Source organism: Micromonospora sp. NPDC048063 (genome assembly GCF_043202855.1).
Taxonomy (GTDB): Bacteria; Actinomycetota; Actinomycetes; order Mycobacteriales; family Micromonosporaceae; genus Micromonospora.
Map to the genome: position 1 here is coordinate 376,795 of NZ_JBIDBG010000002.1, position 55,097 is coordinate 431,891.

55 protein-coding genes and 2 pseudogenes (2 of these 57 only partly in view) are annotated in these 55,097 nt (G+C 74.6%); 28 read left to right on the plus strand and 29 right to left on the minus strand.

The window, feature by feature from the left end; all coding sequences use genetic code 11:
• Window positions 1-1,004: the 5' portion of an ABC transporter substrate-binding protein gene (locus ACGFZ2_RS06500; protein ID WP_393450799.1), read on the minus strand. It extends 328 nt beyond the left edge of the window; the window shows 1,004 of its 1,332 coding nt (coding positions 1-1,004); it begins with the start codon at window positions 1,002-1,004; its stop codon lies off the left edge, out of view.
• A gap of 168 nt (window positions 1,005-1,172) precedes the next feature.
• Here ACGFZ2_RS06500 and ACGFZ2_RS06505 point away from each other — a divergent pair, with 168 nt between their 5' ends.
• The 3 genes from ACGFZ2_RS06505 to ACGFZ2_RS06515 are packed head-to-tail and all read left to right on the plus strand — an operon-like array spanning window position 1,173 to window position 3,709.
• Window positions 1,173-2,006, plus strand: coding sequence for a phosphoribosylaminoimidazolesuccinocarboxamide synthase (locus tag ACGFZ2_RS06505; RefSeq protein ID WP_393261267.1), 834 nt, complete (start codon window positions 1,173-1,175; stop codon window positions 2,004-2,006).
• 57 nt (window positions 2,007-2,063) lie between these two features.
• Window positions 2,064-2,561 carry a SigE family RNA polymerase sigma factor gene (locus ACGFZ2_RS06510; RefSeq protein ID WP_350703809.1) on the plus strand — a complete coding sequence of 166 codons (498 nt, stop codon included), beginning with the start codon at window positions 2,064-2,066 and terminating at the stop codon, window positions 2,559-2,561.
• A complete protein-coding gene (locus ACGFZ2_RS06515; protein WP_393450802.1) occupies window positions 2,558-3,709 on the plus strand; it encodes a hypothetical protein in 1,152 nt (383 codons plus the stop codon). The genes ACGFZ2_RS06510 and ACGFZ2_RS06515 overlap by 4 nt, the downstream gene beginning before the upstream one ends.
• A 33-nt stretch (window positions 3,710-3,742) precedes the next feature.
• Here the strand turns inward: ACGFZ2_RS06515 and glpK are convergent, their stop codons facing one another.
• Entirely contained in the window at window positions 3,743-5,227 is a 1,485-nt protein-coding gene (gene glpK / locus ACGFZ2_RS06520) for a glycerol kinase GlpK (RefSeq protein ID WP_393261262.1), read from the minus strand.
• A gap of 91 nt (window positions 5,228-5,318) precedes the next feature.
• On the opposite strand from glpK, the gene ACGFZ2_RS06525 reads away from it, so the two are divergent.
• The gene (locus tag ACGFZ2_RS06525) at window positions 5,319-6,257 is read left to right on the plus strand and encodes a ribose-phosphate diphosphokinase (protein ID WP_393296022.1); all 939 of its coding nucleotides are present in this window, start codon (window positions 5,319-5,321) and stop codon (window positions 6,255-6,257) included.
• 121 nt (window positions 6,258-6,378) lie between these two features.
• On the opposite strand, the gene ACGFZ2_RS06530 is transcribed toward ACGFZ2_RS06525, so the two are convergent.
• On the minus strand, window positions 6,379-6,846 hold the full coding sequence (locus ACGFZ2_RS06530) for an ATP-binding protein (RefSeq protein ID WP_393261257.1): 468 nt from the start codon (window positions 6,844-6,846) through the stop codon (window positions 6,379-6,381).
• Between the two features lie 111 nt (window positions 6,847-6,957).
• Here ACGFZ2_RS06530 and macS point away from each other — a divergent pair, with 111 nt between their 5' ends.
• Window positions 6,958-8,109 carry a MacS family sensor histidine kinase gene (gene macS / locus ACGFZ2_RS06535; protein ID WP_393450805.1) on the plus strand — a complete coding sequence of 384 codons (1,152 nt, stop codon included), beginning with the start codon at window positions 6,958-6,960 and terminating at the stop codon, window positions 8,107-8,109.
• 43 nt (window positions 8,110-8,152) lie between these two features.
• Complete coding sequence (locus tag ACGFZ2_RS06540; RefSeq protein ID WP_393261252.1) at window positions 8,153-8,818, plus strand: response regulator; 666 nt, start codon at window positions 8,153-8,155, stop codon at window positions 8,816-8,818.
• A gap of 37 nt (window positions 8,819-8,855) precedes the next feature.
• Here ACGFZ2_RS06540 and ACGFZ2_RS06545 read toward each other — a convergent pair whose 3' ends face one another.
• The 3 genes from ACGFZ2_RS06545 to ACGFZ2_RS06555 all read right to left on the minus strand — a co-directional run bounded on the left by ACGFZ2_RS06545 (window position 8,856) and on the right by ACGFZ2_RS06555 (window position 11,316).
• Complete coding sequence (locus tag ACGFZ2_RS06545; protein WP_393261250.1) at window positions 8,856-9,428, minus strand: DUF5709 domain-containing protein; 573 nt, start codon at window positions 9,426-9,428, stop codon at window positions 8,856-8,858.
• A gap of 104 nt (window positions 9,429-9,532) precedes the next feature.
• On the minus strand, window positions 9,533-10,258 hold the full coding sequence (locus tag ACGFZ2_RS06550; RefSeq protein ID WP_393450808.1) for an ATP-binding protein: 726 nt from the start codon (window positions 10,256-10,258) through the stop codon (window positions 9,533-9,535).
• A 59-nt stretch (window positions 10,259-10,317) separates the two neighbouring features.
• Entirely contained in the window at window positions 10,318-11,316 is a 999-nt protein-coding gene (locus tag ACGFZ2_RS06555; RefSeq protein ID WP_393450811.1) for an SDR family oxidoreductase, read from the minus strand.
• 213 nt (window positions 11,317-11,529) lie between these two features.
• On the opposite strand from ACGFZ2_RS06555, the gene ACGFZ2_RS06560 reads away from it, so the two are divergent.
• A complete protein-coding gene (locus ACGFZ2_RS06560) occupies window positions 11,530-12,729 on the plus strand; it encodes a glycosyltransferase (RefSeq protein ID WP_393450814.1) in 1,200 nt (399 codons plus the stop codon).
• Here ACGFZ2_RS06560 and ACGFZ2_RS06565 read toward each other — a convergent pair.
• The 4 genes and pseudogenes from ACGFZ2_RS06565 to aroA all read right to left on the minus strand — a co-directional run bounded on the left by ACGFZ2_RS06565 (window position 12,684) and on the right by aroA (window position 16,923).
• Window positions 12,684-13,608, minus strand: a pseudogene (locus tag ACGFZ2_RS06565) (hypothetical protein). The gene ACGFZ2_RS06560 and the pseudogene ACGFZ2_RS06565 sit on opposite strands and share 46 nt — an antisense overlap.
• A 59-nt stretch (window positions 13,609-13,667) precedes the next feature.
• Complete coding sequence (hisN, locus tag ACGFZ2_RS06570; protein ID WP_393261241.1) at window positions 13,668-14,486, minus strand: histidinol-phosphatase; 819 nt, start codon at window positions 14,484-14,486, stop codon at window positions 13,668-13,670.
• 28 nt (window positions 14,487-14,514) lie between these two features.
• On the minus strand, window positions 14,515-15,456 hold the full coding sequence (locus ACGFZ2_RS06575; RefSeq protein ID WP_393451444.1) for a ribosome small subunit-dependent GTPase A: 942 nt from the start codon (window positions 15,454-15,456) through the stop codon (window positions 14,515-14,517).
• A gap of 165 nt (window positions 15,457-15,621) precedes the next feature.
• The gene (aroA, locus tag ACGFZ2_RS06580) at window positions 15,622-16,923 is read right to left on the minus strand and encodes a 3-phosphoshikimate 1-carboxyvinyltransferase (protein WP_350703784.1); all 1,302 of its coding nucleotides are present in this window, start codon (window positions 16,921-16,923) and stop codon (window positions 15,622-15,624) included.
• 101 nt (window positions 16,924-17,024) lie between these two features.
• Between aroA and ACGFZ2_RS06585 the strand changes: the two genes are divergently transcribed.
• The 5 genes from ACGFZ2_RS06585 to rsrA all read left to right on the plus strand — a co-directional run bounded on the left by ACGFZ2_RS06585 (window position 17,025) and on the right by rsrA (window position 20,505).
• The gene (locus ACGFZ2_RS06585; RefSeq protein ID WP_393450817.1) at window positions 17,025-17,735 is read left to right on the plus strand and encodes an SOS response-associated peptidase; all 711 of its coding nucleotides are present in this window, start codon (window positions 17,025-17,027) and stop codon (window positions 17,733-17,735) included.
• Window positions 17,736-17,931: 196 nt separating this feature from the next.
• Window positions 17,932-18,324, plus strand: coding sequence for a WhiB family transcriptional regulator (locus ACGFZ2_RS06590; RefSeq protein ID WP_350683209.1), 393 nt, complete (start codon window positions 17,932-17,934; stop codon window positions 18,322-18,324).
• An 82-nt stretch (window positions 18,325-18,406) separates the two neighbouring features.
• Window positions 18,407-19,021, plus strand: coding sequence for an alpha/beta family hydrolase (locus ACGFZ2_RS06595; RefSeq protein WP_393450820.1), 615 nt, complete (start codon window positions 18,407-18,409; stop codon window positions 19,019-19,021).
• A 370-nt stretch (window positions 19,022-19,391) separates the two neighbouring features.
• The gene (locus ACGFZ2_RS06600) at window positions 19,392-20,216 is read left to right on the plus strand and encodes a sigma-70 family RNA polymerase sigma factor (RefSeq protein ID WP_393261232.1); all 825 of its coding nucleotides are present in this window, start codon (window positions 19,392-19,394) and stop codon (window positions 20,214-20,216) included.
• Between the two features lies 1 nt (window position 20,217).
• Window positions 20,218-20,505, plus strand: a complete 288-nt coding sequence (gene rsrA / locus ACGFZ2_RS06605; protein ID WP_350703776.1) for a mycothiol system anti-sigma-R factor — start codon at window positions 20,218-20,220, stop codon at window positions 20,503-20,505.
• A 102-nt stretch (window positions 20,506-20,607) separates the two neighbouring features.
• Here rsrA and ACGFZ2_RS06610 read toward each other — a convergent pair whose 3' ends face one another.
• Complete coding sequence (locus ACGFZ2_RS06610) at window positions 20,608-20,682, minus strand: 50S ribosomal protein bL37 (RefSeq protein ID WP_369700219.1); 75 nt, start codon at window positions 20,680-20,682, stop codon at window positions 20,608-20,610.
• Window positions 20,683-20,996: 314 nt separating this feature from the next.
• On the opposite strand from ACGFZ2_RS06610, the gene ACGFZ2_RS06615 reads away from it, so the two are divergent.
• Together ACGFZ2_RS06615 and ACGFZ2_RS06620 are read left to right on the plus strand one after the other, a co-directional pair.
• The gene (locus tag ACGFZ2_RS06615; protein ID WP_176737378.1) at window positions 20,997-21,218 is read left to right on the plus strand and encodes a biotin/lipoyl-binding carrier protein; all 222 of its coding nucleotides are present in this window, start codon (window positions 20,997-20,999) and stop codon (window positions 21,216-21,218) included.
• Complete coding sequence (locus tag ACGFZ2_RS06620; protein ID WP_393261230.1) at window positions 21,215-21,724, plus strand: GNAT family N-acetyltransferase; 510 nt, start codon at window positions 21,215-21,217, stop codon at window positions 21,722-21,724. Before ACGFZ2_RS06615 ends, ACGFZ2_RS06620 begins: the two co-directional genes overlap by 4 nt.
• 48 nt (window positions 21,725-21,772) lie before the next feature.
• Here the strand turns inward: ACGFZ2_RS06620 and ACGFZ2_RS06625 are convergent, their stop codons facing one another.
• Window positions 21,773-22,366 carry a TetR/AcrR family transcriptional regulator gene (locus ACGFZ2_RS06625; RefSeq protein ID WP_393261228.1) on the minus strand — a complete coding sequence of 198 codons (594 nt, stop codon included), beginning with the start codon at window positions 22,364-22,366 and terminating at the stop codon, window positions 21,773-21,775.
• A gap of 110 nt (window positions 22,367-22,476) precedes the next feature.
• On the opposite strand from ACGFZ2_RS06625, the gene ACGFZ2_RS06630 reads away from it, so the two are divergent.
• Entirely contained in the window at window positions 22,477-24,066 is a 1,590-nt protein-coding gene (locus tag ACGFZ2_RS06630; RefSeq protein WP_393450823.1) for an MDR family MFS transporter, read from the plus strand.
• 6 nt (window positions 24,067-24,072) lie between these two features.
• Here the strand turns inward: ACGFZ2_RS06630 and ACGFZ2_RS06635 are convergent, their stop codons facing one another.
• A complete protein-coding gene (locus ACGFZ2_RS06635) occupies window positions 24,073-25,899 on the minus strand; it encodes a tetratricopeptide repeat protein (protein ID WP_393450826.1) in 1,827 nt (608 codons plus the stop codon).
• A gap of 188 nt (window positions 25,900-26,087) precedes the next feature.
• On the opposite strand from ACGFZ2_RS06635, the gene ACGFZ2_RS06640 reads away from it, so the two are divergent.
• Together ACGFZ2_RS06640 and ACGFZ2_RS06645 are read left to right on the plus strand one after the other, a co-directional pair.
• Window positions 26,088-27,119 carry an SIS domain-containing protein gene (locus tag ACGFZ2_RS06640; RefSeq protein ID WP_350704155.1) on the plus strand — a complete coding sequence of 344 codons (1,032 nt, stop codon included), beginning with the start codon at window positions 26,088-26,090 and terminating at the stop codon, window positions 27,117-27,119.
• Between the two features lie 25 nt (window positions 27,120-27,144).
• Complete coding sequence (locus ACGFZ2_RS06645) at window positions 27,145-28,704, plus strand: histidine kinase N-terminal domain-containing protein (RefSeq protein WP_393450829.1); 1,560 nt, start codon at window positions 27,145-27,147, stop codon at window positions 28,702-28,704.
• 20 nt (window positions 28,705-28,724) lie between these two features.
• Here the strand turns inward: ACGFZ2_RS06645 and ACGFZ2_RS06650 are convergent, their stop codons facing one another.
• Window positions 28,725-30,179, minus strand: coding sequence for a glycosyltransferase family 39 protein (locus tag ACGFZ2_RS06650; RefSeq protein ID WP_393451447.1), 1,455 nt, complete (start codon window positions 30,177-30,179; stop codon window positions 28,725-28,727).
• Between the two features lie 408 nt (window positions 30,180-30,587).
• Between ACGFZ2_RS06650 and ACGFZ2_RS06655 the strand changes: the two genes are divergently transcribed.
• The 4 genes from ACGFZ2_RS06655 to ACGFZ2_RS06670 are packed head-to-tail and all read left to right on the plus strand — an operon-like array spanning window position 30,588 to window position 34,043.
• Window positions 30,588-32,303: a nitrite/sulfite reductase gene (locus tag ACGFZ2_RS06655; RefSeq protein WP_393450832.1), complete on the plus strand. Its 1,716-nt coding sequence runs from the start codon at window positions 30,588-30,590 to the stop codon at window positions 32,301-32,303.
• The gene (locus ACGFZ2_RS06660) at window positions 32,300-32,458 is read left to right on the plus strand and encodes a hypothetical protein (RefSeq protein WP_350703763.1); all 159 of its coding nucleotides are present in this window, start codon (window positions 32,300-32,302) and stop codon (window positions 32,456-32,458) included. Before ACGFZ2_RS06655 ends, ACGFZ2_RS06660 begins: the two co-directional genes overlap by 4 nt.
• Entirely contained in the window at window positions 32,455-33,240 is a 786-nt protein-coding gene (locus ACGFZ2_RS06665) for a phosphoadenylyl-sulfate reductase (protein WP_393261216.1), read from the plus strand. Before ACGFZ2_RS06660 ends, ACGFZ2_RS06665 begins: the two co-directional genes overlap by 4 nt.
• The gene (locus ACGFZ2_RS06670) at window positions 33,222-34,043 is read left to right on the plus strand and encodes a sirohydrochlorin chelatase (RefSeq protein WP_393450835.1); all 822 of its coding nucleotides are present in this window, start codon (window positions 33,222-33,224) and stop codon (window positions 34,041-34,043) included. Before ACGFZ2_RS06665 ends, ACGFZ2_RS06670 begins: the two co-directional genes overlap by 19 nt.
• A 97-nt stretch (window positions 34,044-34,140) precedes the next feature.
• Here the strand turns inward: ACGFZ2_RS06670 and ACGFZ2_RS06675 are convergent, their stop codons facing one another.
• The gene (locus ACGFZ2_RS06675; RefSeq protein ID WP_007072794.1) at window positions 34,141-34,398 is read right to left on the minus strand and encodes a WhiB family transcriptional regulator; all 258 of its coding nucleotides are present in this window, start codon (window positions 34,396-34,398) and stop codon (window positions 34,141-34,143) included.
• A gap of 449 nt (window positions 34,399-34,847) precedes the next feature.
• Window positions 34,848-35,798: a diacylglycerol kinase family protein gene (locus tag ACGFZ2_RS06680; protein WP_350703759.1), complete on the minus strand. Its 951-nt coding sequence runs from the start codon at window positions 35,796-35,798 to the stop codon at window positions 34,848-34,850.
• Between the two features lie 43 nt (window positions 35,799-35,841).
• On the opposite strand from ACGFZ2_RS06680, the gene ACGFZ2_RS06685 reads away from it, so the two are divergent.
• Window positions 35,842-36,231, plus strand: a complete 390-nt coding sequence (locus tag ACGFZ2_RS06685; protein ID WP_357698147.1) for a hypothetical protein — start codon at window positions 35,842-35,844, stop codon at window positions 36,229-36,231.
• Window positions 36,232-36,285: 54 nt separating this feature from the next.
• Here the strand turns inward: ACGFZ2_RS06685 and ACGFZ2_RS06690 are convergent, their stop codons facing one another.
• The 3 genes from ACGFZ2_RS06690 to sodN all read right to left on the minus strand — a co-directional run bounded on the left by ACGFZ2_RS06690 (window position 36,286) and on the right by sodN (window position 37,703).
• Window positions 36,286-36,693: an ATP-binding protein gene (locus ACGFZ2_RS06690; RefSeq protein ID WP_350703755.1), complete on the minus strand. Its 408-nt coding sequence runs from the start codon at window positions 36,691-36,693 to the stop codon at window positions 36,286-36,288.
• Between the two features lie 24 nt (window positions 36,694-36,717).
• Window positions 36,718-37,236 carry a GNAT family N-acetyltransferase gene (locus tag ACGFZ2_RS06695; RefSeq protein ID WP_393451450.1) on the minus strand — a complete coding sequence of 173 codons (519 nt, stop codon included), beginning with the start codon at window positions 37,234-37,236 and terminating at the stop codon, window positions 36,718-36,720.
• Window positions 37,237-37,298: 62 nt separating this feature from the next.
• Window positions 37,299-37,703 carry a superoxide dismutase, Ni gene (sodN, locus tag ACGFZ2_RS06700; RefSeq protein WP_357462334.1) on the minus strand — a complete coding sequence of 135 codons (405 nt, stop codon included), beginning with the start codon at window positions 37,701-37,703 and terminating at the stop codon, window positions 37,299-37,301.
• An 85-nt stretch (window positions 37,704-37,788) separates the two neighbouring features.
• Between sodN and ACGFZ2_RS06705 the strand changes: the two genes are divergently transcribed.
• From ACGFZ2_RS06705 to ACGFZ2_RS06715, 3 genes are all read left to right on the plus strand, one after another.
• Entirely contained in the window at window positions 37,789-38,139 is a 351-nt protein-coding gene (locus ACGFZ2_RS06705) for a S24/S26 family peptidase (RefSeq protein WP_393261207.1), read from the plus strand.
• 140 nt (window positions 38,140-38,279) lie between these two features.
• Window positions 38,280-39,455 carry an NADP-dependent malic enzyme gene (locus ACGFZ2_RS06710; protein ID WP_393261205.1) on the plus strand — a complete coding sequence of 392 codons (1,176 nt, stop codon included), beginning with the start codon at window positions 38,280-38,282 and terminating at the stop codon, window positions 39,453-39,455.
• A gap of 106 nt (window positions 39,456-39,561) precedes the next feature.
• Window positions 39,562-40,524 (plus strand): zinc-binding dehydrogenase, encoded by a 963-nt coding sequence (locus tag ACGFZ2_RS06715; protein WP_393450838.1) that lies wholly within the window; start codon window positions 39,562-39,564, stop codon window positions 40,522-40,524.
• Between the two features lie 48 nt (window positions 40,525-40,572).
• Here the strand turns inward: ACGFZ2_RS06715 and ACGFZ2_RS06720 are convergent, their stop codons facing one another.
• The 3 genes from ACGFZ2_RS06720 to ACGFZ2_RS06730 form a co-directional block, all read right to left on the minus strand.
• Entirely contained in the window at window positions 40,573-41,541 is a 969-nt protein-coding gene (locus ACGFZ2_RS06720; protein ID WP_393261200.1) for an alpha/beta hydrolase family protein, read from the minus strand.
• 160 nt (window positions 41,542-41,701) lie between these two features.
• Window positions 41,702-42,232 (minus strand): nucleotidyltransferase domain-containing protein, encoded by a 531-nt coding sequence (locus ACGFZ2_RS06725; protein ID WP_393450841.1) that lies wholly within the window; start codon window positions 42,230-42,232, stop codon window positions 41,702-41,704.
• Window positions 42,233-42,312: 80 nt separating this feature from the next.
• Entirely contained in the window at window positions 42,313-43,203 is an 891-nt protein-coding gene (locus ACGFZ2_RS06730; protein ID WP_393261195.1) for an alpha/beta hydrolase family protein, read from the minus strand.
• Window positions 43,204-43,360: 157 nt separating this feature from the next.
• On the opposite strand from ACGFZ2_RS06730, the gene ACGFZ2_RS06735 reads away from it, so the two are divergent.
• The gene (locus tag ACGFZ2_RS06735; RefSeq protein ID WP_350703739.1) at window positions 43,361-43,531 is read left to right on the plus strand and encodes a hypothetical protein; all 171 of its coding nucleotides are present in this window, start codon (window positions 43,361-43,363) and stop codon (window positions 43,529-43,531) included.
• 14 nt (window positions 43,532-43,545) lie between these two features.
• Here the strand turns inward: ACGFZ2_RS06735 and ACGFZ2_RS06740 are convergent, their stop codons facing one another.
• The 7 genes from ACGFZ2_RS06740 to ACGFZ2_RS06770 all read right to left on the minus strand — a co-directional run bounded on the left by ACGFZ2_RS06740 (window position 43,546) and on the right by ACGFZ2_RS06770 (window position 53,924).
• On the minus strand, window positions 43,546-44,664 hold the full coding sequence (locus tag ACGFZ2_RS06740) for an acetate/propionate family kinase (protein WP_393450844.1): 1,119 nt from the start codon (window positions 44,662-44,664) through the stop codon (window positions 43,546-43,548).
• Between the two features lie 178 nt (window positions 44,665-44,842).
• Window positions 44,843-46,912 carry a phosphate acetyltransferase gene (gene pta / locus ACGFZ2_RS06745; RefSeq protein ID WP_393450847.1) on the minus strand — a complete coding sequence of 690 codons (2,070 nt, stop codon included), beginning with the start codon at window positions 46,910-46,912 and terminating at the stop codon, window positions 44,843-44,845.
• A gap of 141 nt (window positions 46,913-47,053) precedes the next feature.
• The gene (locus ACGFZ2_RS06750; RefSeq protein ID WP_393261189.1) at window positions 47,054-47,233 is read right to left on the minus strand and encodes a DUF6104 family protein; all 180 of its coding nucleotides are present in this window, start codon (window positions 47,231-47,233) and stop codon (window positions 47,054-47,056) included.
• A 136-nt stretch (window positions 47,234-47,369) separates the two neighbouring features.
• Window positions 47,370-51,104 carry a multifunctional oxoglutarate decarboxylase/oxoglutarate dehydrogenase thiamine pyrophosphate-binding subunit/dihydrolipoyllysine-residue succinyltransferase subunit gene (locus ACGFZ2_RS06755; RefSeq protein WP_393450850.1) on the minus strand — a complete coding sequence of 1,245 codons (3,735 nt, stop codon included), beginning with the start codon at window positions 51,102-51,104 and terminating at the stop codon, window positions 47,370-47,372.
• 282 nt (window positions 51,105-51,386) lie between these two features.
• The gene (locus ACGFZ2_RS06760; RefSeq protein ID WP_350703731.1) at window positions 51,387-52,199 is read right to left on the minus strand and encodes an ABC transporter permease; all 813 of its coding nucleotides are present in this window, start codon (window positions 52,197-52,199) and stop codon (window positions 51,387-51,389) included.
• Window positions 52,196-53,131: an ABC transporter ATP-binding protein gene (locus ACGFZ2_RS06765; protein ID WP_393450853.1), complete on the minus strand. Its 936-nt coding sequence runs from the start codon at window positions 53,129-53,131 to the stop codon at window positions 52,196-52,198. The genes ACGFZ2_RS06760 and ACGFZ2_RS06765 overlap by 4 nt, the downstream gene beginning before the upstream one ends.
• A gap of 130 nt (window positions 53,132-53,261) precedes the next feature.
• Complete coding sequence (locus ACGFZ2_RS06770) at window positions 53,262-53,924, minus strand: hypothetical protein (protein WP_393450856.1); 663 nt, start codon at window positions 53,922-53,924, stop codon at window positions 53,262-53,264.
• Between the two features lie 161 nt (window positions 53,925-54,085).
• Between ACGFZ2_RS06770 and ACGFZ2_RS06775 the strand changes: the two genes are divergently transcribed.
• A complete protein-coding gene (locus tag ACGFZ2_RS06775; RefSeq protein ID WP_393450859.1) occupies window positions 54,086-54,859 on the plus strand; it encodes a GNAT family N-acetyltransferase in 774 nt (257 codons plus the stop codon).
• A pseudogene (locus ACGFZ2_RS06780) lies at window positions 54,856-55,097 on the plus strand (lysophospholipid acyltransferase family protein); its annotated part runs 631 nt beyond the window's last position; the annotation flags it as partial. The gene ACGFZ2_RS06775 and the pseudogene ACGFZ2_RS06780, both read left to right, overlap by 4 nt.

The following is a 55,097-nucleotide window of genomic DNA, read 5'->3' on the forward strand; positions in this document are numbered from 1 at the left end:
GGACGCCGTGTGCCGCGGAAGCCCGCCCAGAACATCGACGCCCGCGCCCACTGTGCCTCCGGCGGGCCGGGCAGGGCGGCCAGGCCGAGCTCGGCGCCGGTGAGCCGCTGGAGCTCCGGAAGCTGGTGCGACCAGGCGAAGGAGGCGGCCGCGGCGCCGGTGACCACCAGCTGCCGGGCCGGTTCGCCGCTGTCGGCCTGCTCGACCAGGGCGGCGCTCGGGGTGGCCCGGTCGGACCGGGCGCGCCGCCACAGCTCGAACCACTCGACCAGCGCGTCGGCGTCGAAGCCGAGCTGCCGGCCCCGGTAGAGCTCACCGCCCTGGCCGCGCAGCCAGTGCCAGAACGCGCGGTAGTCGCCGGAGGCGTCCATCGTGCCGGCCACCCGGCCCTCGCTGGCCCGGGTGACCCGTCGCGCCCAGGCGACGTACTCCGGCCAGGTCATCCCGCCGTCCGGCTCGGGCACGCCCAGCCGGCGCAGCAGCGTGCGGTTGTGGACCAGCGCGGCGGCCGTCTGCCCCGCCGCGACGCCCACCGTCCGCCCGTCGACCTGCCCGTAACGGACCAGGCCCGGCGGCAGGCTCCGCAGGTCCAGCCGGTGGTCGGCGACGTACCCGGTGAGGTCCAGGACGATCTCGCGGCGGGCGTACTCGGCGAGCATGCTGTCGTCGACCTGGATCAGGTCGGGCACGTTGCCGCCCGCGGCCTGAGTGGCCAGCCGGTCGTAGTAGCCGTCGACGCCCTGCCAGGTGATCCGGAAGCCGACGTGGGGGTTGCGGTCCGTGTAGAGCCGCAGCACCTGCTCGGTGAGCGCGGCCCGCTTCGGCCCGCCGTACCAGAAGACCGACAGCTCGACCGGGCCGCTCTCCGCCGGGGCCGCCTGCTCCTCGCTGCACCCGGTGAGCCCACCGGTGGCGAGCACCGGCGCCCCCAGCAGCGCGGCGAGCACCCGCCGCCGGCCCGGGTCCGCCCCGTGACGGGGCAGCGGGGAGCGGGCAGCGGGCACGGAGTCTCCTGGTGGACCGGGTGGGCGGGGCGGCCGGATCATTCACGCAGGCGGCGCGGGAGGGTGTCAACGTCCGTCCGGCCACACCGCCGCACCCGCGGTCGCCGGCATCGATGCCGTCCGCCACCGCCGGAGGCCGTACGCAGGTCGCGTGGTGTACTAGGCCGCGTGGAACTTCTGCACTCGGGCAAGGTACGGGACGTCTACGCCGACGGCGACGACCTGATCCTGGTCGCCTCCGACCGCATCTCGATCTACGACGTGGTGCTGCCGACGCCGATCCCCGACAAGGGCAAGCTGCTCACCACGCTGTCCCTGTGGTGGTTCGAGCAGCTCTCCGACCTGGTGCCGAACCACGTCATCTCCGCCACCGACGTGCCGGCCGAGTTCGCCGGCCGGGCGATCCGCTGCCGGCGGCTGGAGATGGTGCCCGTGGAGTGCGTCGCCCGGGGCTACCTGACCGGCGGCGGCCTCAAGGAGTACCAGCGCACCGGGGCCGTCTCCGGCGTGGAGCTGCCGCGCGGCCTGGTCGAGGCGTCCATCCTGCCCGAGCCGATCTTCACCCCGTCGACCAAGGCGCCGGTGGGGGAGCACGACGAGCCGATCACCTTCGCCGAGGTGGTGGACAAGGTCGGCGCCGAGACCGCCGAGCGGCTGCGCCAGATCACCATCGACCTCTACCGTCGGGGTGCCGAGCTGGCCGCCGACCGGGGCATCCTGGTCGCCGACACCAAGATCGAGCTGGGCTGGGCGCCGGACGGCACCCTGACGATCGGCGACGAGCTGCTCACCTCCGACTCGTCCCGGTTCTGGCCGGCCGAGTCGTACCAGCCGGGCCGGGCGCAGTTCTCCTACGACAAGCAGTACGTCCGGGACTGGGCGGTGGAGAGCGGCTGGGACAAGCAGGCCCCGGCGCCCGAGGTGCCGGCCGAGGTGGTCGAGGCGACCCGGGCCCGCTACGTCGACGTCTACGAGAAGCTCACCGGCAACCGCTGGGGCTGATTTCCCGACCGGTGCAGCACCTCGGCCACCCCACGGACTTTCCTGGGCGGAGGTGCCATGCAGCCGACGTTCGAGGAGTTCGTGACCGCCCGCGGGGGAGCCCTGCTGCGGTTCGCGCTGATGCTCACCGGGGACCGGCACCAGGCCGAGGACCTGGTGCAGTCGGTGCTGGCCAAGGCGTACGTGCGGTGGGCGCGGGTGGCCGGGATGAGCCGGCCCGAGGCGTACCTCAAGCAGGTCCTGGTCAACGAGAACCTGCGCTGGTGGCGGCGGCTCTCCTCGCGTGAGTTGCCGGTGGCCGCCCCCGCTGACGGGGCGGCCGGCCCGGACGACGCCGGCAGCCACGCGGCGCGCGACGCCGCCTGGGCGCTGCTGCGCCGGCTGCCGCGCCGCCAGCGGGCGGTGCTGGTGCTGCGCTACTACGAGGACCTCTCCGACACCCAGATCGCCGAGGTCCTCGGCTGCGCCCCGGCCACCGTGCGGTCGCAGGCTGCCCGGGCCCTCGCCACGCTCCGGGCCACGGTGCCCACGATCGATCGGGAGGCGCTGCCATGAGCCGGTACGACGTCGAGACGCTGGTCCGGGACACCTTCCTCAGCCACGAGGCCGAGGCCGACGAGGGCGGGGGAGACCTGACCGGGGCGGTGCGGGCGCGGGTGGCCCGGCGGCGTCGCCGGGCCCGGGCGGCCGGGGCCGGGGCGGCTGCCGTGGCGGTGCTCGTCACCGCGGGGGTGGTTCCGGCGCTCACCGGCGAGCGCCCGGCCCGGCCCTCGGCGGTCGACACGGCGGCGGAGGACCGGGCGGCGACCGCCGACTGGCGCTGGGAGAGCTCCCTCGGCGCGGAGATCCGGGTGCCGGCGCACTGGGCCGTCAACGACTCCGGCTGCGGGATGACCGACGCGCCGAGCGTGGTGCGGGGCAAAACCGTGGAGCGCGCTTGTTGGAGTCCCGAGCCGGCCGACAAGGAGATCGCCGTCCTCGACCAGTGGCCGATGGAACCGAGTCAGCCCGGCGGTGCCGGGTTCGTCCAGCGGGCGGTCGACGTGGGCGGGGTGCTCGCCGTCCGTGCCGAGGGGCGGCTGCCCGACGGGCGGTTCGCCGGCACCGTGACCGTGTCCGGGCGGCAGGTCGCGGTGACCGTGCGGACCCGGGACGAGGCCACCACCCGGCGGATCCTCGACAGCTTCCGGCTGGTGGAGACCGACCACGCCGGCTGCCCGACCCGGCTCGTGCCGGTCGCTCCCGCGCCGCTGCCCGGGCAGAAGTCGCCGGGCCCGCCGACGGCGCAGACCACCGAGGATCAGAAGCAGATGCCCTTCGTGCCGGGCGATCCGTCCTCGATCTCCGTCTGCTCCTACGGATCGTTGGACTCGTACAGGGAGCGGCGCGACCGGATCGAGGCGTCGGCCCGGCTCTCCGGCGCCGAGGCGACAGCGCTCGCCGCCGCGCTGAACGCCGCCCGCCCCGGGGGAAACCCCGCGCCTCCCGGTCTGGCCTGTGCCCCGCCAGACCCGCTCGGTTACGAGGCCCTGCTCCTGGTGCGGCACCAGGGCGAAGAGGTGTGGGTGCGGGTCAACTGGAACGGCTGCACGCGGGGGCTGGACAACGGGGCGAGCCGGGCCCAACTGACCATGTCGCTGCTCAGGAACATCATGGGACCGATGAAGACTGGCTACTCCCTCTCCCACGACCTGCCCGACTGATCCCGACCGACGCCCGCGCCCGTCGCGGTGTCGTCAGTCGACCCAGTCCAGGGTGCGCTCGACGGCCTTGCGCCAGTTGCGCAGCTCGCGCTCGCGGTGCGCCGCATCCATGGTCGACTCCCACTGCGCGTCGGAGCGCCACTGGGCGCGCAGCGTCGCCAGGTCCGGCCAGAAGCCGACCGCCAGGCCGGCCGCGTACGCGGCGCCGAGGCAGGTGGTCTCGGTGATCCGGGAGCGGACCACCGGCACGTCGAGCACGTCGGCGAGGAACTGCATCAGCAGCCCGTTGGCGGTCATGCCGCCGTCGACCCGGAGCCGGCGCAGCGCCACGTCGGAGTCGGCGTTCATCGCGTCGACCACCTCGCGGGTCTGCCACGCCGACGCCTCCAGCACGGCCCGGGCCAGGTGCCCCTTGGTGATGTAGCCGGTCAGCCCGGCGATCACGCCCCGCGCGTCGCTGCGCCAGTGCGGGGCGAACAGGCCGGAGAAGGCCGGTACGACGTAGCAGCCGCCGTTGTCGTCGACGGTGCCCGCCAACTCCTCCACCTCACCGGCAGTGGAGATCAGCCCGAGGTTGTCCCGCAGCCACTGCACCAGCGAGCCGGTGACCGCGATCGCCCCCTCCAGCGCGTACGCGGCGGGCTGGCCGTCGATGCGGTAGGCGACCGTGGTGAGCAGGCCGTGGGCGGAGGGGACCGGGCTGGCACCGGTGTTGAGCAGCAGGAAGCTGCCGGTGCCGTAGGTGCACTTCGCCTCGCCCGGCTGGAAGCAGGTCTGCCCGAACAGGGCGGCCTGCTGGTCGCCGAGCGCGCTGGCCACCGGCACCCCGGCCAGCACCCCGGTCGCCTCCCCGTAGACCTCGGCGGAGCTGCGGATCTCCGGCAGCATCGCGGCCGGCACGCCCATCGCGTCGAGCAGCTCCGGGTCCCAGTCGAGGGTGGTCAGGTCCATCAGCATGGTGCGGCTGGCGTTGGTCACGTCGGTCACGTGCCGGCCGGTCAGCTTCCAGATGAGCCAGCTGTCCATCGTGCCGAAGAGCACCTCGCCGGCCTCGGCGCGCTCGCGCAGCCCGTCGACGTGCGCCAGCAACCAGCGCAGCTTCGGCCCCGCGAAGTAGGTGGCCAGCGGCAGGCCGGTGCGGGAGCGGAACCACTCCTCGCCGTACGCCTGCGCCAGCTCGCGCAGCAGCGGCCCGGTGCGGGTGTCCTGCCAGACGATCGCGTTGGCCACCGGCCGCCCGGTGGCCCGGTCCCAGACGAGGGTGGTCTCCCGCTGGTTGGTGATGCCCACGGCGGCGAGCCCGGCGGCGTCGGTCCCGGCGGCCCGCAGCGCCTCCCGGACCACCAGCTCCACGTTGTCCCAGATCTCCTCGGCGTCGTGCTCCACCCAGCCGGGCCGGGGGAAGATCTGCCGGTGCTCCCGCTGCGCCGCGGAGACGATCTCCCCGGCCTGGTCGAAGACGATGCACCGCGAGGAGGTGGTGCCCTGGTCGATGGCGGCGACGTACTGGGGGGTCACGGCAGCACCGTACCCGGACCGGCCGCGCTCCGCCGACCGGCGCGGCCCCGATCGGGGCCCGGCCCGGGTGCCGTCCGTACGATGTGCGGACGTGCGCGACATCGCCGTTTTCAGTGGTACCGCCCATCCCGACCTCGCCGCCGAGATCTGTGCCCACCTCGGTGTGCCCCTGCACCCGGTGCGGGTGTCCCGGTTCGCCAACGACTGCCTGGAAGTGCAGTTGCAGGCCAACTGCCGGGAGCGCGACGTCTTCCTGATCCAGCCCCTGGTCCCGCCCGTGCAGGAGAACCTGGTCGAGCTGCTGCTCATGATCGACGCGGCCCGGGGCGCCTCCGCCGGCCGGATCACCGTGGTGCTGCCGCACTACGCGTACGCCCGGTCGGACAAGAAGGACGCGCCGCGCATCTCCATCGGCGGGCGGCTCGTGGCCGACCTGCTCACCTCGGCGGGGGCGGACCGGGTGCTGGCGATGACCCTGCACTCGCCCCAGGTGCACGGCTTCTTCAGCGTGCCGGTCGACCACCTGCACGCGCTGCGCGAGCTGGCCGCCCACTTCACCCGCTACGACCTGAGCAACACGGTGGTGGTCTCGCCGGACCTGGGCAACGCCAAGGAGGCCGCGGCGTTCGCCCGCCGGCTCGGCACGCCGGTGGCGGCCGGGGCGAAGCAGCGGTTCAGCGACGACCGGGTCAAGATCAGCGCGGTGATCGGCGACGTGGCCGACCGGGACGTGATCGTGCTGGACGACGAGATCGCCAAGGGCAGCACGGTGATCGAGCTGATGGAGCACCTGCGCGAGCGGAAGGTCCGCTCGATCCGGCTGGCCTGCACGCACGGCCTCTTCTCCAGCGGCGCGCTCCAGCGGCTCAGCGAGCAGGAGGGCGTGCTGGAGATCGTCTGCACCAACACCGTGCCGATCCCGGCCGACAAGCGGGTGCCGAAGCTGGCGGTCCTCTCGGTGGCTCCGGCGCTCGCCGAGGCGATGCGCCGCATCCACAACGGCGAGTCCGTCAGCGCCCTCTTCTCCTGACCCCGCCCTCCCCACTCCCGCGATCTTGCACTTGTCGCCCCGGTGAATCGGGCAAGGCGCGCATTTCGAGGGCCGAAAGTGCAAGATCGCCGGGCCGGGGCCGGGGGAGGGAGGGCAGGGGTCAGTCGCGGCGGTGGCGGCCGATGTGTTCGGGGGCGCCGACGGCGGCGCTGATCCGTACGGTCGTGCCGGCGGCACCGGTCTCGACCTCCATGCTGTCGCTCAACTCCCGGGCCAACCAGAGGCCCCACCCGCCGGCGGTGTCCGGTGCGGGGCGGGCCCGGTCGCCGAGCCGCTGCGTGCTGATCCCCCCGCCGTGGTCGGAGACCTCGCAGACGAGCAGGCCCGACTGCCGCCACAGTCGCAGCCAGCCCCGGCCCCCGCCGTGCCGGACCGCGTTCGTGATCAGCTCGTTGACCGCCAGCACGAAGTCGTCCAGGCGCTGGCCGGCCAGCCCGGCGTGGTGCGCGCAGGACGTGACCGAGTGTCGCAACTCGGTCACCTGGGCCTGGTCGAAGGCTTCGGCGATCAGGAGGGAAGGTTCGATGGGCACAACCGTACGCGGTACCGGGGATTCTGCACTCGTCATGGCCCCGTCCCGACAGCGGATCACAGAACTTGTTGCGGAATTCCCACCGTACGCCAGCGCTTCCCGGCGTGCATCCGCCAGCCCGTCGGTCGCCGGGCGGGCTGTGGCATCGTGACGACCGTGCCGACGCCGCCCGGTGGTTTCGAGGTCCCGCTCTGGCGGGCCGTCGCCGTGTTCCGGGTGGCCTCCCTGGCGTACGTCTGCGTGCTGGCGCTCCGGGACTTCGACCGGTACGCCCACCCCCTGGCGGCCGGCGGCGTGGTCCTGCTGATGGCGGCCTGGACCGGGGTGACCGCCGTCGGCTACGCCCGCCCGGCCCGGCGGGGCTGGCCGCTGCTCGCCGCGGACCTCGCGGTCGTCCTCGGCATCCTGCTGGTCAGCCCGTGGGTGGTCGGGCGTGCGGCGCTCGCCGCCGGGGTGCCGACCCTGGCGGTGGCCTGGCTGGCCGGCCCGGTGCTCGCCTGGGCCGTCTCCGGCGGGCGGCGCCGGGGCACGGTGGCCGCCCTGGCGATCGGCGCGGCGGACCTCGTCACCCGCGAACGGTTCGGCCAGTCCTCGCTCACCGGGGTGATCCTGCTGCTGCTCGCCGGGGCCGTCGTCGGGCACGTCGCCCGGCTGGCGGTGACCGCCGAGGAGCGGCTGCACCGGGCGGTGGAGCTGGAGGCGGCGACCCGGGAGCGGGAGCGGCTGGCCCGGGACATCCACGACGGCGTCCTCCAGGTGCTCGCTTTGGTGCAGCGGCGCGGCGCCCACCTGGACGGCGAGGCCGGCGAGCTGGCCCGGCTCGCGGGGGAGCAGGAGGCCGCGCTGCGCGCCCTGATCGCCGGCACCGCGCCGGCCGGCGCCGACACCGACGGCGGGCCGGTGGACCTGCGGGCGCTGGTCGGCCGGTACGCCTCGGCGGCGGTCTCGCTCTCCGCGCCGGCCACCCCGGTGCCGCTGCCCGGGCCGGTGGCCCACGAGCTGGTGGCCGCGACCGCCGCCGTGCTGGACAACGTCGCCCGGCACGCGGACGGGCGGGCCTGGGTGCTGATCGAGGACGAGGGGGCGACGGTGACGGTCTCCGTCCGCGACGAGGGGCCGGGGTTCCCGGACGGCCGCCTGGCCGAGGCCGCCGCCGAGGGGCGGCTCGGCGTCGCGCGGTCCATCCGGGGCCGCCTCGCCGACCTCGGCGGCACGGTGCGGATCACCTCCGCGCCGGGTGCCGGTACCGAGGTGGAACTGACCGTCCCGAGGGGGAGCGACGGTGCGCGCGAGGAGTGAGCCGGGTCTGCGAGCCCCGCGGGTCGCGAACGAAGATGGGCTCATGACGGGTGTGCGCGTGATGGTGGTCGACGATCACCCGATGTGGCGGGAAGGGGTGGCCCGGGACCTCACCGAGGCCGGCCACGTCGTCGTCGCCACCAGCGGCGAGGGCCGGCAGGCCGTCCGGGTGGCCGCCGCCGCCCGGCCCGACGTGGTGGTCCTCGACCTGCAACTGCCGGACGTCTCCGGGGTGGAGGTGATCCGTGGGCTGCGCGCCGCGCTGCCGGAGGTGCGGGTGCTGATGCTGTCGGCCAGCGGCGAGCAGCAGAGCGTGCTGGACGCGGTGAAGGCGGGCGCTACCGGCTACCTGGTGAAGTCGGCCGCCCCGGCCGAGTTCCTGGACGCCGTGCGCCGGACGGCGGCGGGGGAGCCGGTCTTCACGCCCGGCCTGGCCGGCCTGGTCCTCGGCGAGTACCGCCGGCTGGCCGCCGCCCCGGTCGGGGCCGCCCCGACGGCGGGCCGGGACCCGGCGCCCCGGCTCACCGACCGGGAGACCGAGGTGCTGCGCCTGGTGGCCAAGGGAATGTCCTACAAGCAGATCGCCGACCGGCTCGGGCTGTCGCACCGTACGGTGCAGAACCACGTGCAGAACACGCTGGGCAAGCTCCAGCTGCACAACCGGGTCGAGCTGACCCGGTACGCGATCGAGCGGGGCCTGGACGACTGAAGGGCTGCCGGACCACGCCGACAGCCCTCCGGCCGCCTCAGACCGAGTGCGGCGGGCGCGTCTCGTGGATGGCCAACTCCTCGGCGCTCGCCCCGCCGCCGGCCGACCCGGCGTCGTACGCGACCGAGTCGGTCTCCTGGTCGGTGTGCGCCCCCTCGTCCGGTTCGACGAGCCGGCCGACCTGGGCGTCGGCGGTGGTGCCGAGCTTGCCGTGGTCGTAGAGGGAGACCGGCGAGTCCGGGTCGGAGGTGGGCCCCGGCTCGATCACGTCCGCGTCGAGCTGGGCCTGCGCCGCGGCCTCCTCGCTGTCGGCCTCGGCGGCGATGTCCGGGTCGACGGGGCCGGCCAGCGGGTCGTCGGCCGGGCGTTCGCGCTGCTCCCGGTCGAGCTTGTAGTCCAGCGACTCGCCGTCGAGCTGCTCCTCGGCGGTGGTCCCGTACCGGTCCACCGCCACCGGCGTCCGGTCGGCGGGTAGCTGTGCCGGCTCCGGTCCGTCCGCCTCGCGCCCGGTCAGGACGTCGTCGTTGGCGGTCGAGTCGTCGTCGGCGGTGTCGGGCAGGCCCTCCGCCTCCGGGTCGGACACGGGGGTCGGGTACTGGTCGTCGCGCATGGCTGACCACTACCCACTGCCCTCCCGGCGTAACCGGTGCCGGGCGTGGCCATCCGGGCGGAAGCGTCGCCTTCCGGGACGGACGGGGAGGATCGGGGCGGCGGTCAGCCGCCGAGGCCGGCCTCGTCCGCGGCGTGCAGGACGCACCAGACGACCTTGCCGTCCGGCACCCGGCTGCTGCCCCAGCGGCGGGCGACGGTGTCGATCAGCAGCAGGCCGCGCCCGCCGACGGTGTCCACCGGCGCCGGCCCGGCGAAGGTCGGCTGCCGCGACGAGTGGTCGCGCACGGCGAGGTGCAGGGTGTCGTCCCGGGGCGCCAGCCGCACCGTCATCGCGGTGTGCGCGTGGGCGACCACGTTGCCGACCAGTTCGGTGACCGCGATGCACCCCGGCTCGGCCAGCTCGTCCAGCCCCCAGCGGCGGCAGCCCTCGGTGACGAGGTGCCGGGCCTCCCGGGCGGCCTCCACGGCGGGTGGGAAGTCGGCGCTGACCACCGCGGCCATCGGCGCGGCGGCCAGCCCGGCCGTCGCCCCCTCCAGGGTCGGCCAGGCCGGCGCGCCGTCGACGGTGCCGGTCGGGTCGCAGAGGAGCAGGTCGGCGGCGGGCCAGTCGAGGACCTCCCGGCGCACCTCCGCGAAGACGCCCCGGGCGGCCGGATCGGGCATCTCCAGGCCGGTCAGGTCGGCCACCACCGGGCCGGGCCGGGCGCAGAGCCGGGCGAGCAGCCCGGCGCGCACCGTGTCGACCGCAAGCCGGTCGAGGACGCCGGTCAGCCGGACCACCCCGGACGACTCGTCCGTCTCCACCCGGCAGCGCACGTCGGTCGGCATGATCGTCCCATTGTGCCCTCCCGGGCCGGGCCCCGCACCGCTCCGCTCGGCCCGGCGCATCAGCGGTCCGTCCGCGCTCGGCGGGCCATCGCCGCCACCGTCCCGACGGCCGTTCCCGCCGCCGCCAGCCCGAGGGCGGCGGTCATCCGCACCAGGTGCCGGCGCCGGCCGTGCCAGCCGCCGTCGCGCCGCGCCGCCGCGTCGGCCTGGAAGACGTTGCCGGTGCTGTCGAGCCGCGGGGCCGGTCCGAACTGGGTGCGGTGGGCGTACCAGCCGAGGGCCCGTTCGGCCAGCGCCGGGGCGACCCGCCACTGCAGGCCGATCAGCCGGGCGGCCCCACCGGCGTACGCCTCGCGCCGCGGCCGGCGCAGCATCCGGACGATCGTCTCCGCCACCACCTCCGGCGGGTAGACCGGGGGCGGCGGCACCAGTTCCCGCCCGCTGTGGTTGGCGGCGTGCCGGAAGAACGGGGTGTCGATGGTGGCCGGCAGCACCGTGCAGATCGAGATGTTGCCCCGCCCCGTGACCCGCAGTTCCTGGCGGACCGTGTCGGCCAGGCCGCGGATGCCGTGCTTCGTGGCGTTGTACGCCGACTGGTAGGGCATCGCCACCTCGGCCAGCACCGAGGCGTTGTTGACCAGCACCCCGCCCCCCGCCGCGCCGAGGTGGGGCAGGGCGGCCCGGGTACCGTACGCGGCGCCGAGCAGGTTCACCTCCAGCACCCGGCGGAACTCCTCCACCGGGATCTCGTCGAAGAGCCCGACCGCACTGACCGCGGCGTTGTTGACCCATCCGTCGATGCGGCCGAACTCGGCCACCGCGCGGGCGGCGAGCCGCTCGACGGCCGCCGGGTCGGTCACGTCGGTCGGCACGACCAGCGCCCGCCCGCCCAGCTCCCGGCACCGCTGCGCGACCTGCCCCAGGGCCGGCTCGCTGCGGGCGGCCAGCACGACGGCCGTGCCGCGGCGGGCGAGGGCGTACGCCGTGGCCGTCCCGATCCCGCTGGAGGCGCCGGTGAGCACTACGGTGGCGTCGGCGAGGCTGCGGGTGAGAGGCATTCCTGGGCGGTACCCCGGCTGGCAGGGGTCATGCGGCCGAATGTGGGTCGGATGACGGTCGGTGGGTGACGTGTGACCCGCACGCGATGCTTGCCGTCACGCAAGCACCCGCCGGGCTCTTCCCGATCTGCCAGGTTTCGGCTCCCGAGGGTCTGGTTAATGGGACCCTCTGACCGAGGACCACCGCTCGAGAAGATCGCATGGAGGTGACCCATGCGCGTCGGCCTCGTCTGCGCGCACGCCGGCCCGCCCAGGCGTGCCGACGCTCCGACCGTCGGCACCCACCAGCACATCGCGAGGGTCGCCGCCGAGCTGGCCGCGCGAGGCCACGACGTCCGGGTGTACGAACGGCGCGACGACCCGGGCCTGCCGGACACGGCGACGGTCGACGGCTACCGGGTGGAGCGGGTGCCCGTCGGCCCGGCCGCCCCGATTCCCACCGCCGAGCTGGTCCCCCACGTGGCCGAGTTCGGCACCTGGCTGGCGGACCGGTGGGCCGGCGACTGGCAGCCGGAAGTGGTGCACGGGCACTACTGGATCGGTGGGCTGGCCGCGGCGCACGCGGTGCGCGAGACCGACACCCCGGTGGTGCAGACCTTCCACTCCCTCGGTGTCGAGCAACTGCGCCACCTCGGCGGCCAGTACGACGGCCCGGGGGAGCGGATCCCGCTGGAGCGGGCGCTGACCCGGGCGGTGGACATCGCGGTCGCCCAGTGCAACGACGAGGTCGACGAGCTGACCCGGATGGGGCTGCAACGCGCCTCCGTGGCGATGGTGCCGGCCGGCGTCGACACCGAGCAGTTCCACCCCGACGGCGAGGCCGCGCCCCGCGACCAGCGGGCCCGGATCCTCTCCGTCGGACTGTCGGCCGGGCACGGCCAGGAGGACCTGATCCGGGCCATGCGGCTCGTCGGCGACGCCGAGCTGGTGATCGCCGGCGGCCCGCCCGCCGAGCAGCTCGCCGGCCACGCCGAGGCCCGCCGCCTGCGCGAGCTGGCCGAGCGGAACGGGGTGGCCGACCAGGTGTCGCTGGTGGGCGCGGTGCCGCACGAGCAGATGGCCACCTGGTACCGCTCGGCCGACGTGGTCGCCTGCACCCCGCACTACTCGTCCGCCGGGCGGGTGTCGCTGGAGGCGATGGCCTGCGGCGTGCCGGTGGTCGGCTACGCCATGGGCGGGATCGCCGACGCGGTGGTCGACGAGGTCACCGGGCGGCTGGTGCCGCCGGGCGACGTGCGCGTCCTCGGCGTGACCCTGCGCCGGCTGCTCTCCGACAACGCCGGACGGTTCGCGTACGGGCACGCCGCCGTCGACCGGGTGCGGTGCAGTTACACCTGGGAGCGGACGGCGGGCGCGCTGGAGCGGCTCTACGAGCGGGTGGTGCGCCGCCGCAAGCCGGTCGAGGCGGCCTGAGGGAGCGCCCGCCGGCCCCGTGCCTCAGAGCGGGCGGCCGACGCCGACCACGGCCCGGTCCCGTGCCCCGGCCACCGCGTGGTGGTGCTGGGGTTCGGCGTACCGGGTGAGGCCGATGACCGCGGCGAGGGTGACCAGGAACCCGGCCGCGGCGAGCCACTCCCGGCCGGGCCAGATCTTGTCGTTGAGCAGCAGCAGGCCGACGATCGCGGCGGGCACCGCCCCGGCGGCGTCCATCGCGGCCACGGCGGCCGTGGTCGAGCCCCGCTGCATGGCCAGGCCGAGCAGGAGCTGGCCGACGATCGAGTGCGCGATCAGCAGGTAGAGCAGCGGGTCCCGGACGAGCGCCTCCGCCGTGGAGGCCGAGGCCAGCGGTCGGGCGGCCACCGCGGCGGCGGAGAACGCCAGCCCGGCCAGCGAGCCGAGCGCCACCGAGCCCGGCGCCCCGTGCAGGCGTACGGCGAAGAAGCCGAGCACCGCGATCACGCCGAGCACCACCGCCAGGGCGATCATGCCGGCGGTGCCGAGTGGCTTGGACGGCGCGGGCCGGGCGGAGAGCACCAGCGCGGAGATCCCGGCGAAGAGCAGCACCAGCAGGGCCACCTCGGCCGCCGGCAACCGCCACTTCAGCACCAGCACGCCGAGCAGGGCGGTGACCCCGAGCCCGGCCGCGACGCTGGCCTGCACCAGGAAGAGCGGCAGGTCCCGCCGGGCCAGGAAGGCCAGCACGAACCCGGCGACCTGGCAGACCAGCCCGACCAGGTAGGTGCGGTGCCCGGCCAGCCGCAGCAGCAGCCCCGGGTCGAAGGTGTGGTGCACGGTGGTGCGGGCGGCGGCGACCGACTGGAGCAGGTTGGCGACGCCGTACGCGACGATCATCGCCGCGAGGAAGCACCACCCGGAGGAGACCACCTGGCGAGGATAGAGGTTGCCGGAGGTCAGTGCTCGGCTGGCCGACCCAGCCGGGCGAGGATGTCGGCGTGCAGCGGGCCGTTGCTGGCCACCGCGCTGCTCTCGGTGCCGGCGTCGCCCGAGGGCGCGGGCCGGCCGGCCAGGTCGGTGAACGTCCCGCCCGCCTCGGTGACGATCGGCACCAGCGCGGCGACGTCCCACAGCGACAGCTCCGGCTCCACCATCACGTCCAGCGCGCCCTCGGCGAGCAGCATGTAGCCGTAGAAGTCGCCGTACGCCCGGCTGCGCCAGGTGTCCCGCATGAGCTGGAGCATCGCGTCCAGCCGGCCGGCGGACTCCCATCCGGTCAGGGACGAGTAGCAGAAGCTCGCGTCGGCCAGGTCCCGGACGCCGGAGACCCGGATGGGTGCGCCGCCGGCGGCGTCCGGCCCCGCGTACGCGCCCTCGCCGAGCGCGGCCCACCAGCGGCGGCCGAGGGCCGGCGCGGAGACCAGGCCGGCGACCGGGCGGTCCCCCTCCAGCAGCGCGATCAGGGTGGCCCAGACGGGCACGCCGCGGATGAAGTTCTTCGTGCCGTCGATCGGGTCGACCACCCAGCGCCGGCCGTCCGGGCCGCTGGCCGGCTCTTCGCCGTACTCCTCGCCGAGCAGGCCGTCGGCCGGCCGGTGCGCGGCCAGCAGCGCCCGGATCTCCCGCTCCACGGCGGTGTCCGCGTCGGAGACGGGGGTCAGGTCGGGCTTCGCGTCGACCCGCAGGTCGAGCGCCCGGAACCGGGCCGTGGAGACGGCGTCGGCGGCGTCGGCGAGCAGGTGGGCGAGGGCGAGGTCGTCGGCGTACCCGGTCACGTGCCCCAACCTACCGACGGCCCGGGCCTCACGCCCCGGCGGGCGGGTCGCCCTCGCCCGCCCGGGAGGCGAGCAGCCGGCGGTACGAGGCCAGCCGGCGCGGGTCCGCCTTGCCGGCCGCCACCCAGGCGTCGAGCCCGCAGTCGGGAGCCTCCGGGGTGTGCGGGCAGTTGGCGGGGCAGTCGACCGTGCCCTCCACCAGGTCGGGGAAGCCGTGCAGCAGGCTGTCGGCGGAGACGTGTGCCAGCCCGAAGCTGCGCACCCCCGGAGTGTCGATGATCCAGCCGGCGGCGCCTCCGGGTCGCGGCGCGGCGGCGTCCCCGCCGTGCGCTGAATCCCCGGGCAGCGGGGGCAGCCGCAGCGCCACCGCGCTCGTGGAGGTGTGCCGGCCCCGGCCGATCGCGCTGACCGTGCCGACCGCCCGCGCGGCGTCCGGCACCAGCCGGTTGACCAGCGTCGACTTGCCCACCCCGGAGTGCCCCACCATGACGGAGATCCGGCCGGCGAGCAGGCTGCGCAGGGCGTCGAGGTCGGAGTCCGGCCGGATCAGCACGTACGGCAGCTCCAGTTCGGCGTAGTAGCCGAGCACCCCCTCGGGGCCGGCCAGGTCGGCCTTGGTCAGGCAGAGCAGCGGCTCGATGTCGGCGTCGTACGCGGCCACCAGGCAGCGGTCGATGAACCCGGTGCGCGGCGGCGGGTCGGCCAGCGCGCTGACGATCACCAACTGGTCGGCGTTGGCGACGACCACCCGCTCCAGCCGCCCCTCGGCGGTGGTCTCGTCGTCGTCGGCGGTGCGCCGCAGCACCGACGTCCGCTCGGCGATCCGGACGATCCGGGCCAGCGCCCCGGCCACGCCGGAGGTGTCCCCGACCAGGCCGACCCGGTCGCCGACCACCACCGACTTGCGGCCCAGCTCCCGGGCCCGCATGGCGGTGACCGTGGGCGCGTCCGGCTCCGCGTCGGGCAGCACGCACGTGTAGCGGCCCCGGTCGACGGCGATCACGAAGCCGTCGACGGCGTCCGCGTGCCGGGGTCTGGTGCGCGTACGTGGGCGCGACGACTTCCCGGGTCGTACCCGGACGTCGTCCTCGTCGTACTCCCGCCGTCTGGTCGCCAGGACCCGCCCCCCGTCGTGTCAGCTCTTGCCGGTCACCATCGCCGACCATAGTGCCGGGAACTCGGGCATCGTCTTCGAGGTACACGCCACGTCGCTCAGCTCGATGCCCGGAACGGCCAGGCCGGCCACCGCCGCCGCGTGCGCCATCCGGTGGTCGTGGTAGGTCTCGAACACCCCGCCGCGCAGCGGCCGGGGCCGGATCTCCAGCCCGTCGGGGGACTCCGTGATGTCCGCGCCGAGCGCGGCGAACTCCCGCGCCAGCGCGGTCAGCCGGTCGGTCTCGTGGCCCCGGATGTGACCGACGCCCGTGAACCGGGACGGCGAGTCGGCGAGCATGGCCAGCGCGGTCAGCGCGGGCGTCAGCTCGCTGACGTCGGAGAGATCGGCGTCGAGGCCGTGCACCGTGCCGGTGCCCCGGACGGTCAGCCCGGCGGTGGAGAGGGTCACCTCGCCGCCCATCCGGTGCAGCAGCGAGCGGAGCTGCTCCACCGGCTGCGCGCTGCTGCGCGGCCAGCCCTGGAGGGTCACCTCGCCGCCGGTGACCAGGGCCGCGGCGAAGAACGGCACGGCGCCCGACAGGTCCGGCTCGATCTCCCAGCCGCGCCCGGCCAGCGGGCCCGGCTCGACGACCCAGACGTCGGGGGTGCTGTCGTCGACGGCCGCGCCGGCGGCCCGCAGCATCTGCACCGTCATCCGCAGGTGCGGCGCGGAGGGCACCGGGGGACCCACGTGCCGGACCACCACGCCCCGGTCGAAGCGCGGGGCGGCCAGCAGCAGCCCGGAGACGAGCTGGCTGGAGGCCGAGGCGTCGATCACCACCTCGCCGCCGGCCACCCGCCCGCCGCCGAGCACGGTCAGCGGCAGGCTGCCGGTGGCGGGGGCGTCCACGCGTACGCCGAGGGAGCGCAGCGCGCCGATCAGCGGGCCGAGCGGCCGGGTGCGGGCCTGCGGGTCGCCGTCGAAGGTGATCCGCCCGTCGGCCAGGCCGGCCACGGGCGGGACGAAGCGCATCACCGTGCCGGCCAGGCCGACGTCGACGTGCGCGGGACCGACCAGCGGGTGCGGCCGGACCAGCCAGCGTTCGTCGTCGCTGATCGACATGTGCGCGCCCAGCGCGCGCAGCCCGGCGGCCATCAGCTCGGTGTCCCGGGCGCGCAGCGGCCCGGCCAGGGTCGAGGGACCGCTGGCCAGCGCGCTCAGCACCAGGGCTCGGGCGGTCATCGACTTGGAGCCGGGCAGGCGCAGCGTGGCCGTGACCGGGTCGGAGGCGGTCGGAGCGGTCCACGGCTGCGGCGGCCGGGTCGCGGTCAGGTTCCCCACGGTTACATTCTGCCGTGTCCGCCGGGGATGACGCCCGGCACCGTCCCGGCTCCCGGCCAGCGGGACAGCCGGGCGACGCCCGGCGGGTTAGCGTGTGCGGCATGTGCGGGAGGTACGCGACGACCCGGAGCGCGGGCGACCTGAGCGCGCTGTTCGAGTCCCATGACGAGACCGGCGGCCGGCTCGACCCCGACCACAACGTCGCGCCCACCGACCCGGTGCCGCTGGTGCGGGTCAGCCCGGAGGGCCACCGCGCGCTGTCGGTCGGGCGCTGGGGGCTGGTGCCGGCCTGGTCCCGGTCGCCCGCCGGCGCCGCCCGCATGATCAACGCCCGCGCCGAGACGGTCGCCACCAGCCGGGCGTACGCCGGCGCGTTCGCCCGCCGCCGCTGCCTCGTTCCGGCCGACGGCTGGTACGAGTGGGTCCGCTCGCCCGGCGGGGGCAGGCAGGCGTACTACATGACCCCGCTGGACGGCTCCGTGCTCGCCTTCGCCGGCATCTGGTCGGTCTGGGAGGGGCCCGGCGGCCCGCTGCTGACGTGCAGCGTGCTGACCACCGCCGCGCTCGGCGAGTTGGCCGAGGTGCACGAGCGCATGCCGCTGCTGCTGCCCCGGCCGCGGTGGGGGTCGTGGCTGGCGGCCACCGACGAGCCGGCGGGCCTGCTCGCCCCGCCCCCGCTCGACTGGCTGGCGCGGCTGGAGATCCGTCCGGTGGGGCCGGCGGTGGGCAACGTGCGCAACGACGGGCCGGAGCTGACCGCAAGGGTGCCGGTCGCCCGCGTCGCCGCGCCCGAGGAAGTGACGCTTTTCTGACAGCGGCGGCACATTGTCGGGCGTGATTTGCCAGAGTTGCGGGCGAAACGTCGCCCGCTCGTTTACCCGTATTTGCCGTAGAGGCTTGTCCCCGTGTCCGTAAGTGCGATAGAACACAGCGCCGGTAGTGGGCGCGACTCGCACGGGGCGGACGACGCTCACCGATCTTGCCGGTCCCACGGGGGAGGTGGGTGGATTGACACGGGCACGCATGCCCCGCCCGCACGAGGTGGCCGCCGCACGACGAGATCCGCGACTGCTGCGGGCGTTGCGGGAGCGGCGACAGGACGAGGCTTGGCGGACCAGAGGAACCTGTCAGAGTGTCGACCCGGAAACGTTCTTTCCGGCGCCGAACGAGCCGGCCGACGCGGCTGTCGCGCTCTGCCGAAGTTGCGACGTGCAGGGCTCCTGCCTGGCCTGGGCGCTGGACGTGGGCGACTGCCACGGCGTCTGGGGTGGCACGACCCCGCGCGAGCGGCGGGCGATGCTGGTCGCCTGGCGCGACGAGGTGCAACCGGATCCGGACGCCGCCGACGAGGCGGGTCCGCCGGTCCGGGACCGTCTGCTCACGCTGGTGCCGCTGAGCTGACCGTCGACTGAGCCGGCCGGGGCCGGCCCGCGATCACGCGGGCCGGCCCCGCGTCGTGTCCCGGACGCCCCAGAATGGGCTGGTGCCCGAGACCGACGAGCTACCCACCCCACGCGGGCCCGCCCGGGTCGCCACGGACCTGCCGACCGGTCCGCCGACCGCTGTGCTGGCGCTCGGCCACGGCGCGGGCGGTGACGTCGACGCCCCCGACCTGCTCGCGCTCCGCGACGCGGCGGCCGGCGCGGGCCTGGTGGTGGCACGGGTGACCCAGCCGTACCGCGTGGCCGGCCGGCGCGCCCCGGCTCCGGCCGGGCACCTCGACGAGGCGTGGACCGCCGTGCTCGCCGTGCTGCGGGAGCGGCATCCCGGCGTACCCCTGCTGGTGGGTGGGCGCTCCAGCGGCGCGCGGGTGGCCTGCCGCACCGCGCGGGCGGTCGGCGCCGCCGGGGTGGTCGCGCTCGCGTTCCCGCTGCACCCACCCGGCCGCCCGGAGCGGTCCCGAGCCTCGGAACTGGTGACCGGCCTGCCGACCCTGGTGGTCAACGGCGACCGCGACCCGTTCGGGGTGCCGGAGCCCGGGCCCGCGGTGCGCGTGGTCACCCGACCCGGGGAGCGGCACGACCTGCGGGGTGACCCGACCGGCACGGCCGCGGCGGTGCGCGACTGGCTGCGCGACCAGGGCTGGGCGCGGCCCTGACCCCGGCGTGCGACCTTCCCGTCCCGCGCGACCTCCGTCCCCGCCGCTCGTGGGCGCGAGCCTCCGTCCCGGCCCCGCTGGGCGCGGCCCGGTTGGTGGGCGGCCGACGCGCCGCGGGCGGGCGAGGACGCGCCCCGGGGGAGGGGTGACGCTCCGGCCGGCCGTGTCCGGTGGCCGCGGCGGGTCGTTGCATCGGATGGCGCCGGACACCCGGTTCGGGCGGCGGCGCCGGTCCTCCCAGGCCCTTTCTGGTCCCAGCGTCGGCGTCCCGCCGAGGCCGGGACCAGGAACGGGAGGCCCGGCCGGAATGCCCCGCCCGTCCGTGCCGTTGCACCCCCCGGACGACATTTCTGGCGAGGGGGGTGACCGGGTGCCGATCGAGACGCAGGCCCGGGAACGGGACGAGCGGGGAGCGCGGCAGCTTCGGCAGTTGCTGGGCGCTCCGGACTGGCCCGCGACGGCGCCGCCGGTCGGCGTGGCCGCGGTGAGCACGAGCACACCCGCCGGAAGTGAATCTGTGGGCAGGCCTGTGCGCGTATCCTCGGCGGGAAAGCATCCGACGCGAGGGGATGTGCGGTTGACCACCGAGAAGACGGACGAGCGCAGGGCCCGCTTCGAGCGGGACGCGATGCCCTTCGTCGATCAGCTCTACGCTGCCGGCCTGCGGATGACCCGCAACCCGGCGGATGCGGAGGACCTGGTCCAGGAGACCTACCTGAAGGCGTACGCCGCCTTCCACCAGTTCGAGCAGGGCACGAACCTGAAGGCCTGGCTCTACCGGATCCTGACCAACACCTACATCAACTCCTACCGCCGCCGGCAGCGCCAGCCCATCCAGGCGCCGACCGACGAGATCACCGACTGGCAGCTCGCCGAGGCCGAGTCGCACACCTCCAGCGGGCTGCGTTCGGCCGAGACCGAGGCGCTGGACCGGCTGCCGGACAGCGACGTCAAGGAGGCCCTCCAGCAGTTGCCGGAGGAGTTCCGCCTGGCCGTCTACCTCACCGACGTCGAGGGCTTCTCCTACAAGGAGGTCGCCGACATCATGGGCACGCCGATCGGCACGGTGATGTCGCGACTGCACCGGGGCCGACGTAATCTGCGCAAGCTGCTCGAGCAGTACGCCGCGGAGCGGGGCTTCACCGCCGCGTCGTCGAAGAAGGGCTCAACCGCTGCCGCCGGCCGGGAGGTGTGACGTGAGCTGTGGGGAACCGCACGAGACGGACTGCCGTGAGGTGCTGGCGGAGGTCTACCTCTACCTGGATCTGGAGTGCGCCGAGGAGCGGCGCACGCTGATCCGCTACCACCTCGACGAGTGCGGGCCGTGCCTGCGCGAGTACGGCATCGAGCAGGAGGTGAGGGCGCTGGTCGCCCGCTGCTGCGGCAACGAGACCGCGCCCGACCAGCTGCGGGAGCGGCTCCGGGTCCGGCTGACCGAGCTGGTCGTGTTCGAGAACAGCGAGTCGCGGGAGCTGGCCGACTGAGGCCGGCACCGACAGCAACGCCGGTGGCCCGGGTCGGAGACGACCCGGGCCACCGGCGTTTCGCTGTCTGATCGACGCCGGGCCGTGGGCCCGGCCGCCGGATCAGGAGTTGGGGCGCTTGCCGTGGTTGGCGCCGCTCTTCTTCCGGGCCTTCTTCTTCCGGGCCTTCTTCGCCATGGTGACCTCCTCGTGATGGTCGGATCCGCCTGCGCACGACCTCGGCGCCGGTGCACGCACCGGTCCTCCCGGCGCCGGGTCCGACCCGCTGATGCTAGTGCTGCCGGCACCCGTCGTGGTGCGCCGGGGCGGCCGGCCGTACGCGCGCCGCGCGACACGCCAGCCGCCTCGCCGCGTCGCCGCACTCCGGCCGGGCGGGACGCCGGGGCACGCCCGACCCGACAGTGGATCATCCGGACGCGACCGCTCCACGCCCGCCGCGGGGCGTCCGCATGATTGGATACGTCGGCAGGCAACAGGCGAGAGAAGGGGCCGTGGAGATGGCCGAGGAGATCCGCGCCGAGATGGTGGCGAACGTCTGGAAGGTCGTCGCGTCGGCCGGGGACACCGTGTCCGAGGGGGACACGCTGGTGATCCTGGAGTCGATGAAGATGGAGATCCCGGTCGTCGCCGAGTCCGACGGTGTCGTCAAGCAGCTCGCGGTCAACGAGGGCGACGTCGTGCAGGACGGGGACCTCATCGCGGTGATCGATTGACCGGCCTCGCGGTGCGCCGGGCCGGGCCGGCCGACTTCGCGGCGGTGGCCCGGCTGACGGTCGCCGCGTACGAGGCCGACGGTCAGCTCAAGGGGGAGCACGGCTACGCCACCGTGCTCGCCGACGTGGCGGCCCGGGCGGAGCACGGCGAGGTCCTCGTCGCCGCCGACCAGGAGACCGACGCGGTGCTCGGATCGGTGACGTTCGTCCTCCCCGGCAGCCGGTACGCGGAGCTGTCCGGGGCGGGCGAGGCGGAGTTCCGGATGCTGGCCGTGGACCCGGCCGCGCAGGGCCGGGGCGTCGGCGCGGCCCTGGTCGAGGCGTGCGTGTCCCGGGCGACCGAGCTGGGCTGCTCGGCGGTGGTGATCTGCGTCCGCAGCGGCTTCGCCGCCTCCGCCCAGCGGCTCTACCGGCGCCGGGGCTTCGTGCGCGTGCCGGAGCTGGACTGGTCGCCCCTGGCCGGGGTGGAACTGCTCGCCCTCCGGCTGGAGCTCACCGGCGCCTGATCCGGCCCGGGCCAGGCCGGGGCGGCGTGTCCGCCGGGGCGGCGGGCGTCAGGGCGCCTCCGTCGCGGCGGCGTCGCGCCCGGTCCCGATGGGGGCGAGCAGCTCGTCGGCCATCTCCAGCGCGAGCGTCCTCCGCTCCGCGTCGGTGATGCCCGGCGTGCGGATCGCGAACCAACTGCTGTGCACGGCGAAGAGCGACAGGATCGCGCGGAGCTGCGCGGCGGGCGAGTCGTCTCCCCGGCAGAGCATCTCGGCCAGCCGCAGCATCCGGCCGCGCATCTGCTGCCCGGCGGCGAGACTCTTCAGCACGGTCTGGTTCTGCTCGAAGAACCGCATCACCGACGGCTCGTCGCCGGTGAACATGGCGTCGGCGTACCGGCCGATCACGGCGCGCCGGGTGTCCCGGCTCGCCGGCTGCGACTCGGCCCAGGCGATGAGGGCGTCCATCAGCTCCAGCCGGTCCTCGACGACGCTGCTGACGATCTCGTCCTTGCTCTTGAAGTGGTAGTAGAGCGCGGCCTTCGTCACGTTCAGCCGTTCGGCGATCTCGCGCAGCGAGGTCTTCTCGTACCCCTGCTCGGTGAAGAGCTCCAGCGCGACGGACTTGATGCGCTCCCGCGTGCCGCCTGTGCTCTCCCTCACGTCTGCCACCCAATTCGCTTGACCGGTCCTGCCGACAAACTTACCGTGCGGCTAGTAAGTTAACTAGCCGGGCGGCAAGTAAGTGCGGCACATCTCGGGGGAGCTTACCCATGACGCAGGCAAGCCAGGCACCGGCACGACCCAACGTGCGGGTCGTGCTCTTCGGCCTGATGATCGCCATGATGCTGGCGATGCTCGACAACATGATCGTCAGCACGGCGCTACCGCGGATCGTGGGGGAGTTCGGCGGGCTCGACCACTTCACCTGGGTGGTGACGGCGTACGTGCTGGGCACCACGGTCTCGACCCCGATCTGGGGCAAGCTCGGCGACCTCTACGGGCGCAAGTCCGTCTTCCTCACCTCGGTGGTCGTCTTCCTGGTCGGCTCGGCGCTGTGCGGGATGGCCGGCTCCGACCTGTTCGGCGGGCCGGGCGACGGCATGGTCGAGCTGATCGCCTTCCGGGCGGTACAGGGCCTCGGCGCCGGCGGCCTGATGGTCGGCGTGATGGCGATCATCGGCGACCTGGTGCCGCCCCGGGAGCGGGGCCGCTACCAGGGCATGATCGCCGGCATCATGGCCATCGCGATGGTGGCCGGCCCGCTGGTCGGCGGCTTCATCACCGACCACCTCTCCTGGCGCTGGGCGTTCTACGTGAACCTGCCGCTGGGCGGCGTCGCGCTGCTGGTCCTCGCCACGACCATGCACCTGCCGAAGTACCGCACCGAGCACCGGATCGACTGGCTCGGCGCCGGGCTGCTCTCGGTCGGCATCACCGCGATCGTGCTCGTCACCACCTGGGGCGGCAACGAGTACGCGTGGGTGTCGCCGCAGATCCTCGGCCTGGCCGCGCTCGCCGCGGTCGCGCTGGTGGTCTTCGGTCTGGTCGAGCGGCGGGCCGCCGAACCGATCCTGCCGCTGGGGCTCTTCGCCAACCGCAACTTCGCGCTGATCTCCGTGATCGGCTTCCTGCTCGGCTTCGCGATGTTCGGCGCGATGAACTTCCTGCCGCTGTACCAGCAGACCGTGCAGGGCGCCTCGGCGACGAACTCCGGGCTGCTGCTGCTTCCGCTGATGTTCGGCATGCTGGTGGTCTCGCTGGTGGTCGGTCGCGCGATCACGAAGACCGGGCGGTACCGGATCTACCCGATCGTGGGCGGCGTGGTGATGACCGCGGGCTTGGCGCTGCTGACCCTGCTCGACGTGCACACCGGCAAGCTGGAGTCCTCGCTCTACATGATCGTGCTCGGCGTCGGCATGGGTTTCCTCATGCAGACCTCGATGCTCATCGCGCAGAACAGCGTGGCGCAGAAGGACCTGGGCGCGGCGAGCGGCGCCGCCACGTTCTTCCGCTCGATCGGCGGCTCGTTCGGCATCTCGCTGTTTGGCGCGATCTTCGCCAACCGGCTGGCCGACTCCCCGGCCGGCGGCGCGTTCAGCGGCGGCGGCGAGGCCGGCGCCGCGATGGACCTGGCGGAGCTCAAGGACCTGCCGGCGCAGGCGCGGGAACTGGTGCTCGGCGGCCTCGCCGACGCGATCTCGCACGTCTTCTGGTGGGCGGTGCTGTTCACCGTGGCCGTGCCGGTGCTGGCCTGGTTCATCAAGGAGATCCCGCTGCGGACCGCCAACGAGCCGCCGGCCCCGCAGGGCGCCGGCGAGGGGCAGGCCGAGGCCGCCCTCGGCAAGGCACCCGTCGCCTGACCCGCTTCAGGGTCGCCGGAAGGGGCCGGTGAGGCGGCGCCAGAGGCGGCGCAGGCCGGAGCGGGGGCGGGGGACCAGGGGGGTGGCGACCAGGGAGGTCGCCAGGGCCGTCGTCTCCGCGTCCAGGGCCGGCGTCGCCAGGGCCAGGTGGGCCAGGGACACCGCGACGGGCACCGGGCGCAGCCGCGCCACCGCCGCGACGTCGGCCAGCCGCTCGGCCACCACCCGCGCCACGTCGGGGCGCACCGCCGGGTCGACCCAGGCGGCGGTGACCATGGCGAACAGCGCCGCCTCGGTGATCCAGTCCTCGACGCCCCAGACCAGGTCCAGCAGCACCCGGCGGCGGGTCGAGGTCGCCCAGGGCTCGTCCGTGCGGTGGTGCAGCAGGCCGAGGCAGGCCCACACCTGGACGCAGCGCACCCAGAGCGAGGGGTCCTGCCCCAGCACCCGGCCCAGCGCGGTGGGCGGCGCGTCCGGCGGGTGCGCCAGCAGGCCGACCAGGTCGGCCAGGTCCAGGGTGGCCAGCCCCACCGCCGCGTCGTACGCCGCCGGGGGGTGTGGCCACGCCGGGTGGGCGAGCTGCCGCAGCCGCGCGGTCGCTTCCGCCGAGGGCGCCGGCACCGCGGGCGTGACCGTCGTCCCGTCCCAGCGCCAGAGCCGCCGGGCGTCCGCCCGCCGGGGCTCGCGCGGGTCCGGCTCCGGCACGCCGGCCACCTCGACCCGCAGCGCCGGCACGGCCGCGGCGACGGTCCGCAGCGCGCTCGGCGGCGCGGGCGACTCCAGCAGCACGGCGGCGCCGACCCCGCCGTGGTCGTCGGCGACGGCCTGACGCAGCGCGTCCACCACCGCCCCGGCCGCCGGGGTCACCTGCCCGAGCCAGGCCCGGCTGCGGCAGCACTCGGCCAGGTCGCCGTGCTCGTGCGAGTCGTCCGGGTGGTCCCGCACGAAGTCGGCGAGCGCGACCAGGTGCGCCACGTCGCCGTCGCGCTGGTGCCGCAGCCGGTGGGCGGTGTGCACGGCGCAGTCGAAGGTGGGGTCCCGGGCGAGGGCCCGGTCGATCCAGTCGAGCGCCTCGTCGAGCCGCCCGGTGTCGGCGAGGGTGCCGGCGATGTCGGCGTACACGGCGAGGTCGTCGGGGTCGTGCGCGACGGCGCGGCCGAGTGCCGCCAGCGCCTCCCGGGTGCGGCCGGCGCTGCGGTACGCGTACCCGAGCCACACCTCGCCGATCTTCGACGGCTCCGCGCGTACGCCCCGGGCGGCCCAGCGGACCGCCAGGGCGACCTCGCCGACCCGCCGGGCCAGCGCGGACGCCGCGCCCAGCAGCAGGCCGTGCTCGGCGTGGACGGTGACCGCGTTGCGGGCCAGCGCCAGGTAGGGGGCCAGCGCCGCCCGGTCGGCCCGGGGCGCCGGGTCGGGCACGGCGGCGCAGACCTGCATCAGGATGCGGGCGGTCCGGTCCGGTTCGAGGCGTTCGGCGAGTTCCGGCGCGGTCACCCAGGGCACGCCGGCCCAGTCCGCCCCCGGGGCGTGCCCGGTCGCGGCGACCAGCAGGTCCAGCCCCTCGGCGGGCCGGCCGGCGGCGGCCAGCAGGTGGGCGCGGGCGACCACGGCGCCGACGAAGGCGTGGTGGTGCAGCGGGAAGAGGTCCACGCCGCCGGCGCCGTCGGCGGCGGCGAGCCGGGCGAGCGTCTCGTGCACCTCGGGCAGGGTCGGGGCCTGGGCGAGCGCGGCGGCGACGTGCCCGGCCGCGTGCTCCAGGTCGCCGGAGTCCATGGCGAGCCGGGCGAGAGCAAGTTCCTCCGCCGCGGGCAGCGCCCGGTCGTCCTCGGCCACGGCGTCCTCTCACTCGTCGGTGCTCCGGTCGGCCGGGCAAGCCTAGGTGATGTTGCACCGACATGGTGATCAACTGCGCACTCCTGCTCGTTCGATTGCTCTGATCAGATCAAAGATGCAAGACTGAGCAGGAAACGCGCGGCAACCGCGCAGTGGGAGGAGTTTCCGTGACGCGTGCAGGGGCTGGCATGGCCGCCGACATCGACGAGCAGCCGGCGGGCTACGCCCGGCTGCTCTCCGCCGAACACGCCGGGCCGATCGCCCGGGTGGCGGCGGTCATCGCGGAGCGCCGACCCCGGCACGTGGTCTTCACCGCCCGGGGCACCTCCGACCACGCCGCCCTCTACGGGGCGTACCTGACCGAGATCCGGCTCGGCCTGCCCGCGGGGCTCGCCTCGCCCAGCGCCGTCACCGTCTACGGCGCCCGGCCGGACCTCTCCGACGCGCTGGTCGTCGGCGTCAGCCAGAGCGGCGGCTCGCCGGACCTCGCCGAGGTGCTGCGCACCGCCCGCGCCTCGGGCGCGCTGACCCTGGCCGTCACCAACGCGCCCGACTCCCCGCTGGCCGACGTCGCCGAGCTGAGCGTCGACATCGCCGCCGGGCACGAGCGCGCGGTGGCCGCCACCAAGACGTACACCGCCGAGCTGCTCGCCCTGCTGATGCTCGTCGAGGGCATCCGGGCCGGCGACGGCGCGCTGCCCGCCGACGAGCGCGACGCGCTCGCCGCCCTGCCCGAGCTGGCCGCCCGCACCCTGGACGACCCCACCCCGGCCCAGCTCGCGCCCCGCTACCGGTTCGCCGGCCAGCTCGTCACCACCGGGCGGGGGTACGCGTACCCGACCGCCCGCGAGGCCGCGCTGAAGCTGATGGAGACCTCCTACCTGCCGGCGCTGGCGTTCTCCGGCGCCGACCTGCTGCACGGCCCGCTCGCCATGACCGACCCCGACGTGCCGGTGCTCGCCGTGGTCGGCTCCGGGCCGGGCGGCCGGTCGATGGGCGAGGTGCTGCCCCGGCTCGGCGAGCGCCGCGCCGACGTGGTGGTGGTCGGCTCCGCCGACGTCGAGGGCGCCACCCGGATGGCCGTCCCCGAGGTCGACGAGCGGTACGCCCCGCTGCTCGACATCCTGCCGCTGCAGCGCCTGGCGCTGGCGCTGGCGCTGGCCCGGGGCGAGGACCCGGACGCGCCGCGGGGGCTGAAGAAGGTCACCGCGACGATGTGACGCCCGGCGTGGCACGCTGGTCAGCGTGTCCACGCTGCGCGACCTCGCCGAGGAGCACACCCGCCTCCGTCCGGCCGACATCGACCACCTGCACCGGATCGCCGGCGACTGGCAGTTGCTGTCCGACCTGTCCTTCGCCGACCTGCTGCTCTGGGTGCCCGTGGACGGTGACGGGACGTACCTCTGCGTCGCCCAGGTCCGGCCGACGACCGCCCCCACCGCGTACCTGGACGACCAGGTGGGGCGGATCGTCGGCGGGCCGGAGGTGGCCCACCTGGAGGTGGCCCACCGGCAGGGCCGGATCTGGCGGGAGGGCGACCCGGTCTGGTACGGCGACGTGCCCGCCCGGCACGAGGCGATCCCGGTCCGGCTGCGCACGACCGACGGCGAGGCCGGCGAGGTGGTCGCCGTGGTCGGGCGGGACACCAACCTCTCCACCGCGCGCACCCCGAGCCAGCTGGAGCTGAACTACCTCACCACCGCCGACGACCTGGCGCAGATGATCGCCGACGGCACCTTCCCGCCGCCGCGCCACCCGGGGGAGACCACCTCGGCGCCCCGCGTCGGCGACGGGCTGGTCCGGCTCGACGCCGGCGGCAAGGTCACCTACGCCAGCCCGAACGCGCAGTCGGCGTACCGGCGGCTCGGCTACGCCTCGCACCTGGTGGGCGAGGACCTGGCGGCGCTGCACCGGCGGCTGGCCGGCGACCCGCTGGAGGGGACGGACGCGGCGAATGGCATCCTCGCCGCCCTGCGCGGCGAGGCGCCGCCCCGTCGGGAGATCGACGCCCGCGGCGCCACGATGCTCACCCGGGCGCTGCCGCTGATGCCCGCCGGGGTGCCGATCGGCGCGCTGGTGCTGGTCCGGGACATCACCGAGGTACGCCGCCGCGACCGCGCCCTGATCACCAAGGACGCCACCATCCGGGAGATCCACCACCGGGTGAAGAACAACCTCCAGACCGTCGCCGCCCTGCTGCGCCTCCAGGCCCGCCGGGTGTCCATGCCGGAGGCCCGGGTCGCCCTGGAGGAGTCGGTACGCCGGGTCGCCTCCATCGCGCTGGTACACGAGACCCTCTCCCTGTCCAGCGACGAGGCGGTCGAGTTCGACGGCATCGTGGACCGGGTGGCCAGCGCGGCGACCGAGGTGGCGGCGGCCGAGTCGACGGTCGGGATGCGGCGGACGGGCAGCTTCGGGGTGCTTCCCGCCGAGGTCGCCACGTCGTTGGTGATGGTCCTCAACGAGCTGCTGCTCAACGCCGTCGAGCACGGCTTCCCGCCGGCCGCCGAGGCGGCCGCCGCGCCGGACGCGGCCGGCGCGGTCGGCGCCGCGCCCGAGGTGGTGGTGTCGGCGCACCGGTTCCGGAAGATGCTGCACGTCTCGGTGACCGACAACGGGCGCGGGCTGCCGCCGGACTTCGACGCCGAGCGGGGCGGCAATCTCGGTCTGCAGATCGTCCGGGCGCTGGTGACCGGCGAGCTGCGCGGCACCATCGAACTGCGCGACGGCGCGAACGGCGGCACCGAGGCGACGCTCGTCGTGCCGCTGGCCCGCAGCGCCCCGGAGGGCCGCGCCGCCGGCTGACCCGCCGCGGGCGGGTCGGGTCAGCGGGTGAGCAGCGCGACGGTCAGGCCGGGGCGGTGCCAGACCCGTTCGACGGTGTAGCCGGCGCGCAGCGCGTCGCCCTTGGCGCCCGGCACGGTGGCCAGCGGGTCGTCGCGGCGGCCGGCCACGACCAGCCAGACCCGCTGCGCGCCGGCCAGGCACTCGGCCGGCTGGGCGCACTCGGCGGCCCACAGGTCGCCCCGGCGGGCCTGGTCCTCGGTGGCCAGCACGTCCCGGGGGCGGTGGCCGCCCAGGTGGTAGTCGAGGCCGAGGTCGAGGAAGAGCCAGCTCTCGCGGGGCGAGTAGACGACGGCGTCCCCCGGCCGCTGACCGTCGGCGACGACCCGGGCCGCCCCCCGGTAGTCGACCGGGGCGCTGCGTGGCCACTCGTGCGTCCGCCGCAGCGCCGCCTGGTCGGGCAGGCCGAGCAGCCCGGCCAGGGCCACCACGGCCAACGCGGGCGGCAGCGGCACCGTCGCGAGCGCCGCGCCGGCCAGCAGGCAGCCGAACGGCACGACGAAGAACAGGTAGCGGGACACCCAGAGGGGAACGACGGCACCGGCGGCGAAGAGCAGCAGCACCGGCAGCAGCACGGCGCACCCGGGCAGCAGGGCGCGCCGGCCGAGCCGGGCCGCCCCGAGCGCCGCCAGCCCCACCAGCAGCCCGCCCACCACGCCGCTCTGCGCCACCCCGCCCGGCAGCGCCGTCAGGTCGGTCAGCCGGACCGTGTCCACCCAGTCGAGCTGCCGGGACCGCTGGCCCCTGGCCAGCAGCACCAGCGGGGTCACCAGCAGCGCGGCCGGCACCAGGGCGAGCGCCCAGCGCAGCGGGCGGCTCGGCGGCCCCTCGCGGTGGGCGGCGAGCACCGCCACCGCGTGCGCGGCGAGCAGGGTGAGCGCGACCAGGTGGGTGAGGCCGAGGGCGGCCACGGCGGCGGCGTACGCGGCCCAGCGGGGCCACCCGGGCCGGGCCAGCGCCCCGACCAGGAGCAGGGTCGCCAGCACCGCGAAGAACGCGGCCAGCGCGTACGGGCGCGCCTCCTGGCCGTACCGCGAGGTGCCCGGGAGCACCGCGAGGAGCAGCCCGGCGAGCAGCCCCGCCCGGGTGCCGGCCAGCCGCTGCCCGAGTACGGCGGTCAACCCGGCGGTGGCGGCCATGGCCAGCGCGGCGGGCAGCCGCAGCGAGGCGACCGAGTCGCCCGCGAGCGCCACCCAGGCGTGCATGAACAGGTAGTAGGGACCGGTCGCGGCGTCGATGGTGCCGGCGAGCCGGACCAGGTCCCCGGGTGACCGGGTCGCCGCGCTCCAGGTGGCCAACTCGTCGCGCCACGGTTGCGCGTGGCCGATCCCGGTCAGCACGACGGCCAGGGTGGCCAGCGTCGGGCCGACCCAGACCAGGCGGGGCGCGCGGACCGGCCCGCCGGGCGCGTCGCCGGCGGGCGGCGGCGCGGTCAGCCGGCCCGGACCGCCGGCAGACAAATCAGAAGAACCGGTCACATATCGCAGCGTCACACAGCCGTGCCGTGCCGTTGTGCCGGTCCACGGATCAGCCGCCGGCGTCGTTCCCGGAGCGCGTCGCCCGTGATGTGGGATCACGCACGCGCTCGTTGGCCGGCCCCCACCCGGTGTGGCAGCATGACTCCATGACCGCCGCCGTCGTCCGCCGCTTCGTGGCCCGCCGCCACGTCGACTACGGCCGCGTGCGCAGCGCCATCTGTCCGGCCCACTGACGACGCCCGACCAATCTGTCTCGGGCGCGCCCCCGCGCCGGCTGTTCCGACACCGTTGTCCCCAGCCCGTTCCGACGGGCCGGCCGCCGCGCCCGCGCATCCCGAGGCACCTCAGACAACGGAGGACGCCGCCATGGCGGTCAGCAGCATCCCGGCCCGGGCCGGCGATCCGACGGCCCCCCGACCGGCCCGGACCCCGCGCCGCCCGCGCGGCGAGGGCCAGTGGGCGCTCGGCCACCGCGAGCCGCTCAACGCCAACGAGCGGATCAAGAAGGACGACGACCCGCTGAACGTACGGGCCCGGATCGAGAACATCTACGCCCACCACGGGTTCGCCTCGATCGACCCGCAGGACCTGCGCGGCCGGTTCCGTTGGTGGGGCCTCTACACCCAGCGCAAGGCGGGCATCGACGGCGGTCGCACCGCGGTGCTGGAGCCGCACGAGCTGGAGGACGAGTTCTTCATGCTCCGGGTCCGGGTGGACGGGGGCGAGCTCAGCCTGGCGCAGCTGCGGGTGGTCGCGGAGATCTCCCGCGAGTTCGCCCGGGACACCGCCGACATCACCGACCGGCAGAACATCCAGTACCACTGGATCCGGGTCGAGGACGTGCCGGAGATCTGGCGCCGGCTGGAGTCCGTCGGCCTGCAGACCACCGAGGCGTGCGGCGACTGCCCCCGGGTCGTGCTGGGCAGCCCGGTGGCCGGCGTCGCCCGCGACGAGCTGGTCGACCCGACGCCGGCGCTCGACGAGATCGTCCGCCGGTACGTGGGCGACAAGCAGTTCTCCAACCTGCCGCGCAAGTTCAAGACCTCCATCTCCTGGCTGGCCGACACGCCCTACGAGACGAACGACATCGCGTTCCTCGGCGTGGACCACCCGGACCACGGCCCGGGCTTCGACGTCTGGGTGGGCGGCGGGCTGGCCACGAACCCGATGCTGGCCCAGCGGCTCGGCGTCTGGGTGCCGCTGGCCGAGGTGCCGGACGTCTGGGCCGGCGTGGTCGGCATCTTCCGCGACTACGGCTACCGCCGGCTGCGCAACCGCGCACGGCTGAAGTTCCTCGTCGCCGACTGGGGCGTGCCGAAGTTCCGCGAGGTGCTGGAGAAGGAGTACCTGGGCCGCGCCCTGCTCGACGGGCCGGCCCCCCAGCTGCCCGACAAGCCGGTGGACCACATCGGCGTGCACCCGCAGCGTGACGGGCGCAACTACGTCGGCGCCGCCCCGGTGGTGGGGCGGGTCTCCGGCGGGCAGCTCACGCGGCTGGCCGACGTCGTCGAGGCGCACGGCAGCGACCGGGTGCGGCTCACCCCGTACCAGAAGCTGCTGGTGCTCGACGTGGCGCCGGAGCGGACCGACGCGCTGGTGCGGGCGCTGCGGGAGATCGGGCTGGAGGCGCAGCCGTCGGCCTGGCGGCGCGGCACCATGGCGTGCACCGGCATCGAGTACTGCAAGCTGGCCATCGTCGAGACCAAGGCCCGGGGCGAGGAACTGGTGGCCCGGCTGGAGGAGCGGCTGCGCGACTTCGACGCCGACATCTCCATCCACCTCAACGGCTGCCCCAACGCCTGCGCCCGCACGCAGGTCGCCGACATCGGCCTGAAGGGCCAGCTGGTGGTCGGCCCGGACGGTCGCCAGGTGGAGGGCTTCCAGGTCCACCTCGGCGGCGGGCTCGGCATGGCCGAGGGACAGACCGCCGGCTTCGGCCGCAAGCTGCGCGGCCTGAAGACCACCGCCGAGGAGCTTCCGGAGTACGTGGAACGCCTCGCCCGGCGCTACCTGGCCGGGCGGGAAGCGGGCGAGACGTTCGCCAACTGGGTGATCAGGGTCGACGAGGAGGAACTCCGATGAGCGAGACCCGTTCCGCGCCGCTGTACTGCCCCTACTGCGGCGAGGAGGACCTGCGGCCGAGCGAGGCCGGCCACGGCGCCTGGGAGTGCCACGCCTGCGCCCGGGTGTTCTCGGTGAGGTTCACCGGCCTGCTCGGCCGGGCGGTGGCCCGGTGAGCGGGGGCACGGGCGACCCGTCGGGCCTCGTCTCCGCGGCGGGCCTGGGCCTGGTCGGCGTCGGCGGCCCGAAGCCGGCCGACCCAGCGCGTCGCGACCCGGACGAGCTGCGCGCGCTGGCCGAGGAGGCCGGGCGGGAGTTGGAGGGTGCGCCCGCGCTGGAGATCGCCCGCTGGGCGACCGCGACTTTCGGCGACCGGTTCTGCGTCACCAGCTCGATGGCCGACGCCGTGCTGGCCCACCTGGTCTCGCGGGTCGCCCCCGGGGTGGACGTGGTCTTCCTCGACACCGGCCTGCACTTTCCGGAGACGCTGAGGGTCCGCGACGAGGTGGCCCGGACGCTGCCGGTGAACGTCCGGTCGATCCGGCCGCGGCTGACCGTCGGCCAGCAGGACGGCGAGTACGGCCCCCGGCTGTTCAACAAGTCCCCCGACGACTGCTGCCAGCTCCGGAAGGTCGAGCCGCTGGAGCGGGCGCTGGCCGGGTACGACGCCTGGGCCGCCGGGCTGCGTCGGGACGAGTCGCCGACCCGGGCGAACACGCCGGTGGTGACCTTCGACGCCCGCCGGGGCAAGGTCAAGGTCAACCCGATCGCGGCCTGGCGGCAGGCGGACGTGGACGCCTACGTCGCCCGCTGGAACGTGCCGGTGAACGAGCTGTTCAGGCAGGGCTACGGCTCGATCGGCTGCTGGCCCTGCACCCGCCGCACGAAGGCGGGGGAGGACCCGCGGGCCGGCCGGTGGGCCATGTTCGAGAAGACCGAGTGCGGCCTGCACGTCTGACCGGGCCGGGCCCGGCCGCTCCCGCACCGGGGGCGCCCGGGCCGTGGGGGGCGGCCGACCCCGTGGTCCTGGTCGCCCACGGCAGCCGGGATCCGCGGGCCGCCGAGGCGACCCTGGCGCTGGCCCGGGCGGTGTCGGCTGCCCGGCCCGGCACGCCGGTGCTGGCGAGCTGGCTGGACCACACCGAGCCGGGACCGGCCGCGGTGCTGCGGGACCTGGCCGACGCCGGGCATCCCCGGGCGGTGCTGGTGCCGCTGCTGCTCACCGCCGCGTACCACCGGCGGGTGGACATCCCGGCGGCGGTGGCGGCGGCCCACGCGGCGGGGCCGCCGATCGCGGTACGGGTGACCGACGTGCTCGGCCCCGCCGGCGGCGAGGTCGACGGCGGGCTGCTGGCCGGCCTGCGGCGGCGGTTGGGCGAGGCGGAGCCGGGGCGGTTCGACGGGCTGGTGCTCGCCGCCGCGGGCACGCGGGACGCCCGGGCGCGTGGGTCGGTGGGGCGGGTGGCAGCCGCGCTGCGCGCCGGTCTCGGGGTGCCCACCCGGGTGTCGTACGCCTCGGCCGCCCCGCCGGCCGTCGACGCGGCGGTGGCCCGGCTACGTGCCCGGGGCGCCCGGCGGGTGGCGGTGTCGGCCTACTTCCTGGCTCCCGGCCTCTTCCACGACGCCGTGGCCGGGGCGGCGCGGGAGGCCGGCGCGGTGGCGGTGTCCGCCCCGCTGACCGACGCCCCGGAGCTGGCCGACGTGGTCCTGCGGCGGGTCGACGCCGCCGTCGGGGTGGCCGGGGTCACGGCCCGACCGTGATCGGAAAGGCGCCCCGGTGGGTAGGTGAGCGGGGTGCGGACAGCGAGACGCCCCGGCGGGCGGACCCGGCCGGGGCGTGCAGCTGTGGTGCGTGGGATCAGGCGGAGTGAGCGCGCAGCACCCGGAGGCCACCGCGGCGCTTCACGGCGCGCCGCTCCTCCTCGCTCATCCCGCCCCAGACGCCAGCGTCCTGACCGGACTCCAGCGCCCACTGCAGGCACTGGTCGGTCACGGAGCAGCGCCGGCAGACGGCCTTGGCCTGCTCGACCTGCAGGAGAGCCGGTCCGGACGTCCCGATCGGGAAGAACAGCTCCGGGTCCTCGTCGCGGCAGACAGCATGGTGACGCCAGTCCATGGCGGCAACACTCCTCATTCTGGGTGGGTGGCAGATATTGCTTTGGTGCTTTTCCTATATGCATCCGCAGCGCCGACGGTGACGGTTCGCGTCCGCTTATTCGGCAGTGCGTGAGCAGGCTGTTGTTGGCCCCGCGGACCTGCTGGAACAGCTCAACCTGCCGAGCATATCCAGGCAATGTCCCGGTAACTCAAGTTCGCTTGTGAATACTTTCACGAACGCTCGGGATGTCAAGGGTGGCGCTCGGAAAAACTCCAGGCGGTGAGCAAGCCCACAACCCATTTGTCCGGATTCCGGCGTCTTCCCGGTTACCCGGCGTACCACAGCCGAGGATCAATATAGTACAGTCCGCGTGACATTGCTGACATTTCCGGCACCTGCCTCTCGGTGTGGCGGCCGCTCCGGTCGGTGCGGTCGTCGCCGCGTCGACCTACGGCAGTACCCGAGACCTAGCAGATTACTCTCAGTGCGGCGGGAATGGATGTGAATCTGACTTTCTCCCGCTCGCCGAGGTAGTCGCCGTCGAGCTGGAACGCCTGTGGGCGGGCCGAGAGCAGGGTGAACTCCGCGACGTCGTGCAGCCGCAGCACCTGGCGGCCGTGCGGGTCGGGCGTCCGGGCGAAGAACTGCGTCACCGTCCGTGTCGTACTGGCGACCCGGAGCTGCCGCAGCGCCAGCACGTCCAGGCCCAGGTCGAACGACGCCTCCGGGTTCGGGTTGACCTCCCGGTCGCCCAGGTACGTCCACGGCGCGGTGTTCTGGATGATGACCGTGGCCAGCTCGCCCTCCGCCGGCTCGCCCGGCCGCTCCAGGCTGATCGCCGGATGCCGACGGTCGGAGTTGAGGAAGTACTGGGCGACCGTGGCGCGGAAGTAGAGCGCGGGGGTGGAGACCCGGCCCCGCCGCCGGGCCTGCTCCACCCGGTGGATGACCGCCGCGTCGACGCCGAAGCCCGCGCAGAAGGTGAAGTAGCGGTCGTCGGCGCGGCCGAGCCCGATGGTCCGGTACCGGCCCAGCCGCAGGCCCTCCAGGATCATGCTGGCCCCGTCCGGCCAGTCCCTGGGCAGGCCGAGCGCCCGGGCGAAGACGTTGGTCGAGCCCCCGGGCACGGTCGCCAGGGCGGGCAGCCGCTCGGCCGGCGAGGCGGCGCCCGGCATGGTCGGCGGCTCGGCCGTCATCAGGCCGTTGACCACCTCGTTGACCGTGCCGTCGCCACCGAGCGTGACGACGACGTCGACGCCCTCCTCGGCCGCCTCCCGGGCGAGGTCGGTCGCGTGCCCGCGTCGCCGGGTGTAGCGCACGGAGAGGTCGACTTCGCTGCGCAGCGCCCGGACCAGCACGTCCCGGCTGCGCTCGCTCGTGGTGGTGGCCTTCGGATTGACCACCAGGACGGCCCGCATGGGCGGCACTGTACCGCGCGGCAGCCCGGGTATCGTGGCGCGCGTGACCATCGACTCGGACCCGATTCCCGTCACCCTCCGCTGGGCGGTCCGGCTGCTGTGGGGCGAGGCGGTCGCCGTGGGGCTGGTCGCCGCGTGGCTGGTCTGGGCCGATCTCACCGCCACCACCACCGACCTCACCTCGGCGTTGCTGGTGACCGCGTTCGCGGTCGGTGCGGCGGCGGCGCTCTGGGCGCTCGGCGGCGCGCTGGCCCGACGCCGGGCGGGCGCCCGCGCCCCGGCGATCGTGCTCCAGCTCATGCTGCTGCCGGTGGGGTGGTTCATGGTCCAGGGCGGGGTGGCCTGGCTCGGCGTACCACTGATGGCGCTCGGTCTCGGCGTCACCGCGCTGCTGGTGAGCACCCCGACCACGCGGGCCCTCGGCTTCGAGTGACGCCCCGCCGGGGGTGCCGGAGCGCCCGGCGGCGCACCGCCGGGGACGGGCGGCTCAGTATCCGGAGGCGCGCCGGGTGAGCAACGAGATGGTGGCCCGGCCGTCGGCGGCGCTCGCGGACGCCGACGTGGTGAGCGCGGTGAGCACCTTCCAGGCGAACGACGACTCCGCCGGCAGCGTGGCGCCCCGGACGGTCGGCACCGTCACCTCGACGGTGAGCGCGTCGTCGGTGACCGCGAACCGGCAGTCGAGTTCGGCGTCGCGGGTGGCGATGGCGAGCAGCATGGCGCACGCCTCGTCCACGGCGATGCGCAGGTCCTCGATCTCGTCGAGGGCGAACTGGAGCCGCGCCGCGAGCCCGGCGGTGGCGGTGCGCAACACCCCGAGGTAGCCCCCGTCCGCGGGCACGGTGAGGTGCACGACGTCGTCGTCGGTCGTCGGCTGCCCGGTCAGTTGAGTCACCACTCATCCCCCCGGTCGGGGACTCTACCCGCTCGGTCGCCCGGACGTGTGGGGGCCGCCACGTGCCTGCGCGGCCAGGCCGGCCAGGGCGTCCCCGCTGAGCCGGTAGGGGACCCACTCGGACATCTGCCGCGCCCCGATCGAGGCGTAGAAGCCGGCGGCCGGGTTCCAGTCGATCATCCACCACTCCAGCCGCTGGTAGCCCCGCTCCACGCAGATCGCGGCGAGGGTCGCCAGCAGCAGCCGCCCCGCGCCGGTGCCCCGGGCGGCCGGGCGGACGTAGAGGTCCTCCAGGTAGATGCCGTGCACCCCGGCCCAGGTGGAGAAGTTGAGGAACCACAGCGCGAAGCCCACCGGTTCGTCGTCGGCGTCGACGGCCACGTGCCCGTAGAGCGCCGGGGCCGGGCCACGACTGCTCCAGCTCGGCGCGTCCGACGCCGCGCCGCGACCTGGAGCAGACGCGAACAGGGCGGCGGTGAGCTGTTCCTCCGTGAGGTGGCACTCGTCGGCGGCGCGTTCGTACGCCGCCAGCTCGTGCACCATGGCGACGACGGCCGGCACGTCCCGGGGACGTGCCGGCCGGATCGTCGGCGGGCCGGGGAGGCTCACGCCTTCTTGGTCTCCCAGAAGATCTTGGAGATCTCGTCGATCTTCTGCAGCAGCTCGTCGGCCTTGGCCGGGTCGGTGCCGCCCTTCGCGCCGGCGGCGCCGGCCAGCTTGGTGGCCTCGTTGAAGAGCTGGTGCAGGTGCGGGTACTTCTCGAAGTGGGCCGGCTTGAAGTAGTCGGTCCAGAGCACCCACAGGTGGTGCTTCACCAGGTCGGCGCGCTGCTCCTTGATCAGGATGGCGCGGGTGCGGAACTCCGGGTCGGTGTTGGCCTGGTACTTCTCGCAGATCGCCTTCACCGACTCGGCCTCGATCCGGGCCTGGGCCGGGTCGTAGACGCCGCAGGGCAGGTCGCAGTGGGCGCTGGCGGTCACGCGGGGCGTAAGGATGCGTGGAAGTCGCATCAGGATCCTCCATGGGAAGTTTGCGATGATCCAACACGACATTACTCCTGGACGCGTGCCGAGAGGCCGGGTGGAGGTGAAACCGATGGGGGCGGCTCACCCGGCAGGGGCACCCCGGCTGCGGTGGCCGCTGACCGCCGTGCTGGTGACCGGTCCGTCCATGTCGCCCACGCTGCGGCACGGCGACGCGGTGCTGGTCCGCCCCGGCGGGCGGGCCGTCCGCCCCGGCGACGTCGTGGTCGCGGTGTTCCGCAGCCGCCCCGAGCTGCTCGTGGTCAAGCGCGCGGTCCGCGCCGAGGACGGCGGCTGGTGGCTGGCCGGCGACAACGACCTCGTCACCGACGACTCCCGGGCGTACGGGGTGGCCGACGTGCGGGGCCGGGTGGTGGCGCGCTACTGGCCCCGCCCCGGACGGGTGCGTCGGCGTCGGTTATGACCCCGCTCACATCCGGGTGATGGTGGCGACACTATGCTCGGGGCGTGCCCGGGTGACCCCCGCACCGCGTGTCGCCGCTGGGCGCCTCACCTCGCGCCCGCGCCGGCCGCTCCGTCTGCTCGACAGATCCTGGAGTCACCATGTCATCGTCCACCGTGGACCCCGCTGATCCCGTCTTCCGGCTGCACCGGGGCGGCAAGATGGCCATCGCCTCGACCGTCCCGCTGACGAGCCGGGAGGACCTCTCCCTCGCGTACACCCCGGGGGTGGCCCGGGTCTGCGAGGCGATCGCCGCCGACCCGAGCGTCGCCGACGACTACACCTGGGCCGCGCACACCGTGGCCGTCGTCACCGACGGCTCGGCCGTACTCGGGCTGGGCAACATCGGCCCGCGCGCGGCGCTGCCGGTGATGGAGGGCAAGGCGGTGCTGTTCAAGCAGTTCGCCGGCGTCGACGCCGTGCCCGTCTGCCTGGACACGCAGGACGTGGACGAGATCGTCGCGGTGGTGCGGGCGCTGGCGCCGTCGTTCGGCGGGATCAACCTGGAGGACATCAGCGCCCCGCGCTGCTTCGAGGTGGAGCGCCGGCTCGACGAGGCCCTGGACATCCCGGTCTTCCACGACGACCAGCACGGCACCGCGATCGTCGTGCTCGCCGCGCTGCGCAACGCCGCCACCCTGCTCAACCGCAAGCTCGGCGACCTGCGGGTGGCGGTCAGCGGCGCCGGCGCCGCCGGGGTGGCGGTGACGAAGATGCTGGTCGCCGGCGGCGTGGACCCGGACCAGGTGGTGGTCTGCGACTCCAAGGGCATCATCGGCCGGCACCGGGCCGGGCTGACCGGCACGAAGGCCGAGCTGGCCGCGATGACGAACGCCGACGGCCGCGAGGGCGACATCGCCGAGGCGCTGCGCGGCGCGGACGTGCTGATCGGCGTCTCCGGCGGGCAGATCCCGGAGCAGGCGGTGGCGGGCATGGCGGCGGGGGGCATCGTCTTCGCGCTGGCCAATCCGACGCCCGAGGTACACCCCGAGGTGGCCGCCCGGCACGTGGCCGTCGTCGCCACCGGCCGCAGCGACTACCCCAACCAGATCAACAACGTGCTGGCGTTCCCGGGCGTGTTCCGGGGCGCGCTGGACGCCCGGGCCACCCGCATCACCGACGGCATGAAGGTGGCCGCCGCCGACGCCATCGCGGGCGTCGTGGCCGAGTCGCTCACCGCCGAGGCGATCGTCCCGTCCCCGCTCGACCCCCGGGTCGCCCCCGCGGTGGCCGAGGCGGTCGCCGAGGCCGCCCGCCGCGACGGCGTCACCCGCTGAGGTGTAAGGAAGGGCCCCTTCCTATCGCTATGCGATAGGAAGGGGCCCTTCCTTACACCCGTCGCACGGCGAGCAGCCCTTCTTGTCGGCCGTTCGGCTTGTTACCGTGCCGATCATGCGTGCCGCCTTCGCCTCCCGCCTCGACGACGCCAACCCGCTCGCCGCGCTCACCGTCGGCGAGCAGCCCGAGCCCACCCACCCGGCCGACGACTGGGTGACCGTGCAGGTGCGGGCCAGCTCCCTCAACCACCACGACCTCTGGTCGCTGCGCGGCGTGGGGCTGCGCGCGGAGCAACTGCCGATGATCCTCGGCTGCGACGCCGTCGGGGTGGACCCGGACGGCAACGAGGTCGTCGTTTACCCGGTGGTCGCCACCCCGGGCGACCCGCGCGGCGTCTCCATCCTCTCCGAGCACTTCCCCGGCACGCTGGCCGAGCGGGTCGCCGTGCCCCGGTCCAACCTGGTGCCGCTGCCGGCGGGCCTGGCGGCGACGGACGCGGCCTGCCTGCCGACCGCCTGGCTGACCGCGTGGCGGATGCTGACCACCGTGGGTCGGGTCGACGACGCCGACGCCGTGCTGGTCCAGGGCGCCGGGGGCGGCGTGGCGACCGCGGCCGTCGCGCTCGCCGCGGCGATGGGCAAGCGGGTGTACGCGACCAGCCGCGACGCCGGCAAGCGGGAGCGGATCGCCGAGCTGGGCGCCACCGCCGTCGAGCCCGGCGCGCGGCTGCCCGAGCGGGTCGGCGTGGTGATCGAGACGGTCGGGGCGGCCACGTTCGACCACTCGCTGAAGTCCGCCGCGCCGATGGCCCGGATCGTGGTCTCCGGCGCGACCGCCGGGCACGAGCCGAAGGTCAACCTGCGCCGGGTCTTCGCCATGCAGCTGGAGATCCTGGGCACCTCGATGGGCACCCCCGACGAGCTGTCCGCCCTGCTCGCGTTCTGCGCCGAGCGGGGGGTGCGCCCGGTGGTGGACAGGGTCGTCCCGTTCAGCCGGGTCGCCGACGCCTTCGCCCGCCTGCACTCCGGCGACGTCTTCGGCAAGGTCGTCGTCGACCACACCGCCTGACGGCCCCCGGCGGCCGCGCCCGCTCGCCGTCCGGCGGGGCGCGGCCGCTCAGAGGCGGTTGTCGAGGGTGGCGATGTCGTGGCGGGCGGCGTCGGTGGGGATGCGGCGCTTGGCGGCCTCGTCGCCGTAGAGGGACCAGCGCAGGAACTCGACCGTGGTGTCCGAGACCACCCGCAGGGCGTCGCCGTCGCTGAGCAGGGCCCGGCCGTGGTCGCCCTTCGGCAGGCTCAGCATGGCCTTCGGCCAGGGCACCTTGTCGTAGGCGGCCTTGCCGGCGGCGTACTCGACCACCTCGTCAGCCTCGCCGTGCACGAAGAGCTGCGGCGCGGCGGCGCCCGCGAAGGCGGTGCCGACACCGAGCGCGGTGCCGGCGAAGACCACGCCGGCGTCCAGCCGCTCGTCGCGGCCGGCGGTGAAGAGGCCGATCGTGGTCACCCCGCCGGCCGAGTGCCCGGCCGCGGCCACCCGGTCGGTGGCCAGCCGGCCGCGCAGCGGGTCGCCGCTCCGGCCGTCGAGGGCGAGCACCTGGGTGAGCGCGTACGACACGTCGGCGGGCTGGTTGAGCACGTCGAGCACGTTGCCGTCGCCGCCCCGCGCGGTGTGCGGGAAGGTCGGGGCGGCCACCACGAACCCGGCCGCAGCCCAGCGGGTCAGCAGCTTCTCGTAGTCGGCCGGCCGCCCGTTCAGGCCGTGGCTGAACATGACGACGGGAAACTTCCCCCTCGCGGCCGCCGCTGAGCGCTCCGGCTGCCCGCCGGCCTCCCCGGCCGCGGGGTACCAGACGGTCACCGGCAGCGGCCGGTCCCCGTCGCGGTTCAGCTCGAGCTGTCGTACGCCGACGGCGAACGCCTTCTCGGGGGCGGTGCCGGCGGGCACCAGCGGCGCCGGGGTGCTCGCCTTCGGCGATTCGACGGGAGCGGCCGGGCGGGCGACCGGACCGGCGTCGGCGGAGCAGCCGACCAGACCGGCGGCGAGCAGGGCCGTGGCGAGCAGAGCGGGGGTGGCGCGACGCGACATGGCTCCGATTGTGCCTCGCCGCGCCACCCGCCCCACCCGGGATCGACGCAGCGCACCGGCCGCGTGACCGGCTCGTGCCGGCTCGTCCGACTCGGGTGCCGGACGCGCGACCGAGGCGAGCCCGGTCGCCCGGTTCGCCGGTCGCCCGGGCGTCAACCGGTCACGAACGGGCGTCGGCGTCGGCGGCGCGTAGGCGCGCCAGATCGGCGGCGTCCTTGGGGCGGCGGGGGCGCCCCGGCATCCAGACGGGAAACATCTCCTTGAACTCGATCTGGGCGGCCACCGAGATCACCGGGACGGCCAGCGGGCCGATCCGGCCGGGCGGACCGGTCAGCATGCCGTCGGGCAGCGGGGTGCCCGCCCACGGGCCGGCGCCCACCACCACCCGGCCGGCCGCGTCCCGCGCCAGGTACGCGACGCTCACCTCGACGTCGTCGCGGATCAGGTCGAGCTGGAGGTGGACCGGCATCCTCGGGTCTGGCCGCCAGCCGTGCGCCCGCAGCAGGCCGGCCAGCCGCTCCGCGTCGGCGCGCCAGCAGTACCAGTCGACGTCGACGTGCGGCCGGGTCACCTCGCCCAGGTGGAAGTCCATCGCCCAGCCGCCCCGCAGCCACACCTCGACGCCGGCCGCCGACGCCAGCCCGGCCAGCTCGGCGATGCCGTCGAGTTGTCGCCCCGCCAGACCGTCCACGGCCGCACGGTAGCCCGGCGGCCCCCGCCGCGCCAGAGCGTCACCCGCACCGGAGGCGTCCAGGGCGGCCGGTGCGGCGGTCAGCGGGCGGGGCGGGTCTCGAACGCCGTCACGCCGGGGGAGCGGGCGCCGCCGGGCAGGCGCCGGCCGGCGTCCGGGTCACCGTAGAGGGTCCAGCGGAGGAAGTCCGTGGTGGTGGCGAGGACCTGGTCGAAGCCGGGCCGCCCCGGGGTCAGGTACTCGCCGTGGCCCTGACCGAGCAGGCTCAGGAAGGCGGCCGGGCCGGTCGTGCGGTCGTACGCGGCCCGCCCGACCGACGCCGGCACGATCGGGTCGGCCGTGCCGTGCACGAACAGCAGCGGCGCCGCCGGGCCGGCGAAACTGCCCGCCATGCCGCCGCCGGCGATGACGATGCCGGCCCGCAGCCGCCCCGACCGTCCCGAGGTGAACATCCCCGCCGTGGTGAAGCCGCCCGCCGAGTGGCCGGCGGCGGCGAACCGGGTGACGTCGAGGTGCCCGGCGAGCGGGTCACCGCGCCGGGCGTCGAGCCGCACCAGGTGCCGGACGAGCCGCCAGCCGTCGGCCGGCTGGTGGCGTACGTCGGCGCGGCTGAACCGGGGCGCCCCGCGCCGGGTGTGCGGGTAGGCCGGGGCGGCCACCACGAAGCCGGCGGCGGCCCAGCGCCTGGTCAGCCCGGCGTGCAGCTCGGGAAGGCTGTGCAGCCCGTGGCTGTAGACCACCACCGGGAACCGGCCCGCCGCCACCGCGTCCCCGTCCGCCGGGTACCAGACGGTCACCGGGAGCGGCCGAGCCGAGGTGGGGTCGACGGTGAACGTCCGCACCCCGACGGCGTACGTCGTCTCGGGGGCCGGACGGCCCGGCGGCGCGCCGCTCCCGGGCGCGGCGGTGGCCGGCGCGCAGCCCGCCAGCAGCGCCGTCATCAGCACGGCGACCAGCCGCTTCACCCCCACCGTTCCACGGTAGGTGCCGGGTCGTCCGGACCGTCCCCACCGTCCGGCCGGACACTCCCGTCGGCCGGGCGGATCCCGTCCACCGGCCGGCCCGACCTGGAGTCGGGCGGCGCGTGACGGACGACGGGGCGGTAGCGACTTGGCTAGGGTCACCGGCATGCCTGAGAACCACACGGACCCGAGCGGCAACACCGCGGCGTTCCGCGCCTTCGCCAACACCGCCGAGCCCGAGGCGCCGGCCGGCGCCTCCCGCACGCCGCTGCTCGTCGGCGCCGGGGCGGTCGCGGTCGTACTGGTCGCCCTTCTCGCCTGGCTCGCCCTGAGCTGACGCCCGGGCCCGGGTCAGCCGGCGGCGCCGACCACGGCCCGCGTCTGGAGGGCGATCTCGCGCTCCTCGTCGGTGCCGAGGACGAAGACTGTCACCTCGGCACCCTCGGGGGAGATGACCCGGTCGCCGCTGCCGGCGTTGCGCTCCGGGTCCACCGCGATGCCGAGCCGGTCCAGGCCGGCCAGCGCGGCGGCGCGCACCGGCGCGGCGTGCTCGCCGACTCCGGCGGTGAAGGCGATCGCGTCCACCCGCCCGAGCAGCGCGTAGTACGCCCCGACGTAGCCGGTGATCCGCCGGCAGTAGACGTCGAAGGCGAGCGTGGCCGCCGGATCGCCGTCCGCCCGGCGCCCGAGGACCTCGCGCATGTCGTTGGCGCCGGTCAGCCCGAGCAGGCCGCTGCGGTGGTTGAGCAGGTCGTCGATCTCGTCGACGGAGAGCCCGCCCTCCCGGCGCAGGTGGAAGATGACGGTCGGGTCGAGGTCGCCGCTGCGGGTGCCCATCACCAGGCCCTCCAGCGGGGACATCCCCATCGAGGTGGCCACGCTCCGGCCGCCGGCGACCGCGCAGGCGCTGGCCCCGTTGCCCAGGTGCAGGGTGATCGTGTTCACCTCCGCGTACGGGCGGCCGAGCAGCTCGGCGGCGCGCCGGGACACGTACGCGTGCGAGGTGCCGTGGAACCCGTACCGCCGGATGCCGTACCGCTCGGCGGTGTCCCGCTCGACCGCGTAGGTCGCGGCGGCCTCGGGCAGCGTGGTGTGGAACGCGGTGTCGAAGACGGCGACCTGCGGCACGTCCGGCAGCGCGGCCAGGGCGACCTCGATGCCGGTCAGGTTGGCGGGGTTGTGCAGCGGCGCGAGCGGGATCAGGTCGCGGATCGCGGCGAGCACCGCGTCGTCGAGCAGGACGGGCTCGCCGAACCGCTTGCCGCCGTGGACCACCCGATGCCCGACGGCGGCCAGCCCGGCCAGGTCGAGCCCGGCGAGGATCTCCCGGACGGCGGTCTCGTGGTCGGCCGGGCCGCCGCCCGGCTCGCCGACCCGCTCCACGGTGCCCCTGTCGAGCACCCGGTCGCCGTCGAAGAGCCGGTACTTCACCGACGACGATCCGCAGTTGAGCACGAGCACCCGGCTCACGGGCGCCTCCTTCCGGCGGCGGCCGGGCCGACCCGGGCACTCATGACGACACTCCGCTTCGCTGCGTGCCGCCATGAGGCACCGTCGCACCGAGCCTGCTGATTCGACACTCCGCTTCGCTGCGTGCCGCCATGAGGCACCGTCGCCCTGAGCCTGCTGATTCGCTCGCTTCGCTCGCTCATGACGACTCCTCGGCCGCGGCCTGGATGGCGGTGATCGCCACGGTGTTCACGATGTCCGGCACGGTGGCTCCCCGGGACAGGTCGTTCACCGGCCGGCGCAGGCCCTGCATCACCGGCCCGACGGCCACCGCCCCGGCGGAGCGCTGCACCGCCTTGTACGTGTTGTTGCCCGTGTTCAGGTCGGGGAAGACGAAGACCGTGGCCCGGCCGGCGACCGTGCTGCCGGGCAGCTTCGTCGCCGCGACCGCCGGGTCGATCGCCGCGTCGTACTGGATCGGCCCCTCGACCAGCAGGTCGGGGCGGCGCTCCCGGACCAGTTTCGTGGCCGCCGCGACCTTCTCCACGTCGGCGCCCGCCCCGGAGCTGCCGGTGGAGTAGGAGAGCATGGCGACCCGCGGCTCGATGCCGAACCGGGCGGCGGTGTCCGCCGAGGAGATGGCGATGTCGGCGAGCTGGGCGGCGTCCGGGTCGGGGTTGACCGCGCAGTCGCCGTAGACCAGTACCCGGTCGGCCAGCAGCATGAAGAAGACGCTGGAGGCGACCGAGACCCCCGGCACCGTACGGATGATCTCGAAGGCCGGCCGGATCGTGGCGGCGGTGGTGTGGGTCGCCCCGGAGACCATCCCGTCGGCGTGCCCGGTCTGCACCATCAGGGTGCCGAAGTAGTTCGGCTGGGCGACGATGTCGTGCGCCAGCTCGGCGGTGACCCCCCGGTGGGCGCGCAGCTTCGCGTACTCGACGGCGAACTCGTCGCGCCACTCGCTGGTGAACGGGTCGACCACCCGCGCGCCGGTGATGTCGATGCCCAGCTCGCGGGTCCGCCGCACGACGTCGTCGGGACGCCCGAGCAGGGTGATGTCGGCGACGCCCCGGCGCAGCAGGATCTCCGTCGCCCGCAGGATCCGCTCCTCCGCCCCCTCGGGCAGCACGAGGTGCCGGCGCCGCGCCCGGGCCCGGTCGATCAGGTCGTTCTCGAACATCAGCGGGGTGACCCGCCCGGAGCGGCTGACCCGCAGCCGGCGGGCCAGGTCGTCGGTGTCCACGCAGCGCTCGAACGCGCCGAGCGCGGCCTCCACCTTGCGCGGGTTGGCCGCGCTGGGGCGGCCCTCGATCCGGCTGGACGCGGCCACCGTGTCGTAGCTGTCGCTGGGCACCGAGAGCACCGCAAGGCCGGGCTTCAGCGCCTCCACCAGCCGCATCGCCCGTGGGTCCGGCTGCTCGCCGAGGGTGAGCACCAGGCCGGCCAGCGAGACCTGGCCGGCCACGTGCGCCGCGCTCGTGCCGATCAGGAGGTCGTCCCGGTCGCCCGGCATGATCACCAGGGCGCCCTCGGTCAGGTGGTCCAGCAGCGTCGGCACGTGCGCCGCGCCGACCACGTAGTCGAGCACGTCGCGGCCGAGCGCGTCGTCGTCCCCGGCCAGCAGCGTGGCGCCGAGCGCCGCCGCCACCTCGGCCACCGTCGGCGCCGACACGGTCGGCACCTCCGGGATGGCGTACGCGGGGACCGGCAGGTCCGGCAGGGCCATCGGGCCGGGCACCCGGTTGGCGACGACCGCCAGCACCGTGGCCCCGAGGTCCTCCAGATCGTGGTACGCCCCGCGCGCCGCCGCCGCGATCGCCGCCGGCTCCTGCCCGAAGCCGTCGACCACGGGCACCACCACGCTGCCGAACTCGGTGGCCAGCCGGGCGTTGAAGGCCAGCTCGCGGGGCCCGGCGCCGTCGCCGCCGTCGGCGAAGTCGCTGCCCACCACGACCACCGCCGGGCAGCGCCGCTCGACCTCCCGGTAGCGCGTGACGATGTCGGCGATCAGTTCCTCCCGCCGCCCGTCGGCGACCAGCGCGGTGGCCTCGGCGTACGTGGTGCCGCTGAGGTCGGCCAGCGGCAGGCCGATCCGGTACCGGTCGCTGAGCAGGGCGAGGATCGGGTCGGGGCCGTGCCCGCCGACCAGCGGCCGGAACGCGCCGATCCGCTCGACCTGCCGGGACAACAGCTCCGCCAGCCCGAGCGCGACGGTCGACTTGCCACCGCCGGATCCCACGCTGGTCAGGTACACACTCCGAGCCACGCACCCACCCTAAAAGATCGCGCCTCCCCCGACCCGGGACCTTAGCCCCACCCGCCCGGGCCATTGATCATGAAGTTGTTGTCGCCCGCCTCGGCGTGTCGCGACAACAACTTCATGATCAACGCAAGGTGACGGGTCGGATTACTCGTCGTCTTCGTCGTCGAGGCGGGCGAGCCAGGTGGCGAGGCGCTCGATCGGGGTCTCGAACTCGGGGTTCAGGTCGACGAAGTCGCGGAGGCGCTCGCCGAGCCACTCGACGCTGACGGACTCCTCGCCCCGCCGCTGCACCAGTTCCTCGATCCCACGGTCCGTGAAGTACATGCTGTCCGTTCCTCGCTCGTCGGTCTGCTGCGTATGGGCGTTCGGGCCATCCGGGACGGACGCCGGCCGGGACGCCGACGGGGCAGAGACCGTCAGCGCGACGGTCCCTGCCCCGGTTGTCGGTGCGGTGCTCAGGTCACGGGCGGGGGAGAGCCGCCTCGATCAGGGCGGTCTGCTCGACGTCGTGCATCTTCGCCGAGCCGACGGCCGGGGCGGCCGCGGCCGGGCGGGAGATGCGGCGCAGCCGGACGTCGGCCAGGTGCTCCAGCAGGTTGAGCGCGACGAACGACCAGGCGCCCTGGTTGGCCGGCTCCTCCTGCACCCAGGCGTAGTCCTCGGCGTTCGGGTACGCCGCCAGCGCGGCCCGGATCTCCTCCACCGGCATCGGGTAGAGCTGCTCCAGCCGGATGATCGCGGTGTCGGTGATGCCGCGTTCCTGCCGGGCCTGGAACAGGTCGTAGTAGACCTTGCCCGAGCAGAGCAGCACCCGCTTCACCGACTCCGGCGCCGGGGCGCCCGGGTCGCGCAGCACCGGCTGGAAGGTGCCGGTGGTGAACTCCTCGACGGAGGAGACGCAGAGCTTGTGCCGCAGCAGCGACTTCGGCGTGAACACCACCAGCGGCTTGCGCTTCGGCGAGAGCGCCTGGCGCCGCAGCAGGTGGAAGTAGTTCGCCGGGGTGGTCGGGATGGCCACCCGCATGTTGTCCTCGGCGCACATCTGCAGGAACCGCTCCGGGCGGCCGGAGGTGTGGTCCGGGCCCTGGCCCTCGTGGCCGTGCGGCAGCAGCAGGGTGACGGCGGAGCGTTGGCCCCACTTCACCTCGCCCGAGGAGATGAACTCGTCGATCACCGACTGGGCGCCGTTGACGAAGTCGCCGAACTGCGCCTCCCAGCAGACCAGCGCGTTGATGTTCTCCACCGAGTAGCCGTACTCGAAGCCCATCGCCGCGTACTCGCTGAGCAGGGAGTCGTGCACGAAGAACCGGGACCGCTCGCCGTCGCCGGTCAGCGACTGCAGGGGCAGGTGGTCCTGGCCGGTCTCGGCGTCGACCACGGCGGCGTGCCGCTGCACGAAGGTGCCCCGGCGGGAGTCCTGACCGGCGAGCCGGACGGTGACCCCGTCGTGCAGCAGCGAGCCGAACGCGATGATCTCGCCGAAGCCCCAGTCGATGTTGCCCTCGACGGACATCTTGGCCCGCCGGTCGAGCAGCTGCTGGATCCGCTTGTGCGGGGTGAAGCCCTCCGGCAGGTTGACGTGCGCCTCGCCGATGGCCCTGACGACGCCGGCGTCGGTGGCGGTCTCCACCTGCGGCTCCGGCTCGTCCTCCCGCTTGGGGCGGCTGAGCTGGCGCGGCATGGTGGCCGCGTCGCGGGTGGCCTTGAAGACCCGCTCCAGCTGCGACTGGTAGTCGCGCAGCAGTTCCTCCGCATCCTCCACGGTGATGTCGCCGCGCCCGATCAGCTCCTCGGTGTAGAGCTTCCGGACGGACCGCTTCGAGTCGATGATCTTGTACATCTGCGGGTTGGACATCGACGGGTCGTCGCCCTCGTTGTGCCCGCGCCGGCGGTAGCAGACCATGTCGATGACGACGTCCTTGTTAAACGCCTGCCGGTACTCGAAGGCCAGCCGGGCGACCCGGACCACGGCCTCGGGGTCGTCGCCGTTGACGTGGAAGATCGGCGCCTGGATCATCCGGGCGACGTCGGTGCTGTAGAGGCTGGAGCGGCTGTACTCCGGGGCGGTGGTGAAGCCGACCTGGTTGTTGACCACCACGTGCACGGTGCCGCCGGTGCGGTAGCCGCGCAGTTGGGAGAGGTTGAGCGTCTCGGCCACCACGCCCTGGCCGGCGAAGGCGGCGTCGCCGTGCACCGCGAGCGGCAGCACGGTGTAGCCCTCCAGCTTGAGGTCTATCCGGTCCTGCTTGGCCCGGACGATGCCCTCCAGCACCGGGTCGACGGCCTCCAGGTGCGACGGGTTCGCCACCACCGAGACCTTGACCGAGTGGTCGCCGTCCGGCGTGGTGAACTTGCCGTTCTGACCGAGGTGGTACTTCACGTCGCCGGAGCCCTGCGTGGAGCGCGGGTCCAGGTGCCCCTCGAACTCCGAGAAGATCTTCTCGTACGGCTTGCCGACGATGTTCGCCAGCACGTTGAGCCGGCCGCGGTGGGCCATGCCGATGACGACCTCGTCCAGCCCGCCCTCGGCGGACGCCTCCAGCACCTCGCCGAGCAGCGGGATCAGCGACTCGCCGCCCTCCAGCGAGAAGCGCTTCTGCCCGACGTACTTGGTCTGCAGGAAGGTCTCGAACGCCTCGGCGGCGTTGAGCCGGTTGAGCACGTGCTTCTGCTCGTCCGGGGACGGCTTCTCGTACTTGCGCTCGATCCGCTCCTGGATCCAGCGCCGCTCCTCCGGGTCCTGGATGTGCATGTACTCGATGCCGACCCGGCGGCAGTACGAGTCGCGCAGCACGCCGAGGATGTCGCGCAGCTTCATCCGCTGCTTGCCGGCAAAGCCGTTGACCGGGAACTCGCGGTCCAGGTCCCACAGGGTCAGCCCGTGCTGGAGGACGTCCAGGTCCGGGTGCTTGCGGATCTCGAACTCGAGCGGGTCGGTGTCGGCCATCAGGTGCCCGCGCACCCGGTAGGCGTGGATCAGCTCGTGCACCCGGGCGGTCTTGTTGATCTGGCCCTCGCTGTTGACCGCGACGTCGCGCATCCAGCGCACCGGCTCGTACGGGATCCGCAGCGAGGTGAAGATCTGGTCGTAGAAGTCGTGCTCGCCCAGCAGCAGCTCGTGCATGACCTTGAGGAACTCGCCGGACTGCGCGCCCTGGATGATCCGGTGGTCGTACGTGCTGGTCAGGGTGATGACCTTGCTGACCGCCAGCTCGGCCAGGGTGGCCTCGGACATGCCCTGGTAGGGGGCCGGGTACTCCATCGCGCCGACGCCGATGATCGCGCTCTGCCCCTGCATGAGCCGCGGCATCGAGTGCACGGTGCCGATGCCGCCGGGGTTGGTCAGCGAGATCGTGGTGCCGGAGTAGTCCTCCATGGTCAGCTCGTTGCGGCGGGCGCGCCGGACCACGTCCTCGTACGCCTGCCAGAACTGCCGGAAGTCCATCTGCTCGCAGCCCTTGATGGACGGGACCACCAGGTTGCGGCTGCCGTCGGGCTTGACCAGGTCGATCGCGATGCCCAGGTTGACGTGCTCGGGCCGGACCATGACCGGCTTGCCGTCGACCTCGGCGAAGGAGTTGTTCATCTCCGGGTGGGCGACCAGCGCCCGGACCATCGCGTACCCGATGAGGTGGGTGAAGCTGACCTTGCCGCCGCGCCCACGGGTGAGGTGGTTGTTGATCACGATGCGGTTGTCGACCAGCAGCTTGGCCGGGACGGCGCGCACGCTGGTGGCGGTCGGCACGGCGAGCGAGGCGTCCATGTTCTGGACGATCTTCGCCGCCACGCCGCGCAGCGGCGTGGTCTGCGGGCCGGTGGCGGTCGGCTTGGTCGGCGCGGGCTTGGCCGGGGCGGCCTTCGCGGCCGGCTTGGCCGGGGCGGCCTTGGCGGCCGGCTTCTCCGGCTTGGCCTCCGGCTTCTTCTCCGCCGGCTTGGCGGCGGCCGGCTGCGCGACCGTGGTGGTCGCCTCCTGCTGCCCGGCGGGCTCCGGCTTGGCGGCCGGCTTCGGGGCCTGCTGCTCGGCGCGGGGCGTGCCGGCGCCGGGCGCCGGACGGTAGTCCGCGAAGAAGTCGTGCCAGGCCGAATCGACGCTGGTGGGGTCGGCGAGGTAGCGCTGGTACATCTCCTCGACGATCCACTCGTTCGGGCCGAAACCCGCCAGTGGGTTCTCCTGCGAAGTCTGCTGGGTCGACACGGCCGGTAATCGCCTCTTTCACGCGGGTTTGTGTGTCACGCGGTGTCCCCGTGCCGCCCTGTCTGCGAGCGCCCACGAGACGGCTCCCAGGCTACGCCGTGCGGATGCCGCAGGCATTTCCGCCTCCGCTGCGTGGTCCGTTTCACAGAAGATGCCAGAAGTTGGCCAAACGCTGCGTGTTCCGCCGACTGCTGGTAAGGCCCGTCGTGTCGTCGGCGCCCGGTACGACGGGGGCGGGGGGTGGTGCCAGGCACCACCCCCCGCCCCCGTCGTCCGAACCCGTCAGGAGATGTCGCGCCGGCGGGTGATCGCGACGCCGACCACCCCGCTGACCACCGCGTAGCCGATCAGCACGAGCGCGCCGACCCACCACTCGGGGGTGAAGTCCGTCTGGCCCTCGCTGACCATGACGGTCGAGGCGACGGCCGGCCAGATCACCTGCCACTTGGCCACGGCCTGGTTCTCCAGCACGTTCGCCAGCAGCATGAACAGCAGCCCCACCACCTGCGTGCCGACCAGGTAGAGCACCGCGGCGGTGATCACCGCGCCGAGCTGGTTGGTGATCAGCGTGCCGATCCCCACGCCGAGGACCGTCCAGATCGCGTACGCCAGCAGGTTGAGCAGCAGCGCCCGCTGCACGGCCCACTCGTCGAGCAGGGTGCCGTAGTCGTTGATCGACAGGAAGACCGCCCCGGCGGCCAGGTCGATCACGGTGGTCACCAGCCAGAACCCGAAGCCCAGCAGGCTCGCCGCGACGAGCTTGCTGAGGATCACCGACGTGCGCCGCGGCGTGGACAGGAACGTCGTGGTCGCCGTCTGGTGGAAGAACTCGTTGGTGACCATCAGGATGCCGATCAGCATCACGAACATCAGGCCCAGGTACTGCCCGGAGGTGTAGAGGTTGGCGGCCTGCGCCGCCGCGGACGCCATGTCGCCGGTGACGCCCAGGCTCTCGCCCTTGCCGCTCAGCGTCTCGTCGGCGACCCAGGCGTTGAACGCGAACGCCAGCGCGATCGACAGGAACGCGCCGATGGCCAGCCACCACCACGTGCTGGTGGTGCGGATCTTGAGCAGCTCGGATCGGACGAGGTTCATCGGATGCCCGCCTTTCCGGCCGTCAGCTCCAGGAAGACCCGTTCCAGGTCGGGCCGTTCCGTGGTCAGTTCGTGTAGTTCGACGCCGGCGGCCAGGGCGACCCGGCCCACGGTCGGGGCGTCCACCCCGCCCACCAGCAGGGCGCCGTGCTCGTCGACGTCGACGGTGGCCGGGCCGTCCTTCAGCGCCACGGTCAGCGCGTCGGCCTGCGGGGTGCGCACGCGCACCCGGACGCCCTGCGCCATCGACCCGATCACGTGCTCGACCGTGCCCTGCCGGACGAGCTGGCCGGCGGCGATGATCACCACGTCGTCGGCGAGCAGCTGCATCTCGGACAGCAGGTGGCTGGAGACCAGCACGGTGCGGCCCTCGTGCGCGAGGTTCTTGAGGAACCCGCGCATCCACCGGATGCCCTCCGGGTCCAGGCCGTTGGCCGGCTCGTCGAGGATCAGCACCCGGGGGTCGCCGAGCATCGCGGCGGCGATGCCGAGCCGCTGCTTCATGCCGAGCGAGTAGCCCTTGAACTTGCGGTTCGCCGCCGGCGTGAGCCCGACCAGCGCCAGCGCCTCGTCGGCCCGCTGCTTCGGCAGCCCCGCCGCCGCGCAGAGCACCCGCAGGTGGTTGATCCCGGTGCGGCCCTTGTGCGCGCTGGACGCCTCCAACACCGCGCCGACGTGCCGCAGCGGGTCGGTCAGGTCGGCGTACCGGCGGCCGCTGATGGTCGCCTGCCCGCCGGTCGGGGTGACCAGGTTCAGCAGCATGCGCAGGGTGGTGGTCTTGCCGGCACCGTTGGGGCCGAGGAACCCGGTCACCCGCCCCGGCTCGACCGTGAAGGACAGATTGTTCACGGCCCGGACGTTCTTGTACTGCTTCGTCAGGCCGGACACCACGATCTGACCGTCACTTGTGGGGCTTCGCTGCCCGTCAGTCATTGCTCTCCTTCGTGCGGGGCGTCGGGGTACGCCGTGACACAGCGTGGCGGGCGGGCGCAACGAGGTCAATCAGGCGCGCTCCGTAGATCCACCTCCGCCTCAGGCAGGAGGCCCTCCTCCCCAGGAACGACTACCCGCCGGCCGCCGACACGGCGATCCAGGTCGCCCGGGCCCAGGCAAGGAGGGTGCCGTCGGGGGCGTACAGGCTGGTGTGCACGAGCGCCTTGCGGCCCTCGCCGTCGACCATCGCGCCGGTCACCACGCACTCGTCGCCCGGCTCGGGCAGCGCCGCGACCACCGCCGCGATCCGGCCGAGGACGTACGGTCGGCCGGGGGCGATGACGGCCCAGCCGCCGGGGCAGTCCAGCGCCGCCCAGACCGTGGCGGGGGTGACCGATTCCGGCACGCGGAACGGCGCGGCGGTCCGGCCGTCCGGCAGCCGGCCGGGGAAGATCCGCAGGCCGTCGGGGCGGTCCGGGCCGCAGACGTAGCAGCCCGGGAAGGGGTGGTCTACCAGTCCGGGGTACGCCGCCGACGCGGCCCGCGCGGCCGGCAGGTCCACCGGCGGCACGACCGCGCGGGGATCCTCCGTGGGGCGGACCTGGGCGACGACCAGGCCCTCCGGGTCGCGGACCTCCCCGTCGACGAGAGTGAGCAGGGTCTCCAGCGGGGGCGGGCGGCGCAGCGTCACCTCGACCGGCCCCGGGGCGCCGGACGCGGCGGCGAAGACCCCGGCGCTCCAGCCGCCGTTGCCCGAGCCGGGCGGCCCGTTGTGGCGCGACTCGATGATCATCAGACACCTCCCGCGGCGCGGCGTCCGGCCCCGTCGCCGGCCCGCCCCCGGCAGCCTCGCACGCCCGCCGGCCGGCCCCGCCACGGGTCGCCGACCGCCGTTCACCTCATCGACACTCCTCACCCCAACGCCCGGCAACCCGGGCCGCCTACACAGGTGCCATGGCCGTTCTGCACGCCGCTGGCGCACCCCTGACGACCAGCGGATACACCCTGCTGATCGCCGACGACCCGAGCGAGGTCGCGGCCGCGCAACGCCTCCGTCACGAGGTGTTCGCCACCGAGCTCGGCGCCACCCTCCGCCCCGACGCCGCCGGACGCGACGTCGACGAGTTCGACCCGTACTGCGACCACCTGATCGTCCGGCAGGAGAGCACGGGCGAGGTTGTCGGCACGTACCGGCTCCTCCCGCCGGGCCGCACCGACCGCCGGTACGCCGAGACCGAGTTCGACCTCGCGGCGCTCGACCCGCTCCGGGAGCAGTTGGTCGAGGCCGGTCGCTCCTGCGTGCACCCCGACCACCGCTCCGGCGCCGTGATCAACCTGATGTGGGCCGGCATCACCCGCTACCTGCACCTGCGGGGGTCGCGCTGGCTCGGCGGCTGCGCGTCGGTGCCGGTGGCCGACGGGGGTGGGGCCGCCGCCGCGGTGTGGGACGAGGTCCGGGCCCGGCACCTGGCCCCGCCGCCGCTGCGGGTGCGTCCACGCCACCCCTGGTTCGCCGAGCCGGGCGCGACGACCGGGCCGGCCGACGGTCCGGCGGGGCGGGCCGTGCTGCCGCCGCTGCTGCGCGGCTACCTGCGCCTCGGCGCCTGGGTCTGCGGGGAACCCGCGTACGACCCGGAGTTCGGGGTGGCCGACTTCTACGTGCTCTTCTCCCTGGACCGGATGAACCCCCGCTACCTGCGGCACTTCCTGGGCGGGGCCGAGCGGTGAGTGCGACACCTCTCTGGCTGCCCGCGTCGGGCTGCGGGCCGGCCTGCCTCCCGGCCGCTGGCGCGGCACCGGCCGCGCCGGCGACCCGGCGGGCGGCCCGGCTGCTGGCGGTGCTCGGGATGCTGCTGGCGGGCACGGTGCTGGCCGCGCTGCTGCCGGTGCTGCCGGCGGGGGAGCGGGCCGTGGCCGTGCGCGGCTGGGCCCGGGGGGCGCTGCGCGCCCTCGGCGTACGCCTGGT

Coding starts and splice junctions, on each gene's coding strand:
- ACGFZ2_RS06510 (WP_350703809.1), top strand. CDS start 2,064: ATGCAGCCGACGTTCGAGGAGTTCGTGACCGCCCGCGGGGGAGCCCTG.
- ACGFZ2_RS06515 (WP_393450802.1), top strand. CDS start 2,558: ATGAGCCGGTACGACGTCGAGACGCTGGTCCGGGACACCTTCCTCAGC.
- ACGFZ2_RS06530 (WP_393261257.1), bottom strand. CDS start 6,846: ATGACGAGTGCAGAATCCCCGGTACCGCGTACGGTTGTGCCCATCGAA.
- ACGFZ2_RS06540 (WP_393261252.1), top strand. CDS start 8,153: ATGACGGGTGTGCGCGTGATGGTGGTCGACGATCACCCGATGTGGCGG.
- ACGFZ2_RS06545 (WP_393261250.1), bottom strand. CDS start 9,428: ATGCGCGACGACCAGTACCCGACCCCCGTGTCCGACCCGGAGGCGGAG.
- ACGFZ2_RS06550 (WP_393450808.1), bottom strand. CDS start 10,258: ATGCCGACCGACGTGCGCTGCCGGGTGGAGACGGACGAGTCGTCCGGG.
- ACGFZ2_RS06555 (WP_393450811.1), bottom strand. CDS start 11,316: ATGCCTCTCACCCGCAGCCTCGCCGACGCCACCGTAGTGCTCACCGGC.
- ACGFZ2_RS06560 (WP_393450814.1), top strand. CDS start 11,530: ATGCGCGTCGGCCTCGTCTGCGCGCACGCCGGCCCGCCCAGGCGTGCC.
- ACGFZ2_RS06585 (WP_393450817.1), top strand. CDS start 17,025: ATGTGCGGGAGGTACGCGACGACCCGGAGCGCGGGCGACCTGAGCGCG.
- ACGFZ2_RS06630 (WP_393450823.1), top strand. CDS start 22,477: ATGACGCAGGCAAGCCAGGCACCGGCACGACCCAACGTGCGGGTCGTG.
- ACGFZ2_RS06640 (WP_350704155.1), top strand. CDS start 26,088: ATGGCCGCCGACATCGACGAGCAGCCGGCGGGCTACGCCCGGCTGCTC.
- ACGFZ2_RS06655 (WP_393450832.1), top strand. CDS start 30,588: ATGGCGGTCAGCAGCATCCCGGCCCGGGCCGGCGATCCGACGGCCCCC.
- ACGFZ2_RS06660 (WP_350703763.1), top strand. CDS start 32,300: ATGAGCGAGACCCGTTCCGCGCCGCTGTACTGCCCCTACTGCGGCGAG.
- ACGFZ2_RS06675 (WP_007072794.1), bottom strand. CDS start 34,398: ATGGACTGGCGTCACCATGCTGTCTGCCGCGACGAGGACCCGGAGCTG.
- ACGFZ2_RS06680 (WP_350703759.1), bottom strand. CDS start 35,798: ATGCGGGCCGTCCTGGTGGTCAATCCGAAGGCCACCACCACGAGCGAG.
- ACGFZ2_RS06695 (WP_393451450.1), bottom strand. CDS start 37,236: ATGGTGCACGAGCTGGCGGCGTACGAACGCGCCGCCGACGAGTGCCAC.
- sodN (WP_357462334.1), bottom strand. CDS start 37,703: ATGCGACTTCCACGCATCCTTACGCCCCGCGTGACCGCCAGCGCCCAC.
- ACGFZ2_RS06705 (WP_393261207.1), top strand. CDS start 37,789: ATGGGGGCGGCTCACCCGGCAGGGGCACCCCGGCTGCGGTGGCCGCTG.
- ACGFZ2_RS06710 (WP_393261205.1), top strand. CDS start 38,280: ATGTCATCGTCCACCGTGGACCCCGCTGATCCCGTCTTCCGGCTGCAC.
- ACGFZ2_RS06720 (WP_393261200.1), bottom strand. CDS start 41,541: ATGTCGCGTCGCGCCACCCCCGCTCTGCTCGCCACGGCCCTGCTCGCC.
- ACGFZ2_RS06735 (WP_350703739.1), top strand. CDS start 43,361: ATGCCTGAGAACCACACGGACCCGAGCGGCAACACCGCGGCGTTCCGC.
- ACGFZ2_RS06750 (WP_393261189.1), bottom strand. CDS start 47,233: ATGTACTTCACGGACCGTGGGATCGAGGAACTGGTGCAGCGGCGGGGC.
- ACGFZ2_RS06760 (WP_350703731.1), bottom strand. CDS start 52,199: ATGAACCTCGTCCGATCCGAGCTGCTCAAGATCCGCACCACCAGCACG.
- ACGFZ2_RS06765 (WP_393450853.1), bottom strand. CDS start 53,131: ATGACTGACGGGCAGCGAAGCCCCACAAGTGACGGTCAGATCGTGGTG.
- ACGFZ2_RS06770 (WP_393450856.1), bottom strand. CDS start 53,924: ATGATCATCGAGTCGCGCCACAACGGGCCGCCCGGCTCGGGCAACGGC.
- ACGFZ2_RS06775 (WP_393450859.1), top strand. CDS start 54,086: ATGGCCGTTCTGCACGCCGCTGGCGCACCCCTGACGACCAGCGGATAC.